This window comes from Burkholderia territorii (assembly GCF_001718335.1).
Lineage (GTDB): Bacteria > Pseudomonadota > Gammaproteobacteria > Burkholderiales > Burkholderiaceae > Burkholderia > Burkholderia territorii.
In genome coordinates this window covers 864,807-922,477 of sequence record NZ_CP013367.1, presented here as the reverse complement: position 1 = coordinate 922,477, position 57,671 = coordinate 864,807, and the positions used below count along the sequence as shown (strand labels likewise).

General features: G+C 65.0%; 42 protein-coding genes, 2 tRNA genes and 3 rRNA genes (2 of these 47 cut by a window edge). 14 read left to right on the top strand and 33 right to left on the bottom strand.

What is annotated here, in order from left to right; all coding sequences use genetic code 11:
• Together WS51_RS30025 and WS51_RS30020 are read left to right on the top strand one after the other, a co-directional pair.
• On the top strand, nucleotides 1-395 hold the 3' portion of the coding sequence (locus WS51_RS30025) for an NADH-quinone oxidoreductase subunit L (RefSeq protein ID WP_414016561.1). It extends 1,210 nt beyond the left edge of the window; the window shows 395 of its 1,605 coding nt (coding positions 1,211-1,605); the start codon falls outside the window, past its left edge; the stop codon is at nucleotides 393-395.
• A gap of 21 nt (nucleotides 396-416) precedes the next feature.
• The gene (locus WS51_RS30020; protein WP_059540547.1) at nucleotides 417-3,008 is read left to right on the top strand and encodes a YbcC family protein; all 2,592 of its coding nucleotides are present in this window, start codon (nucleotides 417-419) and stop codon (nucleotides 3,006-3,008) included.
• 105 nt (nucleotides 3,009-3,113) lie between these two features.
• Here the strand turns inward: WS51_RS30020 and WS51_RS30015 are convergent, their stop codons facing one another.
• The 5 genes from WS51_RS30015 to WS51_RS29995 all read right to left on the bottom strand — a co-directional run bounded on the left by WS51_RS30015 (nucleotide 3,114) and on the right by WS51_RS29995 (nucleotide 8,107).
• The gene (locus tag WS51_RS30015) at nucleotides 3,114-4,490 is read right to left on the bottom strand and encodes an LLM class flavin-dependent oxidoreductase (protein ID WP_059450105.1); all 1,377 of its coding nucleotides are present in this window, start codon (nucleotides 4,488-4,490) and stop codon (nucleotides 3,114-3,116) included.
• A gap of 26 nt (nucleotides 4,491-4,516) precedes the next feature.
• The gene (locus WS51_RS30010; protein WP_059540545.1) at nucleotides 4,517-5,284 is read right to left on the bottom strand and encodes an ABC transporter permease subunit; all 768 of its coding nucleotides are present in this window, start codon (nucleotides 5,282-5,284) and stop codon (nucleotides 4,517-4,519) included.
• Nucleotides 5,281-6,015: an ABC transporter permease gene (locus tag WS51_RS30005; RefSeq protein ID WP_060339030.1), complete on the bottom strand. Its 735-nt coding sequence runs from the start codon at nucleotides 6,013-6,015 to the stop codon at nucleotides 5,281-5,283. The genes WS51_RS30010 and WS51_RS30005 overlap by 4 nt, the downstream gene beginning before the upstream one ends.
• A gap of 4 nt (nucleotides 6,016-6,019) precedes the next feature.
• The gene (locus WS51_RS30000; protein WP_059506240.1) at nucleotides 6,020-6,823 is read right to left on the bottom strand and encodes a transporter substrate-binding domain-containing protein; all 804 of its coding nucleotides are present in this window, start codon (nucleotides 6,821-6,823) and stop codon (nucleotides 6,020-6,022) included.
• Nucleotides 6,824-7,342: 519 nt separating this feature from the next.
• Complete coding sequence (locus tag WS51_RS29995; RefSeq protein ID WP_059540540.1) at nucleotides 7,343-8,107, bottom strand: SDR family NAD(P)-dependent oxidoreductase; 765 nt, start codon at nucleotides 8,105-8,107, stop codon at nucleotides 7,343-7,345.
• A gap of 150 nt (nucleotides 8,108-8,257) precedes the next feature.
• Between WS51_RS29995 and WS51_RS29990 the strand changes: the two genes are divergently transcribed.
• Nucleotides 8,258-9,181: a LysR family transcriptional regulator gene (locus WS51_RS29990; protein WP_059506246.1), complete on the top strand. Its 924-nt coding sequence runs from the start codon at nucleotides 8,258-8,260 to the stop codon at nucleotides 9,179-9,181.
• A 317-nt stretch (nucleotides 9,182-9,498) separates the two neighbouring features.
• Here WS51_RS29990 and WS51_RS29985 read toward each other — a convergent pair whose 3' ends face one another.
• Complete coding sequence (locus tag WS51_RS29985) at nucleotides 9,499-10,533, bottom strand: PDDEXK nuclease domain-containing protein (RefSeq protein WP_059540538.1); 1,035 nt, start codon at nucleotides 10,531-10,533, stop codon at nucleotides 9,499-9,501.
• Nucleotides 10,534-11,502: 969 nt separating this feature from the next.
• Here WS51_RS29985 and msrB point away from each other — a divergent pair.
• The 4 genes from msrB (at nucleotide 11,503) to WS51_RS29965 (ending at nucleotide 16,120) form a co-directional block, all read left to right on the top strand.
• A complete protein-coding gene (msrB, locus tag WS51_RS29980; protein ID WP_059540536.1) occupies nucleotides 11,503-12,036 on the top strand; it encodes a peptide-methionine (R)-S-oxide reductase MsrB in 534 nt (177 codons plus the stop codon).
• 35 nt (nucleotides 12,037-12,071) lie between these two features.
• Nucleotides 12,072-13,952, top strand: coding sequence for a cytochrome c biogenesis protein DipZ (locus WS51_RS29975; RefSeq protein WP_059540534.1), 1,881 nt, complete (start codon nucleotides 12,072-12,074; stop codon nucleotides 13,950-13,952).
• A gap of 60 nt (nucleotides 13,953-14,012) precedes the next feature.
• A complete protein-coding gene (msrA, locus tag WS51_RS29970; protein ID WP_059540558.1) occupies nucleotides 14,013-14,756 on the top strand; it encodes a peptide-methionine (S)-S-oxide reductase MsrA in 744 nt (247 codons plus the stop codon).
• Nucleotides 14,757-15,004: 248 nt separating this feature from the next.
• Nucleotides 15,005-16,120, top strand: coding sequence for an aromatic ring-hydroxylating oxygenase subunit alpha (locus WS51_RS29965; RefSeq protein WP_069230327.1), 1,116 nt, complete (start codon nucleotides 15,005-15,007; stop codon nucleotides 16,118-16,120).
• A 48-nt stretch (nucleotides 16,121-16,168) separates the two neighbouring features.
• Here the strand turns inward: WS51_RS29965 and WS51_RS29960 are convergent, their stop codons facing one another.
• The 8 genes from WS51_RS29960 to WS51_RS29925 all read right to left on the bottom strand — a co-directional run bounded on the left by WS51_RS29960 (nucleotide 16,169) and on the right by WS51_RS29925 (nucleotide 26,879).
• Nucleotides 16,169-16,558: a cytidine deaminase gene (locus WS51_RS29960; RefSeq protein WP_059450114.1), complete on the bottom strand. Its 390-nt coding sequence runs from the start codon at nucleotides 16,556-16,558 to the stop codon at nucleotides 16,169-16,171.
• A 125-nt stretch (nucleotides 16,559-16,683) separates the two neighbouring features.
• Nucleotides 16,684-18,000: a thymidine phosphorylase gene (gene deoA / locus WS51_RS29955; RefSeq protein ID WP_059943170.1), complete on the bottom strand. Its 1,317-nt coding sequence runs from the start codon at nucleotides 17,998-18,000 to the stop codon at nucleotides 16,684-16,686.
• Nucleotides 18,001-18,020: 20 nt separating this feature from the next.
• Nucleotides 18,021-19,295, bottom strand: coding sequence for a NupC/NupG family nucleoside CNT transporter (locus WS51_RS29950; protein ID WP_059450116.1), 1,275 nt, complete (start codon nucleotides 19,293-19,295; stop codon nucleotides 18,021-18,023).
• Between the two features lie 325 nt (nucleotides 19,296-19,620).
• The gene (hydA, locus tag WS51_RS29945) at nucleotides 19,621-21,078 is read right to left on the bottom strand and encodes a dihydropyrimidinase (RefSeq protein ID WP_069230326.1); all 1,458 of its coding nucleotides are present in this window, start codon (nucleotides 21,076-21,078) and stop codon (nucleotides 19,621-19,623) included.
• Between the two features lie 46 nt (nucleotides 21,079-21,124).
• Entirely contained in the window at nucleotides 21,125-22,633 is a 1,509-nt protein-coding gene (locus WS51_RS29940) for an NCS1 family nucleobase:cation symporter-1 (RefSeq protein WP_059771902.1), read from the bottom strand.
• 99 nt (nucleotides 22,634-22,732) lie between these two features.
• Nucleotides 22,733-24,040 carry an NAD-dependent dihydropyrimidine dehydrogenase subunit PreA gene (preA, locus tag WS51_RS29935; protein ID WP_059450119.1) on the bottom strand — a complete coding sequence of 436 codons (1,308 nt, stop codon included), beginning with the start codon at nucleotides 24,038-24,040 and terminating at the stop codon, nucleotides 22,733-22,735.
• A 90-nt stretch (nucleotides 24,041-24,130) separates the two neighbouring features.
• Entirely contained in the window at nucleotides 24,131-25,468 is a 1,338-nt protein-coding gene (locus WS51_RS29930; RefSeq protein WP_069230325.1) for an NAD(P)-dependent oxidoreductase, read from the bottom strand.
• Nucleotides 25,469-25,598: 130 nt separating this feature from the next.
• Nucleotides 25,599-26,879, bottom strand: coding sequence for a Zn-dependent hydrolase (locus WS51_RS29925; protein WP_069230324.1), 1,281 nt, complete (start codon nucleotides 26,877-26,879; stop codon nucleotides 25,599-25,601).
• Between the two features lie 361 nt (nucleotides 26,880-27,240).
• Between WS51_RS29925 and WS51_RS29920 the strand changes: the two genes are divergently transcribed.
• On the top strand, nucleotides 27,241-27,933 hold the full coding sequence (locus WS51_RS29920) for a TetR/AcrR family transcriptional regulator (RefSeq protein WP_059797886.1): 693 nt from the start codon (nucleotides 27,241-27,243) through the stop codon (nucleotides 27,931-27,933).
• Between the two features lie 111 nt (nucleotides 27,934-28,044).
• On the opposite strand, the gene WS51_RS29915 is transcribed toward WS51_RS29920, so the two are convergent.
• Genes WS51_RS29915 through WS51_RS29905 form a run of 3 tightly spaced genes read right to left on the bottom strand, consistent with a single transcriptional unit; the run spans nucleotide 28,045 to nucleotide 31,715 of the window.
• On the bottom strand, nucleotides 28,045-29,235 hold the full coding sequence (locus WS51_RS29915; RefSeq protein WP_069230323.1) for an acetyl-CoA C-acetyltransferase: 1,191 nt from the start codon (nucleotides 29,233-29,235) through the stop codon (nucleotides 28,045-28,047).
• Between the two features lie 18 nt (nucleotides 29,236-29,253).
• Nucleotides 29,254-30,021: a 3-hydroxyacyl-CoA dehydrogenase gene (locus WS51_RS29910; protein WP_059450132.1), complete on the bottom strand. Its 768-nt coding sequence runs from the start codon at nucleotides 30,019-30,021 to the stop codon at nucleotides 29,254-29,256.
• A 20-nt stretch (nucleotides 30,022-30,041) separates the two neighbouring features.
• Nucleotides 30,042-31,715: an acyl-CoA synthetase gene (locus tag WS51_RS29905; protein ID WP_069230322.1), complete on the bottom strand. Its 1,674-nt coding sequence runs from the start codon at nucleotides 31,713-31,715 to the stop codon at nucleotides 30,042-30,044.
• Between the two features lie 135 nt (nucleotides 31,716-31,850).
• Between WS51_RS29905 and WS51_RS29900 the strand changes: the two genes are divergently transcribed.
• Nucleotides 31,851-32,855: an AraC family transcriptional regulator gene (locus tag WS51_RS29900; RefSeq protein ID WP_060025028.1), complete on the top strand. Its 1,005-nt coding sequence runs from the start codon at nucleotides 31,851-31,853 to the stop codon at nucleotides 32,853-32,855.
• A 156-nt stretch (nucleotides 32,856-33,011) separates the two neighbouring features.
• Here the strand turns inward: WS51_RS29900 and rrf are convergent.
• From rrf to WS51_RS29875, 5 genes are all read right to left on the bottom strand, one after another.
• Nucleotides 33,012-33,124: ribosomal RNA gene (gene rrf / locus WS51_RS29895) — 5S ribosomal RNA — on the bottom strand.
• 133 nt (nucleotides 33,125-33,257) lie between these two features.
• Nucleotides 33,258-36,138: ribosomal RNA gene (locus WS51_RS29890) — 23S ribosomal RNA — on the bottom strand.
• Between the two features lie 347 nt (nucleotides 36,139-36,485).
• Nucleotides 36,486-36,561: transfer RNA gene (locus WS51_RS29885), tRNA-Ala, on the bottom strand.
• Nucleotides 36,562-36,601: 40 nt separating this feature from the next.
• Nucleotides 36,602-36,678, bottom strand: a tRNA-Ile gene (locus tag WS51_RS29880).
• A gap of 63 nt (nucleotides 36,679-36,741) precedes the next feature.
• A 16S ribosomal RNA gene (locus WS51_RS29875) occupies nucleotides 36,742-38,274 on the bottom strand.
• Together the 16S, 23S and 5S rRNA genes with 2 tRNA genes alongside form the textbook arrangement of a ribosomal RNA operon.
• Nucleotides 38,275-38,951: 677 nt before the next feature.
• Between WS51_RS29875 and WS51_RS29870 the strand changes: the two genes are divergently transcribed.
• Complete coding sequence (locus WS51_RS29870) at nucleotides 38,952-39,422, top strand: hypothetical protein (RefSeq protein WP_059505931.1); 471 nt, start codon at nucleotides 38,952-38,954, stop codon at nucleotides 39,420-39,422.
• A gap of 140 nt (nucleotides 39,423-39,562) precedes the next feature.
• On the opposite strand, the gene WS51_RS29865 is transcribed toward WS51_RS29870, so the two are convergent.
• The 8 genes from WS51_RS29865 to parS all read right to left on the bottom strand — a co-directional run bounded on the left by WS51_RS29865 (nucleotide 39,563) and on the right by parS (nucleotide 48,727).
• The gene (locus WS51_RS29865) at nucleotides 39,563-40,267 is read right to left on the bottom strand and encodes a DUF429 domain-containing protein (protein ID WP_060023126.1); all 705 of its coding nucleotides are present in this window, start codon (nucleotides 40,265-40,267) and stop codon (nucleotides 39,563-39,565) included.
• A gap of 9 nt (nucleotides 40,268-40,276) precedes the next feature.
• A complete protein-coding gene (locus WS51_RS29860; protein WP_059505901.1) occupies nucleotides 40,277-40,801 on the bottom strand; it encodes an HD domain-containing protein in 525 nt (174 codons plus the stop codon).
• A 121-nt stretch (nucleotides 40,802-40,922) separates the two neighbouring features.
• On the bottom strand, nucleotides 40,923-44,393 hold the full coding sequence (locus WS51_RS29855; protein WP_069230321.1) for an ATP-binding protein: 3,471 nt from the start codon (nucleotides 44,391-44,393) through the stop codon (nucleotides 40,923-40,925).
• Nucleotides 44,394-44,396: 3 nt separating this feature from the next.
• Nucleotides 44,397-45,644: a metallophosphoesterase family protein gene (locus WS51_RS29850; protein ID WP_059541552.1), complete on the bottom strand. Its 1,248-nt coding sequence runs from the start codon at nucleotides 45,642-45,644 to the stop codon at nucleotides 44,397-44,399.
• Nucleotides 45,645-46,337: 693 nt separating this feature from the next.
• Nucleotides 46,338-46,877, bottom strand: a complete 540-nt coding sequence (locus WS51_RS29845; protein ID WP_059451744.1) for a hypothetical protein — start codon at nucleotides 46,875-46,877, stop codon at nucleotides 46,338-46,340.
• Between the two features lie 247 nt (nucleotides 46,878-47,124).
• Nucleotides 47,125-47,667 (bottom strand): hypothetical protein, encoded by a 543-nt coding sequence (locus WS51_RS29840; RefSeq protein ID WP_236872413.1) that lies wholly within the window; start codon nucleotides 47,665-47,667, stop codon nucleotides 47,125-47,127.
• Between the two features lie 128 nt (nucleotides 47,668-47,795).
• Nucleotides 47,796-48,275 (bottom strand): RES family NAD+ phosphorylase, encoded by a 480-nt coding sequence (locus tag WS51_RS29835; RefSeq protein ID WP_059541547.1) that lies wholly within the window; start codon nucleotides 48,273-48,275, stop codon nucleotides 47,796-47,798.
• A complete protein-coding gene (gene parS / locus WS51_RS29830; protein WP_059505892.1) occupies nucleotides 48,272-48,727 on the bottom strand; it encodes a type II RES/Xre toxin-antitoxin system antitoxin in 456 nt (151 codons plus the stop codon). Before parS ends, WS51_RS29835 begins: the two co-directional genes overlap by 4 nt.
• Nucleotides 48,728-49,090: 363 nt before the next feature.
• Here parS and WS51_RS29825 point away from each other — a divergent pair, with 363 nt between their 5' ends.
• On the top strand, nucleotides 49,091-49,402 hold the full coding sequence (locus tag WS51_RS29825) for a DUF4148 domain-containing protein (protein ID WP_059541543.1): 312 nt from the start codon (nucleotides 49,091-49,093) through the stop codon (nucleotides 49,400-49,402).
• Between the two features lie 317 nt (nucleotides 49,403-49,719).
• The gene (locus WS51_RS29820; RefSeq protein ID WP_059451730.1) at nucleotides 49,720-50,430 is read left to right on the top strand and encodes a dienelactone hydrolase family protein; all 711 of its coding nucleotides are present in this window, start codon (nucleotides 49,720-49,722) and stop codon (nucleotides 50,428-50,430) included.
• A 309-nt stretch (nucleotides 50,431-50,739) separates the two neighbouring features.
• Here WS51_RS29820 and WS51_RS29815 read toward each other — a convergent pair whose 3' ends face one another.
• Complete coding sequence (locus tag WS51_RS29815; protein WP_059505927.1) at nucleotides 50,740-51,681, bottom strand: LysR family transcriptional regulator; 942 nt, start codon at nucleotides 51,679-51,681, stop codon at nucleotides 50,740-50,742.
• 214 nt (nucleotides 51,682-51,895) lie between these two features.
• Nucleotides 51,896-53,185: an adenylosuccinate synthase gene (locus WS51_RS29810; RefSeq protein WP_069230320.1), complete on the bottom strand. Its 1,290-nt coding sequence runs from the start codon at nucleotides 53,183-53,185 to the stop codon at nucleotides 51,896-51,898.
• A 140-nt stretch (nucleotides 53,186-53,325) separates the two neighbouring features.
• Here WS51_RS29810 and gcvA point away from each other — a divergent pair, with 140 nt between their 5' ends.
• Nucleotides 53,326-54,240 carry a transcriptional regulator GcvA gene (gcvA, locus tag WS51_RS29805; RefSeq protein ID WP_069230319.1) on the top strand — a complete coding sequence of 305 codons (915 nt, stop codon included), beginning with the start codon at nucleotides 53,326-53,328 and terminating at the stop codon, nucleotides 54,238-54,240.
• A 349-nt stretch (nucleotides 54,241-54,589) separates the two neighbouring features.
• Here gcvA and WS51_RS29800 read toward each other — a convergent pair whose 3' ends face one another.
• Nucleotides 54,590-54,916, bottom strand: a complete 327-nt coding sequence (locus tag WS51_RS29800) for a hypothetical protein (RefSeq protein WP_044848822.1) — start codon at nucleotides 54,914-54,916, stop codon at nucleotides 54,590-54,592.
• A 2,527-nt stretch (nucleotides 54,917-57,443) separates the two neighbouring features.
• On the opposite strand from WS51_RS29800, the gene WS51_RS29795 reads away from it, so the two are divergent.
• Nucleotides 57,444-57,671 carry the start of a replication initiation protein gene (locus WS51_RS29795; RefSeq protein WP_059451727.1) on the top strand. The gene runs 1,089 nt beyond the window's last position, so the window shows 228 of its 1,317 coding nt (coding positions 1-228); it begins with the start codon at nucleotides 57,444-57,446; the stop codon falls past the right edge of the window.

Below are 57,671 nucleotides of genomic sequence, written 5' to 3'. Positions count from 1 at the left end.
CATGGGCGCCGCTGCTATGGATTCCGGTTGCCGAAGAAGGCGAGCCCGCCCGCGTATGGACGCACCTATGCTTCGGCACCGCGCTGATCGCAGGCTATACGGCGGTGGCGACGCTGGCGCACCATCTCCCGCTCGGCGTCGCTGATGCGCCGTTCCACGTTGCGGGCCCGGTCGCGCTCGCGGGCATGGCGCTGTTCTACGTCGGCCTGGCGGCGCTGCAAGGCTGCCCGCACCGCTTCGCGACGTGGCGGCGATGGAGCTACGCGGGATTCTATGTGGACGAGTTCTACACGCGCTTCGCGTTGCGCGTCTGGCCGGCCCGCTGGGCGCCGCACGATGCGGCCCACGCGCCGCGACCGGGTGCGGTCACGTCGCCCGGCCTCACCGAACGATGAGCCGCTGATCCGGAGAATCACATGCGCACTGCAACACTCGAACAACGCGCGAAGCGCGATGCAGCGCCCCGGGCGAACGATGCCGCCCGTCCCGCGCACCCCGCTGCCGACGCCCGCTGCAGGTATCCGCGCGAGCGGATCGACGCGGCATGCGACGCGGCATGCCGCTCGATTGCGCCGGCCTGGCCGCTCGATCGCGCCATCGCCGTCAATCCACACTGGGAGCGCATCGGCCGTCCCGTCAGGGAGATTGCCGCGCGGATGGCCGTGCTGGCCGACATCCAAGTGTTCCCGCCGCGCGATCAGATCCGTTCGGCATGGGAATCCGCGCGCATCGCGCCGGCGGATTTGCGATATGCGTTGCAGGCCCTGCCAGCTGCACAAGCGGCCGGCCTGACCGAGCGCGTCTGCATTGACGCATTGACGCGCCCGCTCAACCTGCCCCGCCTGCCGTTGCTGATCGATGTGCTCGACGACGACCCATTGCGCCACGAACGCCTTTCGTGGCGCCAGGCGATCACGCACCAGGTCAGCCAGACCTGCGCGGCCTACTTCGACGAGCATCAGGCCGACTGGCGACCGCATCATGACCGGAGCCTCTATGCCTTCTGGCGCGACACGATCGCACACGATCACGGCATCGGCGTGCTGATGGGCCTGCCGCGCCTCGGTCAGTCGCTCAGGGCGCTACCCGCCACGCGTCAGGATGCCGAATCGTGGGTACTCGAGCGGCTCGGTCTGCCCGAAGCCGTGTGGCCCGACTATCTGGAGGCCGTGCTGCTGACCGTCAACGGCTGGGCGTCGTGGTGCGCGTACCTGGGCTGGCAAGCTCGGTTGGCTGGCGAGTCCGACGAGCACCTGCGCGATCTGCTCGCGATCCGGCTGGCGTGGGGCGCGCTGTTGCTCGACTGCAAGGACGATGCGGCGGCCCGCCGCGCGTTCGCGGCCGTGCAGGGCCACTGGCGCGATTCGGCCACACTGCTGGCCGACGCACACGCGCGGCTGCTGGTCGACGAGGTGTGGCAACTGGCCTTCGAGGCCGGCTACCAGCGCGAACTGGCAGGCAAGCTCGGCTCGATCGGTCAACCGCGAACGGCTCCGGATGCCGCACCGCGGGTCGAGGAGATCGAAGTCCAGGCCGCGTTCTGCATCGACGTTCGCAGCGAACCGTTGCGGCGTGCCGTTGAGTCGATTTGGCCAGCGGTCCAGACGATCGGGTTCGCCGGATTCTTCGGCCTGCCGGTCGCTTATACGCCGCTCGCCACGTCGGCGCGCCGCCCGCAACTTCCCGGCCTGCTCGCACCGTCGCTCGAAGTCACCGATGCCGTATCGGCCACTTCCAGCGAAGGCGGCGGAGCAATCAGCGCGGCTGCGAGCACGGCGCGCCGCTTGCGCTTCGCATTGTCGAACCAGGCGTCTGCCGCGACCCGGCTGCCGGGCACATCTTTTTCGTTCGTCGAGGCCGCCGGGCTCGGCTATCTGGGCAAGCTGCAACAGTGGCTGAAACCCTCGCGCAACCCGCGCGTTCGCGATGACCTCGCCGGCCTGCCGCCCCGCTACAAGGCCGTTTGCCGTCCGGCACTCGTCGGCATCGACGATCAGGCCAAGATCGACCTGGCCGTGCGCATTCTGCATGGCATGGGCATCGCGCAATCGCTCGCCCCGCTGGTCGTCCTGGTCGGACATGCCAGCCAGAGCGCAAACAACGCGCATGCGGCGGCGCTCGACTGCGGCGCCTGCTGCGGCCAAAGCGGGGAAGTCAACGTACGCGTGCTTGCGCAGGTGCTGAACGATCGCGTGGTGCGCGCAGGTCTCGTGCAGCGGGGCATCGACGTGCCCGACGACACGACGTTCGTCGCGGCGCTGCACAACACCACGACCGACGAAATCGAAGGCTTCGACCTCGACCTCCTGGGCCCCGTCGCCGCCGCGCGCTGGGAGCGGATGCTGGGCGTCTTCGGCCACGCGAGCGACCAGGTGCGCCGCGAGCAAGCGGTGCGCGTCGGCCTCGACCCGCGGATGGACGCCGGCCGCTTGCTGGACTGCCTTCGCGAGCGAGCCAACGATGGCGCTCAGACGCGCCCCGAGTGGGGGCTGGCCGGCAATGCTGCGTTCATCATCGCGCCACGCACGCGCAGCCGCGGCGCCGTGCTCGACGGTCGCTGCTTCCTGCACGACTACGATTTCACGCAAGACGCGGACGGCAGCCTGCTCGAACTATTGATGACCGCACCGATGCTGGTCGCGCACTGGATCAATTGGCAGTACCACGCGTCGACATGCGATCCCGCGCACATGGGCTGTGGCAACAAGGTCCTTCACAACGTCGTAGGCGGGCATATCGGCGTCTTTGAAGGCAACAGTGGCGACTTGCGCATCGGTCTTTCGAAACAGTCCCTGCATGATGGCCAGCGCTGGATACACGAGCCATTGCGCCTGACCGTGATCATCGACGCACCTCGCGCATCGATCGAACGCGTGATCGACAAGCATTCGACGGTTCGGCAATTGGTCGACCACGGCTGGCTTCATCTGTGGCGATTTGGTGAGACCGGGCTGCTGCGTTTCGGCGCGGGGACCTGGCACGAACTGAAATTGGCAGCCACTCCCTGAACGCACGTTACGAAGCCCCGTCGGATCGCGATGGCAACCCGACACGGCACGGAAGCGGCTCCGCGCTCCGCTGATAGTCGTTCCGTCTTGACCGGCGCGTCACCGTCATTCCGATGCGGATTGCCGGAAGGACGCGCCATGCGCGGTCTCCGGCAGGCGGTCGCGGCCGCTAAGCCGAGAGCGGAAGGTGCCGGCCGGTGCCGTCGTGCGGTACAGGCCGCGTTTTTTCAGTTCCGGCACGATCAGCTCCGCGAAATCGTCGAGCGTGCCCGGGCTGATCAGCGGATTGAGCATGTAGCCGCTCGTCGTCGACTGGCGCGCGTGCTCGGCGAGCTGATCGGCGACCTCGCTGGGCGAGCCGACGAGGATCAGGTCGGTGCCGCGCGTGACGCTCGCGAACTTGCGCCGCACGTCGCCGGCAGTGAGCGGCTTGCCGCTGCCGTCGGGCCGCACCACATAGGACGTGAGCCCTTCCGTGTGCGTGGTCAGCGGTTCGTCGTCCGCATAGCGGTCGATGTCGATGCCGGTGTCGCCCGCATAGCTGACGAGTTGCGCGTGCTGATGGTAGTGCTGCTGCAGCGTGTGGTACTTCTCCTTCGCATCGCTCGACGAGCGCGCGGTCACGATCCGCAGCACGGTCAGCGACTTCACGTCATCCGCTGCGCGGCCCCGCTCCGTCGCAAGGCGGCGAATCTCGTCGAGGCCCGCACGAATCTCGTGCGGATTCGACTTCGCGACGAACACCACCTCCGCGTGCTTCGCCGCGAATTCGCGCCCGCGCCCGGACCAGCCGGCCTGGATCAGCACGGGCGAGCGCTGCGGCGAGGGCGCGCAGACGTGCGGCCCCTGCACGCGATAGTGCGTGCCTTCGTGCGCGATCGGCCGCACGCGGTCGCCGCGCGCATAGCGCGGCGCTTGCTTGTCGGCGACCACCGCATCGTCCGCCCAGCTCCCTTCCCACAACTTGTACACGACGTCGAGGAATTCCTCCGCGCGCGCGTAGCGTTCATCGTGGCCGATCATCCGGTCGAGCCCGAAGTTGCGCGCCGCGCTCGTCAGGTAGGACGTCACGATGTTCCAGCCGATCCGGCCGTTGCTCAGGTGATCGAGCGTGCTGAAGCGGCGCGCGAGCGCGAACGGATGCTCGTAGGTCGTGCTCGCGGTCACGCCGAATGCGAGCCGCTCGGTCTGCGCGACGAGTGCCGGAATCAGCATCATCGGATCGTTCGCGGGCGACTCGACCGCCCATCGCAGTGCCGCGTCCGCCGACCCGCCATAGACGTCGTACAGGCCGAGCACGTCCGCGAAGAACAGCATGTCGAGATCGGCTTGCTCGGCCGTGCGTGCGAGGTCCGACCAGAACGCGAGCGTATTCGCGCGCAGCCGTTCGTCGGCGGGATGGGTCCACAGGCTCGGCGCGCCGCCGCAGCCGACGCTGGCTTGTTCGTACAGGGAAAACAGCAAGGGGCGAGGATCGGACATCGTCAGATTCGTTACCAGGACAGGAATCAGTTGGGGGCCGACCACGCGTCCGGCGACGCGCGGCGGCGGCGTACGGCGACGCGAGCGTCGGGGGCGCGCGTCAGATGGCGATTGACATGCTTCTCGAGACGAGCGGCCGGAATGGTGAGCAGCGCGACGAGCACGACATAGACGACAGCCGCGCCGACCAGCGGCTCGTACACGCGCAATGTCTCGAAGCGCAGCGTATTGGCCGTTCCCATCACGTCGAACACCGTCACTGTCGACGCGAGGACGGTCGATTTCAGCAGCAGGATCGCCTCGCCGGTGAGCGCGGGCAGCGCGAGCCGCCACGCGCGCGGGCCGACGATGCGGCGCAGCACCTGCACGCGCGTCATGCCGTAAGCGTGCCCGGCTTCGATCTCGCCGGCCGGCACGCCGGCGATCGCACCGCGCAGGATCGTCGCGACGTACGCGCTCTCGTTCACGCTCAACGCGACGATCGCGTACCAGAACGCGTCGCGCAGCAGCGGCGACGCCCAACTGTCGCGCATCCATTCGCGCGGTACGATCTGCCCGAATCCGTAGTAGAGCAAATAGAGCTGAACGAGCAGCGGCGTGCCGCGAATCAGCATGAGCCAGCCGCGCGACGACCAGCGCAGCGGCGCATGGCGCGCGCCGGCGGCGAGCGCGAGCGGCACGCCCAGCAGCACGCTGGCCGCGCCCGACACAAGCGTCAGCGCGAGCGTCGTCGGCACCGCGGCGAGCAGCTTCGGCATCACCGTGTCGAGCAGGAATGGCAGCGAGAAGATCATGCGGTTGCGCGCCTCGTGCCACGATTCGCGTGGCGCTCGAGCGCCGCGAAGAGGCCCGTCGACGCGATGCTCAGCAGCAGGAACAGCGCGGCCGTGACGAGATAGAAGAATACGTAGTGGCGCGTCGCGCCGGCCGCGAGCTGGCTCGCTTTCAGCAAATCCGTGAACGAGCCGAGCACGCTGATGAACGACGCATCCTTGGTCGCGTTCAGCCACACGTTGCCCGTGCCCGGCAACGCGAGCCGTGCGGCGGCCGGAAGCCGGATGCGCATGAACGTCTGCCACGGCGTCATCCCGAACGCGTGCGCGGCTTCGACCTGGCCGGTCGGCACGTTGACGAGCGCCGCGCGGAAGATGTCGGTCAGATACGCACCCTGGATGAACCCGAGCGACAGCGCCGCGACGAGGAACGGCGGGAACGCGAAGCCGTCGGGCACCAGGCCGCCGCGCTGCAGCGCCGCCTCGACGGCAGGCGCGAGCGCATAGAACGCGAGCAGCAGGCACAACAGCTCGGGCAGCGCGCGCACCAGCGTCGTGTAGAGCCGCGCTAGCCACGCGAGCGGCGCGTGGCGCGACAGCTTGCCGAGCGCGCCGGCGATGCCGAGCAGCACGCCGGCGCCGAACGACGCTGCCGCGACGCCGAACGTCAGCGCGAACGCGCCCGCGAACACGCGGCCATAGCCGCCGTCGCCGAATGCGAGCAACGCGAGCAGCGAATCGTCCGCGGCCATCGGGTCAGCGGCCCTTCTCGATCGTGCCTTTCAGGTTCGGATAGCGCGCGGTGATCGCATCCCACGTGCCGTCCTGCTGCAGTTGCGCGATCGCGGTCGACAGCTTGCCGCGCAGCGCATCGCCCTGGCGCACGCCCGCGCCGATGCCGAGGCCCAGCACCGGATTGTCCGCGCAGGTCGCCTTGACCTCGAAGTCCTTGCCGTCGCGCGACGCGAGGAATGCCGTAAACAGCCCCTTGCCTTCCTGCACGTAATCGACCCGGCCGGACACCAGATCCGCGAGCGCGTTGTCGAACTTGTCGAAGGCCTTGATCTGCGCGTCCGCCTTGAAGCGGGAATCGAGGAACGCCGAGAAGTTCGTGCCGGCCTCGACGCCGATCACGCGGCCCTTGAAGCTCGCGGGCACCGCGCAATCGACGCGGCGCCGGTCGCTTTTCGCGCCGACGAACACCGTCGGCGACTCGTAATATGCACGGCTGAAATCGATCGCCTTCTGCCGTTCGCCCGTAATCGTCATCGACGACCAGATCACGTCGATCTTGCGATTCTGCAACGCCGGGATCAGGCCGTCCCATGCAATGTCGGTGAGTTCGCAGCGCACGTTCAGTTTGCCGCACGCGGCATCGAGCAGGTCGATTTCCCAGCCCTTCCACTTGCCGGCCGCATCCTTCGAGAAGAACGGCGGATAAGACTCGGCATCGATGCCGACGCGCAACGTCGGCTGGGCTGCATGGGAAGCCGGCACGAGGCCGAACACGAACAGCGCGGCCGCGGCACGGCGGACCCTGGAACGCATCAAACGATTCATGTGGCGAATTTCTGAAATAACGTCGAAACGACCGGCAGCGCAGCCGGCAGGAGGCCAGACTGTAATGCGCGCACATGCGTGTACCAAATGGTTATTTTTTCGATGGATATCTGATCACGCGATATGGCGCAACGGCGCACCGCTGAACGCGGAGTGCGGTGCACCGTTCGTCCGTTCGCCCGCGCACGCCGGCGCCGTTTCGCAGTGCAAAGCCGGCAGCGCCAGGTTCGCGCGGAAGTCGCCGCCTACGTGGTCGGTATCGGGCAGGTGGCGACGCCGCAATTCAGGCAGCAAGCCGTTGAGCAGTTCGTCTTCCTGTTCCGGCTGGCCTGTGCATGGTCCGCGCGCCCGGGTTCGCCCGCGGAGAAATGCTGGCGCGCGTCGACCTCGCCGCGCCGGAATGCACGAAGTGTAAGAAAAGGCCGATGTTCAATCATGACGGAGTCCGGTTCGGGAATGCTGGGGCGGATTTGCGAGCGTCAACGATCGCGTTCACCGCCCCCACGCACTTGGCCGCGCTTAGATCTGCTGCTGGCCGCCATCGACAAACAATTCGATGCCGTTCACGAAGCTCGCGTCGTGCGAGGCCAGGAACAGCGCCGCGCTTGCGATCTCGCCCGGCTCGCCGAGGCGCCCCATCGGGATCTGGGCTGCCAGGTAATCGGCAAGCCCCTGGCGCTGGGCAGCATCGTCACCGGCAAGATCGAGCAGGCCCGGCGTGCGGGTCGCGCCCGGGCTGATCGTATTCACGCGGATGTGGCGGTCCTTGAGGTCGAGAATCCAGTTGCGTGCGAACGCGCGCACCGCAGCCTTGGACGCCGAGTACACGCTGAACGCCGCCGTGCCTGCGCTGCCTGCCGTCGAACCCGTGAGAATCACCGATGCGCCCTTGGCGAGCAGCGGCAGCGCCTTTTGCACCGTGAACAGCACGCCCTTCACGTTGCGGTTGAAGGTATCGTCGAAGTGTTCTTCGGTGATGTTGCCGAACGGCAGCATCGATCCGCCGCCTGCGTTGGCGAACAGCACGTCGAGGCGCCCCTGTTCTTCGTTGATCTGCGCATACAGCGCATCAAGCTCGTTCAGCTTCGTCGAATCGACACGCACGCCAGTCGCCTCGCCGCCCGCTTCACGGATGCTTTGCACGGCAGCGTCGAGTTCGGCCTGACGACGGCCCGTGAGGTAGACGTGCGCGCCTTCGGTCGCGAAGCGCTGGGCCGTGGCGAGGCCGATGCCGCTGGTTGCGCCGGTAACGAGTGCGATCTTGTTGTCGAGTTTGCGTGCCATGGTAGTGCTCCTTTCGTTTCGTTCGGTCGATGTGGGTGTTGGCTGCTTCGGTGTTGCGTGCTGCGATGTAAGGAGAATATCGACGGCCCTGTCTTTTCGAAATAGAATTGATCGCAACTTAATGTTGCACAAATGCAAAGACGAGGAGAAATGGCGAAACTGCCTGATTTCGAGGGGCTCGCGATGTTCGCGAAGGTCGCCGAAGAGGGGTCGTTCGCGGCTGCGGCGCGCGCCATGGGCGTGTCGGTGGCGACGGTCTCGCGCGCAGTGGCCCGCCTGGAGGACCGGCTGGGTGCGCGGCTTTTCAACCGCACGTCGCGCCAGGTTTCGCTGACCGAGTTCGGCCGCACGATCTGCGAGAAAGCCGGCGAAATCTACCGCCGGGCGGAAGAAGCAGAGAGCTCGGCGCGCGAAATGTCGGTGCAGCCGCGCGGGCTGGCGCGGCTGGCGGTACCGATGTCGTTCGGGCTGCGCTGGGTCGCGCCGCTGCTGCCGGGGTTCTTTCGCGCGTATCCGGAGGTGTCGATCGACCTGCATCTGTCGGATGCCTCGGTCGATCTGGTCGCCGATGGCTTCGACGCCGCGCTGCGCATTGCCGCATTGCCCGATTCGTCGCTGGTGGCGCGGCGGCTGTGCGCGGTGACACAATACGTCGTGGCGTCGCCGGAATATCTGGAGCGCGAGGGGCGGCCCACTCACCCGCGCGAACTGGCGGACCGGCCCTGTCTCTCGTACGCGTATCGCGCGCGTAGCGATGTCTGGCGCTTCACGAACGATGCGGGCGAGGAGGAAGCCGTGATGCCGACCGGCCCGCTGCGCGTGACGAATGCCGATGCGTTGCTGCCCACGTTGCTGGACGGCCTGGCGATCGCCGAGCTGCCCGAATTCATCGCTGCCGAGTATCTGGCCGATGGCCGCCTCGAAGCGATCCTCACGGACTGGTCGCTGACGAAGGGCGGCCTGTACTTCGTCACGCCGTCGGCGCGTGCGCGGCCTGCGAAGGTCGCGGCGCTATCCGATTACTTCGCCGAACATCTCTCCGATCCCACGTGGCGATGGCCAAAGCCGCAATGAAGGCAGACGCCAGCGCAGCGCCGAGGTCGCGCGATGCACCGGATACGATGGCTGCTGCACACGCATGCTCGGCGGCGCAGCCCGTTTGAAGATATGACAACGCAAGGCCGCTTTAACGATCGAAGCGGCCTGACAAGGTTTCATCCCAACTGGCCGCAGTTGGCCGGGCCGCCGCTCTGTGACACGCGACCGGTGCAGATTGACCCATTGCCGCCAGTCGCGCCTTGATAGTGCCAACAAAGTCGGATGACCGGGTGAAGCGGTCGCCAGCGACGACTGCCCAAAGACGGGCCCGGCCGACCGGGGCGGGGCGTCCGTCACGACTCCCGCTTTTCGTCGAGCCGAGCACGTGCCGCGGCAATCGATTGGTGCAGCTTCGCCTGCAGCGTCTCGCGTGGCGGGAGCACCGTGAGGTACTCTGCGACGTGAATCCCACTTTTGCCGAGTTCAAGCAATTCGATCTGCTCTTGCTTTTTGCCCGCACACAGGATAATGCCGATCGGCGGCGCTTCATCTGGCTCCTGCTCGTGCTTCGCGAGCCAGCGCAAGTACAGCTCCATCTGACTCTTGTACTCGGCCTTGAAGGAACCGAGCTTCAATTCGATGGCGACCAGACGTTTGAGTTTGCGGTTGTAAAACAGCAGGTCAAGATAGAAGTCGTCGTCGTCGATCAGCAGCCGCTTCTGGCGCGCGACGAATGTAAAGCCGGCGCCGAGTTCCAGAAGAAACTGTTCCATCTCGCGCAGGATCGCATCCTCGAGATCGCGCTCGAGGTAGTGATCATTGAGGCCGAGAAAGTCGAGGATGTACGGATCTTTCAGCACGAGATCGGGCGACATCTGCTGCGCGTCGCGGAGGTGTGCCACTTCGCGCCGAATCACTTCGTCGGGTTGCCGCGACAGCGCGCTTCGCTCGAACAACATCGACTGCATCCGCTCCTGCAACTGCCGCGACGACCAGCGCTCCAGGCGACAGAGTTCAATGTAGAAGTCGCGCTTGAGCGGGTCGTCGACGTACATCAGCATCTTCAGATGGGTCCAGCTCAATTCTCTCCGCAGTGCGGAGAGAATTGACTCGTCCGGAAACACCTCGGCCGCGCGGATGCAGTGGCGCAATTGCTGCTCGCTCCAACCCCGGCCGTATTCGACTCGCAGCTGCCGAGCGAGCGCGGGGAGGATCTGTTGTCCGTAGCCCGCGCGCTCACCGCCCAGCACATCATCCCGAATGCGATAACCAACCTGCCAATAAAGTAGGGTCAGTTCAGCGTTGACTGCGGCCGCCGCGCGGGCGCGCGCCGAATCAATCATGCGGCGGATGTCGGTCAAGAGGGATGCGGGGACGAGTTCGGTCATCTTGTTGGGAATGGAGGAATCGGCGGGCCGGTGCGCGCCAGCAGTGGCCACGTTACCGGAATCTCAGCATCGGCGGAACCCTGCCGGGCGCTCCCCCAATTCTCTCCGCACCGCGGAGAGAATCCAGCCATCTTCCCGCCAAAGCCCTCGCCCCCACCCCGCACTAAATGTGGGTGCTCGCAATTGAGATTCGGCGTCGCCAGAGAAGAAGCCACCCTCCAGTCGCCCGGCCGGAACGAGAACCTCCATGCCCGCGAGTGATGCAATGACCAATGAACCCGCCCACCGCACGTCGCCGCCCGCACCAGAAACGGGGGCGCCGAGAGGGCGGCGGCAGCGTTTTTCGATCGCCATGGCGGGGGCGCTCCATGTCCCTCGGACACGGTACCTCCACACTGAGACTTCGCTTAGTCCCGAAATCAAGGGGAACATAGCCCTTACTATGTTCCCCTTCATTCCGCCTGGTGCGGCCGACGGCTGCACATTTCGGTGAAGAGCATCGGGGGCGCTTCCGCAGCGCAACTACGGACGTCCAGACACGCTTCCTGAGTTTCTACGTAGAAACTGTCGATTTCGACGTCCACGCGCGCACCATGCATTGGCTACCGCAACCTGCCGATTCAGCCGTGCATATCAGACGCTCGCCGCACTCGTCCTCACAGGCAGGCAGCGCTCGAGCAGCAGTCCGATTCGATCGGCATTTCAAAGGACGATGTGCCGACACGCTGCACCTGCTGCAGCGCTCCAGATAGCGATGGACCGCCACTGCAGCAAGTTGCTCATCGTGAACAAAAGGCAACGCTTCGAGCGCAGCCCACCCCGCGTCTGTCCAACGCTCATCCGAATCTCGTCACACCCCGACGCACCACCCGGCCAGTCATCACAATTCATTTAACTTTCCGTGAGGACTTCGACACCGGCCGCTGTCTACGATGGGCGCATGTTTTCAGGACCTGCCCGGAGCCCATCATGCCCACCCGCAGACATCTGCTGCTGTTCGCCGGCGCCACCGGCCTCGCCGCGCTCGCGACGCTGTCGTCCGCCGGTCGGCGCGCGCTGATCGGCCGCGCGTTCGCCGCATCGTCGGCCACGCCGCAAACGGCCGCCCCTTTCGAGGTCACCCTGAGCGACGCCGAATGGCATCGCCGGCTCACGCCCGCCCAATACGCGATCCTGCGCGACGCCGGCACCGAGCGGCCGTACAGCAGCGCGCTGAACGACGAACATCGCCCCGGCACGTTCGCGTGTGCGGGCTGCGGCCTCGCGCTGTTCTCGTCGGCCACCAAGTTCGACAGCCACACCGGCTGGCCGAGCTTCTGGAAACCGCTCGACCATGCGGTCGCGACCGATGCCGACACGTCGTTCGGGATGGTCCGCACCGAAGTCCACTGCCGCCGCTGCGGCGGTCATCTCGGGCACGTGTTCGACGACGGCCCGCCGCCCACCGGCCTGCGCTACTGCATGAACGGCCTCGCGCTCGTCTTCCACCCGGCCGCCGCCTGATCCGGCCCTACCTCCGACCGACTGGAGAACGCACCATGCTGCTCATCGTCCTTGCCTATCTCGGCGGCGTGCTCACGATCCTGAGCCCGTGCATCCTGCCCGTGCTGCCGTTCGTGTTCGCGCGCGCCGACCAGCCGTTCGTGCGCACCGGCCTGCCGCTGCTGGCCGGGATGGCGCTCACGTTCGCCGTCGTCGCGACGCTCGCCGCCGTCGGCGGCGGTTGGGTCGCGCAGGCCAACCAGGCCGGCCGCTGGGCCGCCATCGTGCTGCTCGCGCTGTTCGGGCTGACGCTGCTGATGCCGCGCGTCGCCGAACACCTGACCCGCCCGCTCGTCGCCGCAGGCAACCGGCTCACCGGCCTCGCGCAGCGCGACGGCCGCCCGGCCGGGCCGCTGTCGTCGCTGCTGCTCGGCGTCGCCACCGGCCTGCTGTGGGCGCCGTGCGCGGGCCCGATCCTCGGGCTCGTGCTGACCGGCGCCGCACTGCGCGGCGCGAGCGTCGGCACGACGCTGCTGCTGGTCGCGTATGCGGCCGGCGCGGCAACGTCGCTCGGCGTCGCGCTCGTGATCGGCGGCAAGGTGTTCGCCGCGATGAAGCGCTCGCTCGGCGCGGGCGAATGGATCAAGCGCGGGATCGGCGCCGCGCTGCTGGCCGGTGTCGGCGCGATCGCGCTCGGCCTCGATACGGGGGCGCTTGCGCAGTTGTCGACCGTCACGACGGGCGGTCTCGAGACGAAGCTCGTCGCGCGACTCGGCGGGCACTCGGGCGGCGCGCCGGCCGCGATGTCCGCGACGGGCACCCCGGCGGACGGCCCGGCAGACCGCACCGCGACCAGTTCGGGCGGCGCGATGATGTCCGCGACGGCCGATGCCGCGCAATCCGGCGGCGCGATGATGCGCGCGGCGGATGTCTCGCCCGCGACGCCGGCACCGGCCGCGCTGCCCGTCGAAGGCACGCTGCCGTCGCTCGACGGCGCCGTGCAGTGGCTGAATTCCGCGCCGCTTACCGCGGCCGGGCTGCGCGGCAAGGTCGTGCTCGTCGACTTCTGGACGTATTCGTGCATCAACTGCCTGCGCACGCTGCCGTACACGACTGCCTGGGCACGCAAGTACGCGCCGTACGGCCTCGTCGTGATCGGCGTGCATGCCCCCGAGTTCGCATTCGAGCGCGACATCGGCAACGTGAAGAAGGCCGTGCACGACCTCGGCATCGATTTTCCGGTCGCGATCGACAATCACTACACGATCTGGCGCGCGTTCAGCAACGAATACTGGCCCGCGCACTATTTCGTCGACGCGCAGGGACGCGTGCGCCGCCATCATTTCGGCGAAGGCGAATATGCGGAATCGGAACGCGCGATCCAGTCGCTGCTCGCCGAAGCCGGCCACCCGGAAGCGCTGAAGGTGCCGCTCGGGCTCGCCGGCGCGCCCGCGAAAGGCGCGCTCGCGGCGGCCGACAGCGCGGACGTCCGTTCGCCTGAAACCTATGTCGGCTATGCGCGCGCGGACGGCTTCACGTCGCCGGGCGGCGTCGTACGCGACACGGCACACCGCTACGACGCGCCCGCGCACGCCGGCCTGAACGACTGGGGCCTCGCCGGCACCTGGCAGGTCGGCGCCGAACGCGCGTCGCTCGCCGCGCCGTCCGGCCGCATCGTCTACCGCTTCCATGCACGTGACCTGCACCTTGTGCTCGGCCCCGGTGAAAACGGCAAGCCGGTGCGCTTTCGCGTGACGCTCGACGGCACCGCGCCCGGTGCCGCACACGGCGCCGACGTCGATGCGCAGGGCTACGGGACGGTCACCGGGCAGCGTCTGTACCAGCTCGTCCGTCAGCCCGGCGCAATCGCCGATCGCACGTTCGCGATCGAGTTTCTCGATCCGGGTGTCGATGCGTACGCGTTCACGTTCGGTTGAACGCGTGCGATGCCGACACCCGATCGCCGTCTTCCCCAACGCATCTCAAAGGAGCCAATGATGAACCCGACACCGACCCGCGCTTCCACGCCGCGACGGCGCGCGGCAATGCTGCGCCGCATCGGCGCGCTCGCCGTCGCGGCCGCCGCCGTGTTCGGCTACCAGCGCGTCGTCAACTCCGCCGAGCCGATGCGCACCGTGCCCGCGCCGACGGTCGACGAAACGCCCGGCGCATCGCACGACGAGACGGCCGTGTTTGCCGGCGGTTGCTTCTGGGGCGTGCAGGGCGTGTTCGAGCACGTGAAGGGCGTGAAGCAGGTCACGACCGGTTATGCGGGCGGCGCGTCCGAAACCGCGCACTATGCGCTCGTCGGCTCCGGGCTGACGGGGCATGCGGAATCGGTACGCATCGTCTACGACCCGACGCAGATCACCTACGGCCGGCTGCTGCAAGTGTTCTTCTCGGTCGCCCACGATCCGACCCAGCTCAACCGGCAAGGCCCCGACGAAGGCTCGCAATACCGGTCCGCGATCTTCCCGACCACCGCGCGGCAACGCGCGGTCGCGACCGCGTACATCGCGCAGCTCGGCACCGCGCATGCGTTCCCGGCGCCGGTCGTCACGCGCGTCGAGGACTACAAGGGGTTCTATCCGGCCGAGGCGTATCACCAGAACTATCTCGAACTGCATCCCGACGCGCCGTACATCGCGTTCAACGACCTGCCGAAGGTCGCCGGGCTGAAACACTATTTCCCGGCGCTGTACCGCGCCGACCCGGTGCTGTGGCGCGATGCGCGCTCGTGATCGGCAACCGGCCGCGTGACGGCGTGCGGCCCGTCGCGCGGCCGTAGCCGTAGCCACGGCCCGGCAGCGTCGTATAGCTCGCGTGCCGGCCACGCCCCCGGTTTGCGCCGCATCAAGCAGCCCGCACTCGCCGTGCCGGTGCAAACCCGCATCGCATCTGCCATGCGATGCAACTTCGCGTAGACTTCTCCCAAGCCACGCCGCATGTTGCGGCGTCCGGACCACCGTCCAGCCAGGAGGCGTCACGCATGCGCGCAGTGCCTTTGTCTGACAGCGGCACCTTCGAAGAACCGTCCACCGGCGCGGTCGTGCGCGACCTGCGCCGCGTGCCCATCCATCCCGATCACTGGTATCCGCTTGCCTGGTCGCGCGAACTGAAGCGCGGCAAGACGCTCGGCGTGCGCTTCGCCGGCGACCCGATCGTGCTCGTGCGCACCGAATCCGGCGCCGTGCATGCGCTCGAAGATCGTTGCGCGCACCGCCAGGTGCCGTTGCATGCGGGCGTCGTCAGCGGTGAAACGCTGCGCTGCTGCTATCACGGCTGGACCTACGCGTGCGACACCGGCCGCTGCGTCGACGTGCCCTATCTCGGCCGCGAGCGCTTGCCCAACGGCGTGCGCGCCTATCCGTGCCGCGAGGCGCACGGGCTGATCTTCGTGTTCCCCGGCGACGCGACGCTCGCCGACGAACGCCCGTTCCCCGCGCTCGCATCCGCGGACAACCCGGCATTCAAGACGCGCCGCTTCGGCCGCGAGGTCAAGTGCCACTACTCGTTCATGCACGAGAACCTGATGGACATGAACCATCAGTTCCTGCATCGCAAGCAGATGGGGCAGATGCGGGCACGCTCGATCGGCCGGCGCCGCGGCGACGACTGGGTCGAGGTCGATTACACGTTCGCGCGCATGGAAGGCAAGCAGCCGGTCGGCGAGGCGCTCGTGTTCGGCTCGAGCAAGAAGCCCGGCGACCAGGCCAACAAGAGCGTGATGACGGTGCGCACCGGCTACCCGTACCAGACGCTGCAGATCCGTTCGAGCGAAGGCACGCTGGTGATGGATCTGTGGATCGTCTACGTGCCGCTCGACGAACAACAACGCACCAACCGCACGTTCGGGCTGCTGTCGATCCACAAGCCGCGCATTCCGTTCGCGCTCGATCTCGCGTGGCCGCTGCTCGTCTGGTTCACCGAGCGGATCTTCCGCGAGGATCGCTGGATCGTCGAGCGCGAGCAGGAAGCGCACGACCGGCAGGGCGCCGACTGGAACCACGAGGTGTTTCCGGTCATCAACGAACTGCGCGACCTGCTGCGCCAGTGCGGCGCGCGAACGGTGATCCCGATCCGCGACGCGCGCGACGGCGCGTGATACGCGCGGCGTGATACGCGCGGCGTGCGGCGCGCCGAGGCGAGTGCGTTACAGGCTGAATGCGCCCGGCAGCAACGCGCGGGCCGTCGTGACCTCGACGGCCCCTTTCAGGTTGGCCAGGATCACTTCGATGTCGGGCATGCCGATCTCGATGATCACCTGACGGCACGCGCCGCACGGCGCGATCGGGCCGTCCGTGTCGCCGATCACCGCGAGCCGCGCGAAGTCGCCCGGACGATAGCCGGCGGCAATCGCCGCGAACATCGCCGTGCGTTCCGCGCAATTGCACAGTCCGTACGACGCGTTCTCGACGTTGCAGCCGTGAAAAACCGTTCCGTCGCGCGCCTCCAGCGCAGCGCCGACCTTGAAGCGCGAATACGGCGCATATGCGCGCTCGCGCGCCGCCCTGGCCTGTTCGATCAGCTCGTCTCGTTCCATCTCGATGGTGCCTCCAGTGGTGGGCCGGGATGCATCGACGCGACGCACCTCGGCCCGCACGATACTCCCGTCATGTGAAGCAGGCGTCGATACCCGCACGCTCCGCCGCGTCGGCATCGGCGCTGTCAGCCGATCTGCTCGTAGATGGTCGGCGGCGCATCGCCCGTCTCGCCCAGCACGTAGCTTTGCCGTACTTCCTCCACCGCGCGGGCGGCAGCCGCGTCGTCGCGGGCATGTACGTAGCCGAGCGGCTGGCCGGCTTCGACACGCTGGCCGATCTCCGCGAGCGCCGTCAGGCCGACACGGTGGTCGATCGCATCCTCGGCGCGCGTGCGGCCGCCGCCGAGCGCGACGACCGCGAGCCCGAGCGCGCGGCAATCGACCCGCTTCACCACGCCGCTCGCGGGCGACGGAACCGGCACGATCACATCCGCCCGGGCAAGATGACGCGCGGGCGCTTCGATCAGGTCCGCCGGGCCGCCGAGCGCCGCCACCATTCTCGCGAAGCGTTCCGCCGCGCCGCCCGATTCGAGCGACTGCAGCAACATCGTGCGCGCGTCGGCGACATCGCGCGCCAGCCCGCCGGTCACGAGCAACTGCGCCGACAGCGCCATCGTGACGTCGTGCAGGCGCGCCGGTCGCGACTTGCCCGTCAGGTAGTCGATCGCACAGGCCACCTCGAGCGCATTGCCCGCGCACGGCGCGAGCGACTGGTTCATGTCGGTCAGGATCGCGGTCGTCTTCATGCCCGCGCCGTTGCCGACGTCGACGATGCTGCGTGCCAGCTCCGCCGATTTCGCGGCAGTCGGCATGAACGCGCCCGAGCCGACCTTGACGTCCATCACGAGCCCGTCGAGCCCCGCCGCGAGCTTCTTCGACAGGATCGACGCGGTGATCATCGCGACCGACTCGACGGTCGCCGTCACATCGCGAATCGCATAGATGCGCTTGTCGGCCGGCGCGAGCCGCGCGGTCTGCCCGATGATCGCGACACCGACGTCACGCACGGTGCGGCGAAACGTGTCCGTGTCCGGTGTCACGTCGTAGCCGGGGATCGCGCCGAGCTTGTCGAGCGTGCCGCCGGTATGGCCGAGCCCGCGCCCCGAGATCATCGGCACATAGCCGCCGCATGCGGCCACCATCGGCCCGAGCATCAGCGACACGACATCGCCGACGCCGCCCGTCGAATGCTTGTCGATGACCGGTCCGCCGAGATCGAGCGCGCGCCAGTCCAGCACGTCGCCGGAATCGCGCTGCGCGAGCGTCAACGCGACGCGCTCGTCGGTGCTCAGGTCGTTGAAGTACACGGCCATCGCGAACGCCGCCACCTGGCCCTCGGTCACGCTGCCGTCGGTCACGCCGCGCACGAACGCGGCAATCTCGTCGCGATCGAGCGGCTGCCGGTCGCGCTTGCGGCGAATGAACTCTTGCGGCAGAAACATCGTTGCGTCTCCTCGATCGCTCAGTGCAGCGAAAAGAACAGGCCGGCGATCGCCGCGCTCATCAGGTTCGACAAGGTCGCGGCCGTCAGCGCACGCAAGCCGTGCCGCGCGACTTCCGAGCGGCGCTCGGGCGCGACCGCGCTGAAGCCGCCCGCGAGAATGGCGATCGACGAGAAGTTCGCGAAGCCGCACAGCGCGAACGACACGATCGCGAGCGTCTTCGGGTCGAGCACTTGAAGGCCGGCCGCCGCGACGTGCTCGCCGCCCTTCAGATACGGCGACAAGTCACCGTACGCGACGAACTCGTTGAAGATCAATTTCTCGCCGATGAAGTTGCCGGCCAGCGCGGCGTCGTGCCACGGCACGCCGATGATCCACGCGAGCGGTGCGAACAGGTGGCCGATGATGCCCAGCAGCGTCACCTGCGGAAAGCCCGCGAACGCGGCCACGCCGCCGACGATGAGGTTCATCAGCGCGATGAGTCCGACGAACGCGATCAGCATCGCGCCGACGTTGATCGCGATCCGCAGCCCCACCGACGCGCCGGACGCCGCCGCCTCGATCACGTTGGCCGCGCGCTTGTCGTCGAAATCGAGCCCGTCGACCACGACGCGGCTCGGCTCCACGGTCGGAAACAGCAGCTTGCCGAACAACAGCCCGCCCGGCACTGCCATGAACGACGCGGCGAGCAGGTACTCCATCTTCACGCCGAGGCCGGCGTAGCCGACCAGCACCGAGCCCGCGACCGATGCCATGCCGCTCGCCATCACCGTGAAGATCTCGGCGCCCGTCATGTGCCGCACGAACGGCTTCACGAGCGCGGGCATTTCGCTCTGCCCGAGAAAGATCGTTGCGACGGCCGAGCACGCCTCGATGCGGCTCACGCCGAGCACTTTCGCGAGCCCCGCGCCGAGGATCGCGACGATCCACTTCATCACGCCGATGTAGTAGAGCACCGAGATCAGCGCGGTGACGAAGATGATCATCGGCAGCACGCGCAGGCCGAACACGAACCCGCCGTCGCCGAACAACTGGAACATCCGGGCGTCGACGAGCCCGCCGAACACGAACGCGATGCCGTGATTGCCCATGTCGAGCACGCGGTTGACACCGTTCGCGGCGGCCGCCAGCGCCGCGCGGCCGGACGGCACGAACAGTACCAGCGCGCCGATCGCGAACTGCGTGAGCAGCGCGGCGATCAGGGTCCGGCCGCTGACCGCGCGCCGATTGTTCGACAGCAGATAGGCCACCATCAGCAGGAACAGCATACCCAGGAGACTGCGCAGAATATCCACCTCGTACTCCTTGCTCTCTATGTTTATTGGATTGCTCGGCAGGGCGGCCCGGCTCGCCCGTGTCACGCCGTCGGTGGATATTACTCGCCGTCATGCACGACGACAACGCAAACAAAATGGCAAGCGCCATGCGGTTTCGCTGGCGTCGTGGATTTACCAAGTTCTCCTATGTACATGAAGATTGCACGGACGCGACGAGGCTCGACCCGTCCCACATATTGAGCGAATTGACCGGGAGGCCGAGAAGAGGCAGTGACCGTGAGGCATGAACGCGCGCGGGGCGATCCGAACGGGCACGCCCCACGCAATCGACGAAATGCGCGGCTCAGCCCGCGCGTTCGACCGGATGCGGCTCGCGCAGCCGGTTCGCGATGCGCGCGGCCTCGTAGTAGCCGGCCGCGGGCGGCCGCTTCAGATAGCGACCCGCGCCGCGCACCGCACGCAGCTCACCGTCGGCCCAGGCAAGCGCACCGCGCGTCAGCGTATGCGTCGCGACGCCCTGCACCGTCATCCCTTCGAACACGTTGAAGTCGACCTGCTGGTGATGGGTCTTCACCGAGATCGTCTTCGTCGCTGCGGGATCCCACACGACCAGATCGGCATCGGCGCCCACTTGCACGGCCCCCTTGCGCGGATACAGGTTGAAGATCTGCGCGGCGTTGGTCGACGTGATCCGCACGAACTCGTTCGGCGTGATGCGGCCATGATTCACGCCGTGATGCCACAGCACCGACATGCGGTCCTCGACGCCGCCGCAGCCGTTCGGGATCTTCGTGAAGTCCTCGCGGCCCATCGCCTTCTGCGACGCGCAGAACACGCAGTGATCGGTCGCCGTCGTATGCAGCTGCCCCGCCTGCAGCGCGCGCCACAGCGCCTCGCGATGCTCGGCCGAGCGGAACGGCGGGCTCATCACGTGTGCGGCCGCGCGCGTCCAGTCCGGATCGCGATACACCGACTCGTCGATCACCAGGTGTCCCGGCAGCACTTCGCCGAATACGCGCAACCCTTCGCTGCGCGCGCGCGTGATCGCATCGACGGCGTCCTTCGCGGATACGTGCACGATATACACGGGCACGCCGAGCACCTGCGCGATGCGGATCGCGCGGTTCGCGGCCTCGCCCTCCACCTCCGGCGGTCGCGACAACGGATGCGCCTCCGGGCCCGTCATCCCGCGCGCGAGCAGCGCCTGCTGAAGCCGGAACACGAGTTCGCCGTTCTCCGCGTGCACCGTTGGCAACGCGCCGAGTTCGAGCGAACGCGAGAAGCTGTTCACGAGCACCTCGTCGTCGGCCATGATCGCGTTCTTGTACGCCATGAAGTGCTTGAAGCTCGACACGCCGTGCTCGCGCACGAGCGTGCCCATGTCGCGGTGCACCGATTCGTCCCACCACGTGACGGCCACGTGGAAACCGTAGTCGGCCGCGGCCTTCTCTGCCCAGCCGCGCCATTCGTGAAATGCGTCCATCAGCGGCTGCTTCGGGCTGGGAATCACGAAATCGATGATGCTGGTCGTGCCGCCCGACAGCCCGGCGGCCGTGCCCGAGTAGAAGTCGTCGCTCGCCGTCGTGCCCATGAACGGCAGTTCCATGTGCGTATGCGGATCGATGCCGCCCGGCATCACGTACTGGTCGTGCGCGTCGACCACCGTCGCGCCGGCCGGCGCGTCGATCGTCTCCGCGATCTGCAGGATCGTGCCGCCGTCCTGCGGGTCGGCACACAGTACGTCCGCGCGATAGGTGCGGTCCGCATCGACCACGGTGCCGCCGCGAATCAGGATTGCCATTTGCTTGCCTCCTCGTTGACTGTCGGGTGCCGCATGCGCTTGCGCATCACGCGCTCGCGATCTGCGCGCGCTGTCCGGCGCGCCACTTCATCCAGGTACCGTACACGCCGGACGCCAGCACGAGCCCGACGAACCACGCATACGTGTAGAGCGTATTGAAGAACGCCGGCACGTTCGGGAACGACGCCGGAAACGCGGTATGCAGGAAGCCGGGCAGGTTCGGCAGCACGCCGATCGCGAGCGCGGCCAGCGCGGCCGGATTCCACCCGCGTGCGTAGCTGAAGTCGCCACGCTCGTCGAACAGCGCGCGCGTGTCGAGCCGCGTGCCGCGAATCAGGAAGTAGTCGACCATCAGGATGCCCGCGACCGGCCCGAGCAGCGCCGAGTAGCCGACGAGCCAGGTGAAGATGTAGCCGTCCGTCGTCGCAAGGATCTTCCACGGCATCATCACGATCGCGAGCGTCGCGGTGATCAAACCGCCCGTGCGGTACGAGATTGCCTTCGGCCACAGGCTCGAGAAATCGTAAGCAGGACCGACCAGGTTCGCCGCAAGATTGCAGCACATCGTATCGAGCGTGAGAATCACGAGCGCGATGCCGACGCCGATGCCGGTCATCCGGCTCGTCAGATCGATCGGATCCCAGATCGCGTTGCCATAGATCACGACGGTGGCCGACGTCACCACGACCGACACCACCGACAGCAGTGCCATCGGCAGCGGCAGCCCGATCGATTGCCCGATCACCTGGTCGCGCTGCGAATGCGCGAAGCGCGTGAAGTCGGGAATGTTCAGCGCGAGCGTTGCCCAGAAGCCGACCATCGCGGTCAGGCCCGGCCAGAACGTCGCCCAGAAGAGCCCGGCCTTCTTGCCGCCCGCGACGAACTGCGACGGCGCCGACAGCATCGTGCCGAAGCCGCCCGCCTGCGACGTCGCCCACCACACGAGCGCGATGCACATCACGACCTTGATCGGCGCGGACCAGCTCTCGAGCCAGCGGATCGAGTCGGTGCCATGCCAGATGAAGTACAGCTGCAGCGCCCAGAACACGAGGAAGCACGCGAGCTGCCCGAGCGAAATGCCGATGAGCGGCAGCGCGGCGCCGTGCAGCGCGTTACCGGTCAGGATGTTTAGCAACGTGTAGATCGCGCTGCCGCCGAGCCAACTCTGGATGCCGTACCAGCCGCACGCGACGATCGCGCGCAGCATCGCGGGCAGCTTCGCGCCCTGTGTGCCGAACGACGCGCGCACGAGCACTGCATACGGAATTCCATGCTTCGCGCCCGCATGACCGATCAGCAGCATCGGCACGAGCACGATCAGGTTGCCGAGCAACACCGTCAGCACCGCCTGCCAGGGCGACATGCCTTCCTGGATCAACCCGGCCGCGAGCATGTACGACGCGATGTTCATCACCATCCCGACCCACAGCGCCGCGAAGTGATACCAGCGCCATGTGCGCTGCGCCATCGTCGTCGGGGCGAGGTCGTCGTTGTACAGGCTGCCGCCCGGCGCCGCGGCGCTGTCGGGATCGGCGGGAATCGCTGCTGGTTTCATCGGACGCGCTCCACGTAAACGTCAGTGCCGGCATCGCGAGATGCCGGCAGGACAGGACACAAGCAGCAGCGCGAGCGATCCCGCGCCGCCGGCCGTCGGTCAGGCAGCCTTCGCGTGCTTCGCGGGTTCCGCCGGGCTCGCGCCGGCGTCGGCACGCGCCGGGTTGTTCGGATGCGTGGTCCAGTTCGCATAGTCGCCCGCGTCGACCCGCTCCATCGTGATGCATTGCTCGACCGGACACACATGCATGCAAAGATTGCACCCGACGCACTCCGCATCCACCACCTCGAAGTGCCGCACGCCGTCCTTCTCGGCCGTGATCGCCTGGTGCGACGTGTCCTCGCACGCGATATGGCACAACCCGCACTGGATGCAGCGGTCCTGGTCGATGCGCGCCTTGATGTCGTACTTCAGGTTCAGGTATTTCCAGTCGGTCACGTTCGGCACCGCGCGCCCGCGCACGTCGTCGAGCGTCGCGTAGCCCTTCTCGTCCATCCAGTTCGACAGCCCGTCGGCGAGATCCGATACGATCCGGAATCCGTAATGCATCGCGGCGGTGCACACCTGCACGCTTCCGGCGCCGAGCACGATGAACTCGGCCGCGTCACGCCACGACGAAATCCCGCCGATGCCGGAGATCGGCAGGTTCGGCGTTTCCGGGTCACGCGCAATCTCCGCGACCATGTTCAGCGCGATCGGCTTGACCGCCGGCCCGCAGTATCCGCCGTGCGTGCCCTTGCCGTCGACGGTGGGCATCGGCGCCATCTGGTCGAGATCCACCGCGACGATCGAGTTGATCGTGTTGATCAGCGACACGCCGTCCGCGCCGCCCTTGTAAGCGGCGCGCGAGCCCATCCGGATGTCGCTGATGTTCGGCGTGAGCTTCACGAGACACGGCAGCTTCGTGCCTTCCTTGACCCAGCGCGTGACCATCTCGACGTATTCCGGCACCTGCCCGACGGCCGCGCCCATTCCGCGTTCGCTCATCCCGTGCGGGCAACCGAAGTTCAGTTCGACCGCATCGGCGCCCGTATCCTCGACCAGCGGCAGGATCCATTTCCAGTCGCGCTCGTTGCACGGCACCATCAGCGACACGATCAGCGCGCGGTCGGGCCAGTCGCGCTTCACCTGCGCGATCTCTTTCAGGTTCACGTCGAGCGGGCGGTCGGTGATCAGCTCGATGTTGTTCAACCCGGCGATCCGCTGGCCGTTCCACTGCACCGCGCCGTAGCGCGAGCTGACGTTGACGACGTGCGGATCGAGCCCGAGCGTCTTCCAGACGACGCCGCCCCAGCCCGCCTCGAACGCGCGATTGACGTTGTACGCCTTGTCGGTCGGCGGCGCGGAGGCGAGCCAGAACGGATTCGGCGAAGTGATGCCTGCGATGGTGCAGCGAAGGTCGGCCATGTTCGGCTCCGTGAAAAGGGGGCGTTTATCGTGATCCGCGTGGCGCGCGCCATGCACGCGCCGCGCGCGATGCCGTTGCGTATGCCGTGCTCACGCGGCCTTGGCGGCACGCTGCGCGAGCGCCGCGTCGATCGCCGCCGCCGCACGCTTGCCGTCCTGTACGGCCTGCACCGTGAGGTCAATGCCGTCCGTCTCCGCGCAATCGCCGCCGGCCCATACGTCGGGCAATGCCGTGCGTCCGTCCGCGTCGACCGCGATGCGCGAACCGTCCGCGGTCAGCAGCGCGGCGGCGACACCGTCCGGCGCCAGCGTCTGGCCGATCGCCTTCAGCACCATGTCGGCGTCGATGGTGAAACGCTCGCCCGACGCGGCCTCGAATTCGACGCCCGTCACGTGCCCGTCCGCACCCGCGATGCGCACCGGCTTCGCGTGCGTGATGAGCGTGACGCCGCTCTTTTGCGCGAATTCGCGTTCGGCCCAGGTCGCGCTCATCGCGTCCACGCCACGGCGATACACCATCGTCACGCGCTCCGCGCCGAGCTTGCGGCTTTGCACCGATGCGTCGATCGCCGTGTTGCCGCCGCCGATCACGACCACCCGCCGCCCGACCGGCACGTTCTCCAGAGCGTCGGCCTGCCGCACCTGCTCGATGAAGTCGACCGCGTCCATCACGCCGGTCAATTGCTCGCCGTCGATCGCGAGCGTGCGCACGCCGCCGAGGCCGATCGCGAGAAACACCGCGTCATGCTGTTCGCGCAGCGCATCGAGCGTCACGTCGCGGCCGAGCGCGACGCCCGTTTCCAGCGCGATGCCGCCGACCGACAACAGCCACGCCACTTCGCGCTGCGCGAAATCGTCGACCGTCTTGTACGCAGCGATCCCGTATTCGTTCAGGCCGCCCGCCTTCGGCCGCGCATCGAACAGCGTGACGCGATGCCCGGCGAGCGCGAGCCGGTGTGCGCAGGCCAGCCCGGCCGGCCCTGCGCCGACCACCGCGACATGCCGCCCCGTGTCGGGTGCGCGCGTGAATCGCACGGCGCCGCTCGCCATCGCCCAGTCGGTCGCATGCCGCTGCAGCGCGCCGATCGCGACCGGCTGCGCGTCCTGATGATTGCGCACGCACGCGCCTTCGCAGAGGATCTCGGTCGGACACACGCGTGCGCACATTCCGCCGAGCGGATTCGCGGACAGGATGTCGGTCGCGGCACCTTTCAGATTGCCGTTGCCGATCTTGCGGATGAAGCCCGGAATGTCGATTTGCGTCGGGCAGGCCTGCACGCACGGTGCGTCGTAGCAGTAGTGGCAGCGGCTGGCGGCGGCCGCGGCGGCAGTCGGATCGAGCAGCGGCGCGATATCGGCGAATTCGCACGAGAGTTGCGTGGACGACAGGCGATGCGCGGCGATATCGCCGGTTGGCTTGGTGGTCATACGCGTTCCTTCGACTGAGTGGAGACAAAGCCGTCCCCGCCGCCTGCGAATGCGCAGTCGGGGCGGTCATGCATCAGGAGTGCTACGGTTACGCGATGCGCAGCCTGCCGGCCGCGCTATACCCGATCCATCATGAAGCCGGCTCGCATGCGCGCGACAGCATCGCGTGCAGCAGCACGTTCGCGCCGGCCTCGATCCATGCAGGCGTCGCGTCCTCGATCTCGTTGTGACTGATGCCGTCGACGCAGGGCACGAACACCATCGACGTCGGTGCGACCTGCGCCAGGTAACACGCGTCATGACCCGCGCCCGACACGATGTCGCGATGCGAGTAACCGAAGCGATCGGCCGCGTCGCGCACGGCCGCGACGCAGGCCGGATCGAATGCGACGGGCTTGTAGTAGAAAATCTGCTCGAGCGCGGTTTCGAGCCCGATCTCGCCCGCGATGCGCGCGACGCCATCGCGCAGCGCGGCGTCCATCTTCGCGAGCACGGCGTCGTCTGGGTGACGGAAATCCACGGTGAAGAACACGCGCCCCGGAATCACGTTGCGCGAGTTCGGGTGAACCTGCATCATCCCGACCGTCGCGCAGCCGAACGGCGCGTGATCGAGGCCGATCCGGTTCACGAGATCGACCACGCGCGATGCGCCGAGCAGCGCGTCGCGGCGTCGCGGCATCGGCGTCGGCCCCGCATGTGCTTCCTGGCCCGTGAACGTGATCTCGTACCAGCGCTGCCCCTGCGCGTCGGTCACGACGCCGATCGTCTTGCACTCCGCCTCGAGAATCGGCCCCTGCTCGATATGCAGTTCGAACGCCGCATGCAGCTTGCGGCCACCGCACGGCACGTCGCCCGCGTAGCCGATACGCGCGAGTTCCTCGCCGATCGTCTTGCCGTCGACGTCCTTGCGCGACAGCCCGTACTCGAGCGGGAACACGCCCGCGAACACACCCGACGCGACCATCGCCGGCGCGAAACGCGACCCTTCCTCGTTGGTCCAGATCACGACCTCGACCGGATGTTCGGTCTCGATGCCGTGATCGTTCAGACTCCGAATCACTTCGAGGCCGCCCAGCACGCCGTAGATGCCGTCGAAGCGGCCGCCGGTCGGCTGCGAATCGGCGTGCGATCCGGTGACGACCGGCGCCGCGTCGGGCACGCGCCCCGCGCGACGCATGAACACGTTGCCCATCGTATCGACCGTGACCGTGCAGCCGGCGGCGTTCGCCCAGCCGACGATCAAGTCGCGTCCGGCCTTGTCGAGATCGGTCAGCGCGAGGCGGCAGACGCCGCCCTTCGGCGTCGCGCCGATCTTCGCGACCTCCATCAGGCTGTCCCACAACCGCCTGCCGTCGACCTTGATCGACGTGTCGAATGCTGCCCGCTTCGCTGTTTCCGATACCGCGTCCATTCGTATCGCTCCTGTGGGTCGGTCATGCCGTCGTTCCGGTCGGCGCCGGTGCGCGCATTGCCGCTGTCGGGGCAAACCCGCACCGGCGAGGTGCAGAGGCGCATCGTTCGCGCGATTCGCCCGGTCGCTCGGCGGATTGCCGGCACTGCATTCCGTCGATCGTCAAATCCTGTCCGATTGGACAGGTTTTAGACGATCAAAATGCACAGCGCAATGCCTTTCTTGCGTGAATCGAAGGAGCGAGAAACGTGCCACCGCATCGCAGCATCGCGCGCGACGATTTGTGGGGGCACGTGCGTTCGACGCGAACCAGCGGCTAGAATGAAGCGCAACGCGGCATGCGAGCCGCGCGAGGGTGACGATGAGACATGACGAAGCGGCCGCCGAAGCCACCAGCGACGACGAAACCAACACGCCTTTGCGGCGACGCAAGGCGCACATCCGCGAGTCCAACGAGGCGCATCTGCTGGCCTGTGCGGAAGCCGTATTCGCGGAGCGCGGGCTCGACGGCGCAAGCACCGCAATGATCGCCGAACGTGCGGGCCTGCCGAAAGCGAACCTGCATTACTACTTCCCGACGAAGCTTGCGCTGTACCGTCGCGTGCTCGACGACCTGTTCGAAGACTGGCACCGCGCGGCCGGCTCGTTCGAGGCCGGCGACGATCCGGTCGAGGCGATCGGCGGCTACGTGCGCGCGAAGATGGATCTGTCGCGGCGGCGCCCGCTCGGCTCGAAGGTCTGGGCCAACGAGATCATCCACGGTGCCGCGCACATGCAGGACATCCTGTCGGAGCGCGTGAAGCCCTGGTTCGACACGCGCGTGACGGTAATCGAAGGCTGGATCGCGCGCGGGCTGCTCGCCCCGATCGATGCGCACGCGTTGATGTACCTGATCTGGGCGACCACCCAGCACTACGCGGATTTCGATGCGCAGATCCGCGCGCTGAGCGGCAAGCGTGCGTTCACGCAGAAGGCGTTCGCGGAGAAGACCGAGCAGGTCGTGCAGCTCGTGATCCGCGCGTGCGGGGCGGTGTCGCCGGGAGGGAGCGCGTAACGCGATCGTGCGCCCCGGGAAAGTGAAACGGGCGACGTGCACGAAGGCCGCCGCCCGCATCGCGATACGGCATGCGTGCCGTATCGCGCATGATGCGTCGATACGCTAGCGTTACGCGACGCGCTCGATCGCGATCGCCGTCGCCTCGCCGCCGCCGATGCACAGCGACGCGACGCCGCGCTTCAGCCCGTGTGTTTCGAGCGCGGCCAGCAGCGTCACCATCACGCGTGCGCCCGATGCACCGATCGGATGGCCCAGCGCGCATGCACCGCCGTGCACGTTGACCTTGTCGTGCGACAGGTCGAGATCGCGCATCGCGGCCATCGCCACCACTGCGAAAGCCTCGTTGATCTCGAACAGGTCAACGTCGCGCAGGTTCCAGCCGGTTTTCTCCGACAGCTTGCGGATCGCGCCGATCGGCGCCGTGGCGAACAGGCCGGGCTTGTTCGCGTAGGTCGAGTGCCCGACGATCACCGCCTTCGGCGCGAGGCCGAGCCGGTCCGCTTCCGAGCGACGCATCATCACGAGCGCGGCCGCGCCGTCCGAAATCGACGACGAATTGGCCGCCGTCACCGTACCGCCTTCGCGGAAAGCCGGCTTGAGCGTCGGAATCTTGTCGAGCTTCGCCTTGCCCGGCTGCTCGTCGATCGACACGACGGCTTCCGTCTTGCCGGCCTTCACGGTCACCGGCGCGATCTCCGACACGAAGCGCCCTTCCGCGATCGCGCGTTGTGCGCGCGTCAGCGATGCGATCGCGAACGCATCCTGCTCGTCACGCGTGAACTGGTAAGCCTGCGCGCAATCCTCCGCGAACGTGCCCATCAGCCGGCCCTTGTCATATGCGTCCTCGAGCCCGTCGAGGAACATGTGGTCGAGCACCTGGCCATGCCCCATGCGCATCCCGGCACGCGCTTTCGGCAGCAGATACGGCGCATTCGTCATGCTCTCCATCCCGCCCGCGACCGCCACGTCGGCCGATCCTGCCAGCAGCAGGTCGTGCGCGAACATCGCGGCCTTCATCCCCGAGCCGCACATCTTGTTGACCGTGGTCGCGCCCGTCGCCAGCGGCAAGCCGGCCTTCAGCGCAGCCTGCCGCGCCGGCGCCTGTCCCTGGCCGGCCGGCAGCACACAGCCGAACACGATTTCATCGATGCGCTCGGCCGGCACCCGCGCGCTTTCGAGCGCCGCGCGAATCGCCACCGCGCCGAGCTCGCTCGCACTGGCCGCGGCCAGGTCGCCCTGAAAACCACCCATCGGCGTGCGAGCAGCGCCGACGATTACGATCGGATCCTGTGTCGTCATGATTGCATTCCTCCAGTGTCAGCGCGGTGCCATTCGCAGCGCGCCATCGAGACGGATGACTTCGCCGTTCAGCATCGTATTCTCGGCGATGTGGCGCACCAGCGCCGCGAATTCCTCCGGGCGGCCGAGCCGCGGCGGAAACGGTACGCTCTTGCCGAGCGCGTCCTGCACGTCCTGCGGCATGCCGGCCATCATCGGCGTCGCGAAGATGCCCGGCGCGATCGTCACCACGCGAATACCGAATCGCGCGAGCTCGCGCGCGATCGGCAGCGTCATACCGACCACGCCGCTCTTCGATGCCGCATACGCGGCCTGCCCGATCTGGCCGTCGAACGCCGCGACCGATGCGGTATTGACGATCACACCGCGCTCGCCTTCCGCGTCGGCGTCCTGCTTCGACATCGCTTCCGCAGCCAGCCGGATCATGTTGAACGTGCCGACCAGATTGATCGACACCGCCCGCGCGAAGCGATCGAGCGAATGCGGGCCTTCGCGGCCGACGACCTTCTCGCCCGGTGCGACGCCCGCACAATTCACGAGCGCGTCGATGCGGCCGAACGCGTCGCGCGCGGCGGCAACGGCGGCCTGTCCGTCGGCTTCGCTCGTCACGTCGGTCTTCACAAAGCGCGCAGCCGCGCCCAGCTCGTGCGCGAGGTTCGCACCGGCGTCTTCATTCACGTCCAGCAGCACGGCCTTGCCGCCTTCCGCGACCACCATGCGCGCCACCGCCGCACCGAGGCCCGAACCGGCGCCCGTAATCAGAAAAACGCGATCGTTGATTTTCATTCGCAGTCCGTATTCAGTATTCAGGATTGAGCGGTCTTCTCGGCTTCCAGCTTGCGCAGCACGAAGCGCTGGATCTTGCCGCTCGGGGTTTTCGGCAGCGCGTCGACGAAGTCGATCGCGCGAGGATAGGCGTGTGCCGACAGCCGCCGCTTCACATGCTGGCTCAGTTCGTCGGCCAGCGCCGGTGTGCCGTCGAAGCCTTTGGACAGCACGACGAACGCCTTGACGATTTCCGTGCGCTCCGGGTCGGGCACGCCGATCACCGCGGCCTCGCTGACGGCCGGATGCTCGATCAGCGCGCTTTCCACGTCGAACGGACCGATCCGGTAGCCGGACGACGTGATCACGTCGTCCGCGCGGCCGATAAAGCTTACGGTGCCGTCCGGCTCGAGCTCGACGTTGTCGCCCGTCCGGTAATAGCCGCCCGCGATCGCCGGCGTGTCTTGCTGCCAGTAACCGTGGAACCACAGCAACGGCGAGCGCGCGATGTCGATCGCGAGGATCCCGGGCTCGCCGGGGCCAAGCTCGCGGCCGGCTTCGTCGAGCACCGCGACGCGATAGCCGGGCATCGCCAAGCCCGCCGAACCGGCATGGACGACGTGCGTGAGCCCGTGATGATTGTTCACGACCATCCCGAGTTCGGTCTGGCCGTAGTGATCGTAGATCGGCGCGCCGAGTGCCGCGTGGAACCAGCGCACGACTTCCGGATTCAGCGGTTCGCCCGCGCTGCTGACGACCCGCAGTTGCCCTTTCAGGCGCGCGGCCGCTTCGGTGCCGGCCGCCATCAGCATCCGGTACGCGGTCGGCGAGCCCGCCAGGCTCGTGATGCCGAGCCGTTCGATCACGTCGTAGGTGCTGTCGACCGTGAAGCTGCCCTCGTATAACGTCGTCGCATGGCCGAGCAGCAGCGGGCCCGTAATCGCGTAATAAAGGCCGTATGCCCAGCCCGGATCGGCGATGTTCCAGAAGCGATCGCTGGCGCGCAGGTCCACCGCGTCGCGCATGTACGCGCCGAACGCGAGCAGCGCACGCAGCGGCACCGGCACGCCCTTTGGCAAACCGGTCGTGCCCGACGTCGACATCATCATGAACAGGTCGGTGCCCTTGCGCGGGACCGGTTCGAATACGTCGGACTGCGCGTCGAGTGCCGCGCGGAAATCGATGTCGCCTGACGGCAACGCGTCGCCCGACTCGCGAACCGTCGCGACACGCGGGCATTCGACGACATCGTCGAGCTTCGCGCGGTTTGCAGTGTTCGTGACGACCAGCCGCGCATTGCTCATGCGCAACCGGTGCTCGATCGCCTTCGGGCCGAACGCGGTGAAGAGCGGCTGATAGATGGCGCCCACGCGCCACGTGCCGAGAATCGTCGCGACAAGTTCTGGCGTGCGGGGCAACAGGCCAGCCACCACGTCGCCCGGCTTCACGCCCTGCTCGGCCAGCAGATTCGCGACCCGCGCGGAGAGCGCCTGCATCTGCGCGAACGTGAAGCTGCGATGCTGGCCGCCCGCGCCGATCCAGTCCAGCGCGATCGCGTCCGGGTTCGCCGCCGCATGCCGGTCGCAGCATTCGACGCAGGCATTCAGGCCCTGCTCCAGATCGCCGTAAAGTGTTGCGGCGGCGGTCTCGATACGAAATCCGGCCACGGCGTCGGCGTAGGCCGGCACCACCCGGGCGGTTGCTCCATCACGCATGCGTGTCTCCTGTTCGTTATGCCCGCCGGCGAACCGGGGTATATCGATGATGGTAGACAGCCGTCACATTGCAATCAATGACAAACAGAATCTAGAATCGTGATCGCTTTTGCCATGTCTGGAGGACATGAAAAAATGGGGCCGCAGATGATTTCATCGGATTTCGTCGAGGATGCGCTCGAGAGTTTGCGCAGGCGGCGGATTCCGACGGAGCCCGTCCTGCGCATTGCCGGCCTGCCGGCTGCCGTGCGCGAGCCCGTCACGCCACAGCAGTACGGGCGACTGTGGCTGGCGATCGCCAACGCGATCGACGATGAATTCTTCGGACTCGCGGCGCGCCCGATGCGGCGCGGCAGCTTCACACTGCTGTGTCATGCGGTCCTGCACGCGGGCACGCTCGAGAAGGCGCTGCGGCGAGCGCTGCAGTTTCTGCGCGTGGTGCTCGACGAACCGCGCGGCGAGCTCGTGGTCGCCGACGGTCAAGCACAGATCGTCCTCACGCAGACAGGCGCACCGTATTCGGCGTTCGCTTACCGGACGTTCTGGTTGATCCTGCTCGGCGTCGCCTGCTGGCTGATCGGCCGACGCATTCCGTTGCAGCGCATCGATTTCGCGTGCCCGAGCCCGGACCAGCGCAGCGACTACCATCAGTTCTTCGGTGTGCCCGTCCATTTCGACCGCCCGGACAGCCGGCTCGCATTCAACGCCGCATACCTCGCGCTGCCGACGATCCGCTCCGCGCAGGCCCTGAAAACCTTCCTGCGCGGCGCGCCCGGCAACCTGCTCGTGCGCTATCGGCACGACACCGGCTGGGTTGCGAAGACGCGCGCGCATCTGAAAGCGCAGCCGGCCGCCGAATGGCCGGACTTCGACACGCTGGCCGTGCGCCTCGGCACGACGCCCGCGACGCTGCGACGACGCCTGCGCAGCGAGGGGCAGAGCTTTGCTTCGATCAAGGACGAGCTACGAGGCGCGCTGGCCCAGTCGCTGCTGCGCGGAGATACGCTCAGCGTCGCGGAAATCGCGGTAGAACTCGGTTTTACCGAGCCCAGCGCGTTTCATCGCGCGTTCCGGAAATGGACAGGAACGAGCCCAGGCGCGTTTCGGCGGGATGTCAATGCGGCGCAGGCGGAGCATTGAATTGCAGTGCGGGGGCACGCGCGGCCGAAACCGGAGTAGCCACGATCGAATAGCCGTGGTGCCGGAGTGCGAGAGCCGTCGCGGTCCGCTTGCCGATTTTGACGCTTCAAATGCAAAAACCCCCGCCTGTTTGGGCGGGGGTTTCTGGCTTAGGGAGCCTGACGATTACCTACTTTCACACGGGAATCCGCACTATCATCGGCGTAGAGTCGTTTCACGGTCCTGTTCGGGATGGGAAGGGGTGGGACCGACTCGCTATGGTCATCAGGCAAAGGGGGTTGTCCTGCTGGCATGGCCAACAGAACCAATCTTGGAAGAAGCAGTAATCTTGAGTTGTGTGTATCACACACGAGAATCCAACTTGTCCGACGCGCTCATCTTGGCGCGAGACAGACTTGTTATAGGATCAAGCCTTACGGGCAATTAGTATCGGTTAGCTGAACGCATTACTGCGCTTACACACCCGACCTATCAACGTCCTGGTCTCGAACGACCCTTCAAGGGGATCTAGTCCCCGGGGATATCTCATCTTAAGGCGAGTTTCCCGCTTAGATGCTTTCAGCGGTTATCTCTTCCGAACATAGCTACCCGGCGATGCCACTGGCGTGACAACCGGTACACCAGAGGTTCGTCCACTCCGGTCCTCTCGTACTAGGAGCAGCCCCCTTCAAATATCCAACGCCCACGGCAGATAGGGACCAAACTGTCTCACGACGTTTTAAACCCAGCTCACGTACCTCTTTAAATGGCGAACAGCCATACCCTTGGGACCGGCTACAGCCCCAGGATGAGATGAGCCGACATCGAGGTGCCAAACACCGCCGTCGATATGAACTCTTGGGCGGTATCAGCCTGTTATCCCCAGAGTACCTTTTATCCGTTGAGCGATGGCCCTTCCATACAGAACCACCGGATCACTATGACCTGCTTTCGCACCTGCTCGACTTGTCGGTCTCGCAGTTAAGCACGCTTATGCCATTGCACTATCAGCACGATTTCCGACCGTACCTAGCGTACCTTCGTACTCCTCCGTTACGCTTTGGGAGGAGACCGCCCCAGTCAAACTGCCTACCATGCACTGTCCCCGACCCGGATCACGGGCCAAGGTTAGAACCTCAAACAAACCAGGGTGGTATTTCAAGGACGGCTCCACCGAAACTAGCGTTCCGGTTTCATAGCCTCCCACCTATCCTACACAGATCGGTTCAAAGTCCAATGCAAAGCTACAGTAAAGGTTCATGGGGTCTTTCCGTCTAGCCGCGGGTAGATTGCATCATCACAAACACTTCAACTTCGCTGAGTCTCGGGAGGAGACAGTGTGGCCATCGTTACGCCATTCGTGCAGGTCGGAACTTACCCGACAAGGAATTTCGCTACCTTAGGACCGTTATAGTTACGGCCGCCGTTTACCGGGACTTCAATCAAGAGCTTGCACCCCATCATTTAATCTTCCGGCACCGGGCAGGCGTCACACCCTATACGTCCACTTTCGTGTTTGCAGAGTGCTGTGTTTTTATTAAACAGTCGCAGCCACCAGTTTATTGCAACCCCTTCACCCTCCTGGCGCAGGCCAGTCAAGCTACAAGGGCGTACCTTATCCCGAAGTTACGGTACCAATTTGCCGAGTTCCTTCTCCCGAGTTCTCTCAAGCGCCTTAGAATACTCATCTCGCCCACCTGTGTCGGTTTGCGGTACGGTCATCGTTAGACTGAAGCTTAGAGGCTTTTCTTGGAACCACTTCCAATTGCTTCGCTCCCGAAGGAGCTCGCGCCACACCCTTGAATTACGCGCCCGGATTTGCCTAAGCGCCTTCTCCAATGCAGCGACCGGGACTTCCAACACCCGGACAACCTTCCGCGATCCGTCCCCCCATCGCATCTAACAATGGTGCAGGAATATTGACCTGCTTCCCATCAGCTACGCATTTCTGCCTCGCCTTAGGGGCCGACTCACCCTACGCCGATGAACGTTGCGTAGGAAACCTTGGGCTTACGGCGAGGGGGCCTTTCACCCCCTTTATCGCTACTCATGTCAGCATTCGCACTTCCGATACCTCCAGCACCCTTTACAAGGCACCTTCGCAGGCTTACGGAACGCTCTCCTACCATGCGTGCAAGCACGCATCCGCAGCTTCGGTATATAGCTTAGCCCCGTTACATCTTCCGCGCAGGACGACTCGATCAGTGAGCTATTACGCTTTCTTTAAAGGGTGGCTGCTTCTAAGCCAACCTCCTGACTGTTTTAGCCTTCCCACTTCGTTTCCCACTTAGCTATATTTGGGGACCTTAGCTGGCGGTCTGGGTTGTTTCCCTCTTGACACCGGACGTTAGCACCCGATGTCTGTCTCCCGTGATTGCACTCTTCGGTATTCGGAGTTTGCTATGGCGGGGTAATCTGCAATAGACCCCCCAACCATGACAGTGCTCTACCCCCGAAGGTGAGACACGAGGCACTACCTAAATAGTTTTCGGAGAGAACCAGCTATTTCCAGGTTTGTTTAGCCTTTCACCCCTATCCACAGCTCATCCCCTAACTTTTCAACGTTAGTGGGTTCGGACCTCCAGTACGTGTTACCGCACCTTCATCCTGGCCATGGATAGATCACCTGGTTTCGGGTCTACGCCCAGCAACTGAACGCCCTATTCGGACTCGCTTTCGCTACGCCTGCCCTATACGGTTAAGCTTGCTACTGAACGTAAGTCGCTGACCCATTATACAAAAGGTACGCCGTCACCCCTTACGAGGCTCCGACTGTTTGTATGCATGCGGTTTCAGGATCTATTTCACTCCCCTCCCGGGGTTCTTTTCGCCTTTCCCTCACGGTACTGGTTCACTATCGGTCGATCACGAGTATTTAGCCTTGGAGGATGGTCCCCCCATCTTCAGACAGGATTTCACGTGTCCCGCCCTACTTGTCGCACACCTAGTTCTTTCATACTGTTTTCGCCTACAGGGCTATCACCTGCTATGGCCGCACTTTCCAGAGCGTTCGGCTAACAATACAAATAAAGAGTGCAAGGCTCATCCCATTTCGCTCGCCACTACTTTGGGAATCTCGGTTGATTTCTTTTCCTGCGGTTACTTAGATGTTTCAGTTCACCGCGTTCGCTTCGCATGGCCTATGTATTCAGCCATGGATACTCCATACGGAGTGGGTTTCCCCATTCGGACATCCCCGGATCAAAGCTTGTTTGCCAGCTCCCCGGGGCTTTTCGCAGGCTACCGCGTCCTTCATCGCCTGTGATCGCCAAGGCATCCACCACATGCACTTGTTCGCTTGACCCTATAACGAGTCTGTCTCTTCGACAGTCGCTACAGGTTGAGTTCTCGCGTTGTGCCGTATTCCAATTGAGTCGAACAATGAAGTTCGAATCATCTTGAGATACATCGATACAATCACAACCCGGATAGTTTCCACGTCCATCTCAAGACGCTTCCGCTATCCAAATTACTTACTTCTTCCAGATTGTTAAAGAACGACAGCCGATACTTTCGTACCGCTCTGACTGGCTCAATCGCCAATGGGTAAGATTCGATTCGTTCTCTCGAACCCAATCAAACATTATCCATTGGGGCTCCCTTCGGGAGTGAGATGCTCGTAAGCGCTAAAGCGCTAACGATCATCGCAATTGGTGGAGGCAGACGGGATCGAACCGACGACCCCCTGCTTGCAAAGCAGGTGCTCTCCCAGCTGAGCTATGCCCCCATTGAGTACAGATACCCTCAGGTGTACTACCGCCAGACAATGGTGGGTCTGGTTGGATTCGAACCAACGACCCCCGCCTTATCAAGACGGTGCTCTAACCGACTGAGCTACAGACCCCTGAGTCTGTCTTTAATTTACAGCCGATAAGCGTGAGCGCTCAACTTTGCGAGATAGCTCTGGAAAGGAGGTGATCCAGCCGCACCTTCCGATACGGCTACCTTGTTACGACTTCACCCCAGTCATGAATCCTACCGTGGTGACCGTCCTCCTTGCGGTTAGACTAGCCACTTCTGGTAAAACCCACTCCCATGGTGTGACGGGCGGTGTGTACAAGACCCGGGAACGTATTCACCGCGGCATGCTGATCCGCGATTACTAGCGATTCCAGCTTCATGCACTCGAGTTGCAGAGTGCAATCCGGACTACGATCGGTTTTCTGGGATTAGCTCCCCCTCGCGGGTTGGCAACCCTCTGTTCCGACCATTGTATGACGTGTGAAGCCCTACCCATAAGGGCCATGAGGACTTGACGTCATCCCCACCTTCCTCCGGTTTGTCACCGGCAGTCTCCTTAGAGTGCTCTTGCGTAGCAACTAAGGACAAGGGTTGCGCTCGTTGCGGGACTTAACCCAACATCTCACGACACGAGCTGACGACAGCCATGCAGCACCTGTGCGCCGGTTCTCTTTCGAGCACTCCCGCCTCTCAGCAGGATTCCGGCCATGTCAAGGGTAGGTAAGGTTTTTCGCGTTGCATCGAATTAATCCACATCATCCACCGCTTGTGCGGGTCCCCGTCAATTCCTTTGAGTTTTAATCTTGCGACCGTACTCCCCAGGCGGTCAACTTCACGCGTTAGCTACGTTACTAAGGAAATGAATCCCCAACAACTAGTTGACATCGTTTAGGGCGTGGACTACCAGGGTATCTAATCCTGTTTGCTCCCCACGCTTTCGTGCATGAGCGTCAGTATTGGCCCAGGGGGCTGCCTTCGCCATCGGTATTCCTCCACATCTCTACGCATTTCACTGCTACACGTGGAATTCTACCCCCCTCTGCCATACTCTAGCCTGCCAGTCACCAATGCAGTTCCCAGGTTGAGCCCGGGGATTTCACATCGGTCTTAGCAAACCGCCTGCGCACGCTTTACGCCCAGTAATTCCGATTAACGCTTGCACCCTACGTATTACCGCGGCTGCTGGCACGTAGTTAGCCGGTGCTTATTCTTCCGGTACCGTCATCCCCCGGCCATATTAGGACCAAGGATTTCTTTCCGGACAAAAGTGCTTTACAACCCGAAGGCCTTCTTCACACACGCGGCATTGCTGGATCAGGCTTTCGCCCATTGTCCAAAATTCCCCACTGCTGCCTCCCGTAGGAGTCTGGGCCGTGTCTCAGTCCCAGTGTGGCTGGTCGTCCTCTCAGACCAGCTACTGATCGTCGCCTTGGTAGGCCTTTACCCCACCAACTAGCTAATCAGCCATCGGCCAACCCTATAGCGCGAGGCCCGAAGGTCCCCCGCTTTCATCCGTAGATCGTATGCGGTATTAATCCGGCTTTCGCCGGGCTATCCCCCACTACAGGACATGTTCCGATGTATTACTCACCCGTTCGCCACTCGCCACCAGGTGCAAGCACCCGTGCTGCCGTTCGACTTGCATGTGTAAGGCATGCCGCCAGCGTTCAATCTGAGCCAGGATCAAACTCTTCAGTTCAAACCTGTTACTGTTTTCGGTTCTTTCGAACCGGTCGCTCACTCAAAGCTGACAGGAATATGAATCACTTCATAAACCTGACTTACTTTAGTGTGAGACTCTTGATACTTTTGCTATCTGATCCGAGGATCAGCTCGCTACCATCAAGCGCCCACACTTATCGGCTGTTAATTTTTAAAGAGCATTTCTGCGGGAAACCTGGAGTTTCTCAGCAGCGCTGCGTTTTCAGCAGCAGAGAAGCGAGATTATGAACCGCGTTTCTCGGTTCGTCAACAACTTTTTGAACTGCTTCGTTGCGACGACCGGGGTTCAACTTCGTGTGCGTCGGGGGTTCTACAGCCAGCCCAACCGCACCGCTTCCCTTCTTCCTCCGCGCCGCGTTGCCGTTAGCGCGAAAGAGGCGTGATTCTATGCACCCGCCCCCGTCTCCGCAAGCCCTTTGTGAAAATATTTTGAAAAGCCCCCCGTGCGCTGCCGCGCACGGGGGCTTCGGGCTCGGCGCGCTCCACACCGCCTGCAGCGCGAGGCACCCGCGACGAATCCGAGACGAGTCCTTCTTTCCTCGTGGCCCTGGCACAGGCGATCGAATGCGCCCTCTGTTCGACCGCGCTACGCATTTGCCTCCCGCCAATCACGCCCCGGCTGTATAAACCAGGGAACGTATGCCGTCGAGTATCATGCCGCGACCGAACAACGCACTTATACCGACGATGGACAGCACCACTCAATCCGACGATGCCGATCTCCGCGATGAATACGCCGCGCTGCGCGAGCGCGCCGACATGCTCGAAGAACGGGTTCCACCGCTCCTGCAACGCATCTCGGATGTCCTGCCTCGCATCAGCGGCGTGTCGGAACTGGCAGATGAGCATCGTGAACGGCTCGTGGGCGCGCGTAACGCAGCAATGGTCTCGATCGAAAATTATCAACAGGCGATCCCGTTCCTGCAGACGGCCGACTCGATCATCGAGCAACTCGACAAGACGCCCGAGCGCGACGAAGACATCGAGTGGCGCGAATCGCTGCTGCAGCGACTCGACGAACTGATCGACGTCGCGGTCGTGATGATCGACGACGCACAAGGCTATTTCGAACAGGCCGCTGCCTGCGATCTCTCCAGCGTGCCGACGTCCATTCTCGAAGACTGAGCATCCGGCCGCGAAGCGTACGGTACCTCGATCGCCTACGTGTCGCACCTGCCACCGGCTTTCACTGCTCGACATCCAGACGTCGACAGTCCGATGCGTCTCCCGAAAAAGCTCACCTTCCTATCATGGGCTCGCAAGTATCAGCCAACCGTGGCCCCTGACCACGGCACATCGAGGATGATCGTTTCGCCGACGATCGGCACGCGGATATACCCGCCTTCCGCATCGCCATACGCATGCGCGTTTCCATCGATCACGTATTGCGCGGCCAATGCGCACAGCGTCGCGTCTCGGGCGTCGACCGATCGCAGTGTCGACACGTCGATCCCGAGCTTGATCAGCAACTGCCGGCGCTGGTTGCGTTTCTGCTTCGCCGACGCAATCGCCTTGCCCAGCATCGCGCAGGTAATCGCGTACGGATAAGTCTCGAAGCTCACGCGCCCGCCGGCATAGCGCTCGCCTGTCAGCAGCGGATAAGCGTCGGCAAGCGCGCGATAAACGCGCTCTCCCATGAACATCCAGTCGAAGAAGCCGGACGTGCTGGCCATGGCCTGCTCGCGTGATGGCGTCGGGAAACACGAGATCCGTTCACGCGCAAGCGCCTGTTCGGCAGCGCGCCGTCCGCTGCCGGTCCACCACAGGCTCGGCGCGTCGACGCCGACGGCAACCACGTCGTGCTCGATACACAGAGACGGCAGCGCTTCCGGTGCAATCCGTTCTTCGCGGCAAACGACCGTCGAGCCGCGCAGGATCACGAGATCGCATTGCTTCTTGTCGCCGCCCACGTCGACGCCCGCCACCGCGGGCAACGAACGGGCGAGGAATTCAGATCGCGCCGCTTCCATGGCTGCGCGTCAGTCCGCCGGCCGCGCGTCGTACGCGGCATCGAAGATTCCCTCCAGGCCCGGGTGCACGCCGCGCATCCGGTCGACGACCGATTTTGCCCAGTCGAAGTACGCCTGCTTGCGCTCGAGCGGCCAGTCCGCGGGCGGATGCCGCGCGATGTCGCGCAGGTTGCAGATCTTGTCGGCAAGCTTCACGAGCTTCGCGCGCCGGCTGATGGTCGCCGCATGCTCGACCTGCAGGCGCTTGCGCTCGTCCTTCGGCAACGACTTGTCGTCGGTGACTTCCATCACGATGTCAGCGATGTCCTTGCCGAACAGCCGCAGCAGTTCCTGCTCGGTGGTCTCGGTGTCCTCGATCGTGTCGTGCAACACCGCCGCGACGATCACACGCTCGTCCTCGATACCGGCTTCGTTGGCCAGTACGGCGGCCAGCGCGATCGGATGGTTGATGTACGGCGATGCCTCGTCGTCCTTGCGCCGCTGATTGCGATGCTTGTCCGCCGCGAACGCGATGGCAGCTACCAGCTTGTTCATATTGATCCCTCGTGTGGCCGGACCCGCGACCGCGTGAGCCGGTCGCTTGCGTTTCGGAACCGCACATACTACCTGTACACGATGACCATTCCCACATATCGGAACATCGGCCCGTCCGGCGTCATGCGGCGGCCGCCTCGCGGTGCAGCCCGACCACGTTGACCTGCGCACCGAACACGTCGCGCACGAGCGGCAGCAGGTGGTCGTGGTGCGTCAGGAACAGCACCTGGGTTCGCGTCGACAGATCGCGCAGTGCCTCGAGCCCTGCCTTCGCACGTGCATCGTCGAAGTTGATGAACAGATCGTCGGCAACGAACGGCAGCGCGGCCCTGCTGGCGAGCTGCAGTTCGAGCGCCGCGATCCGCAGCGCGAGGAACAACTGATCGCGCGTCCCTTCGCTCAGGCCGGCGACTTCGACCGATGTGCCCTTCGTGCGTCGCGCGTACAGCGCGGGCGGCGTTCGTTCGGTGTCGACCGTCAGCCGCGCGAACTCGCCAAGCGTCAGTCCCGCGAATATCTCGCCCGCGCGACGCAGCATCGGCCCCTGCTTCTGATCGCGATAGCGATCGGTCGTCCACTTCAGCAGACGGCTCGCGGTCGCTGCTTCCAGATATTGTTCGGCGGCATCGCCCATCGCCGCGAGCGCTTCCTGCCGCTTCGCCTCGGCCACGGCTGCGTTCGCCTGGCCGTCGATCGCGCCGAACGCCTGCTGCGCGACGACCTGTTGCTGCGCGAGCGCGTTCAGACGCTTGCCGACGTCGTCGAGCGACTGCTTCACCGCTTCGAGATGCGCGGGCACGTCGGCGATGTCCTGTTCGGCGACTTCGGCCTCGATGGCCGACTGGGACAATCCGTCGCCGTCGCGCACCAGCGCCTCCTTCGCGGCTTCGACGGCTTGCCGGAGCTGACGCAGCCGATCGGAGCGCTCGGCCAGCGGCAGTGCCGCGTCGATCGACGCGACGCCGGCCAGTTGTAGCAACGGTTGAATGCGTGCGTCCGCGCCCGCCACCGCGGCGGCCGCATCAGCGACCTTGCCGTCGGCCTGCCGGATCGCGTCGTCGGCACGATCGATCGCACGCGCGGTTTCCCGTGCGGCCGCCACGCGAATCGTCAACCGACGCGCGACCTCCAGCCAGTCGCCGCTCGCCAGCCATTCGGGTTCGAGCGCTTCGGCCAGCCGCCGTGCGCCAGCCTCGAGCGCAGCCAGCTCGGCACGAATCGCGGCAATCCGGTTGCGGGGCGCATCGGCGTCGGCCAGTGCGTCCGTCACCGCGTTCGCGAGCCCGAGCGCCCCTTCCGCCGCAGCCAGCGTCACCGCATTCGCGGACAGCTTCGCGTCGGCGAGCGCGTCGCGCCATTGTGCGTGCCACGCATCGTACGCAGCCTGGGCGTGGCCAGCGCGCAAACGGGCCGTCGCGCATCCGCGTTCGGCTTCGCGCGCGCGGTCCTCCAGGCTGTCCTTCTGCGCAAGCGTCTTCTCCGCCGACTGAACGAACGTCTCGGCGATCGCGATGAGCGCCGCCAACCCGTCGGCGTCGCCACCGCGCGAGACCAGGCGCAGCGCCGAACGCAACGCGGCTTCCGCGCCGGTGCGCGCATCGCGGATCGCCGCTAATTCGCGGCTCAGGCGGTCGAGTTCGAGCTGCGCGGCAAACACCGCATCGCGCTTCGCAAGCCAGTCGCCCATCGCCGCCAGCGGCATGCCGGGTACGCCGGCCGTCGTCGCCAATTCGGACCATGCGTCGCGATGCGCGGCAAGTTCGCGTTCGCGCTCATCCATGACAGCCTGCCGGCGCTTCAACACGGCACGCGCGGATTCGACCTGTTGACGCAGCGATTGCAGCGTCGCCGCCGCTTGCGTGGCGCCGAGCTGCGCGTCGACGAGTTCGTCGGCAAGGCGAATCGCATCGTCGACGGCCTGTGCGCCCGTTGCCAGATCGACCTCGCCGTCGCGGATATCGCCCCACGCGCCGTCGCGACGCGCGCGCGCCGCCAGCACCTCGGCGGTCGTGACGACCTTGTGCGTCTCCGCGAAATGCTTCTCCTGCAGTTCGAGCCGCTCGTATTCCTCCTGCGCGCCGTCCCGTGCATCGCGGGCGGCGGCTGCCGCGCTCGCGCGCTCGCTTGCTTCGTTGAGCAGCGCGCCAAGCCGCGCCGCCGACGGCACGTCGAGCGCACGCAGTGCGTCGACCGGCTTGCGCCATTGACCAAGTGCATCGAGCGCGTCGGCGAGCGCACGCTCGGCGCCGGCAATGTCGCGCTCGAGCGTCAGTTCGCGCTGGACGCTGCCGCGAAAGCCCTGCGCATCGGCAAGCGCGGCACGAAGCACTTCCGGCACGTCGACGATGGACAGACGCGCCAGCTGTTCCCGCGCCTGCGCGAGTTCCTGTGTGCGTTCGTCGAGCGATTCGCGCGCGCCGGCCAGCGCCTGATGCAGCGCGCCATGATCGCGCAACAGGTTCGCGACCGTCTTCAGCGACAGCGCGGTCGGCAATGCGGCGCGCAGCGACGCCTCGTCGGTCGGCCAGCCGAGTTGCGCAGCGGCGGCCCCCGCAGCGGACAGATGTCGCTCCACGTCCGCGCCGAGCAACAGCAGATCCTGAGCATGATTCATGCATGCGGCGCGCAGCCGGTCGAGCGCTTCGATGTCGCCTTCAAGCGCCAACGCTTCGTTGTCCGGATCGATTGCATCGCGTGCCTGCCGTTTCGCGAGCAAGTCGGCACGCCGCTCCTCGAGTACCTTCTGTTCCGCCGCGAGATCGCCTTGCGCTTTCAGCAAGTCGGCATACGCGGTCGGCGGCAGCTCGACCACCGTGCCCAGTTCGGCAAGTTCGGCTTCCCTGATCGTCAGTTCCTTCAGGTATGGCGCCAACCGCCGAACCCGCTCGAGCTTCGAGCGCAGCGCTTCGAGGCGGCGCTGCTCCACACGCGCGTGCTCGATCTCCTGCTCGATCGCGTCGCGCGCCTCCTTGCGGTCGACCCAGTCGCGCGTGCGCACCTGGACAGCCTTCAGTTCGCCGACCGCTTCGTTGAACGCCGTCTCGGCCTGCGCGTACGCACTGCCGCTGCGTCGCGGCGCCCACAGCTCGCTCGCGCGCGCTTCGAGCTCCTCGCGCACGGGCCCGAGCGTGCCGACACCCGCCGCAGATTCGAACAGCACCTGGCCGAGCTTGTCGGATGCATCGAGAATGCTCCGGCCGCCATCGACGAGCCGCCCATGATCGAGCCCGAACATCTGCTCGAAGAACTCGCGCGTCGCGCCGTCGAGGACGGCTGCGAGGTAGTCGTCCGGCAGCTTGTCGTCGGCGGGCGTGCGCAACGAACTGCGCCCGCGGGCGCGATGAAATGCGAGCGCGCCGGCGCTGCCCTCGAGCACGCCGCCAATCCGCAGGTCGGGCGTCGCATGCAGGAAGTCGAGCGGCGTCTGCAGTTTCATCCCGAACAACAGTTCCGACACCGCCGTCCGGATCGTCGACTTGCCTGCCTCGTTCGGCCCGACGATCACGTGGAAATCGTGTCCCGCCGACGGAAAGCGCAGCGTCTCGTCGGTGAACTTGCCGTACTTGATCAGATCGAGCTGGCTGATGCGCATCGCTTATTCCCCCCTCGCCAGCCGCGCGAGCAACGCGGGACCGACCTGCTCGACCAGCGCCGTGAATTCGCCCGCGCGCGCCATCGTCAGCAGCGGCACCTCTTCCTTCACGTCGCTGCGCACCTTGCCGACGAACGGCTTCAGGTCGCGCTCGAGCAACGCGAGAAAATCCGGATCGTGCGCGGCATCCGCCAGGATCTGCTTCAGATCCTCCAGCGCCTCGAGCTGCTCGCTCTCGCCCTGCTGCAGGGGCGCGGAGGTCGCGAGACGGACCTTCTCCAGCCACAGTCGCTCGTTGCCGATAATGCCGATCTGGTTCAGCACCTCGGCGCGCAATTGCGGCGCACGGCCGAAGAAGAGCCCGTGCGCGGGCGTGCGTCCCGTGACCGTCACGCGCACCGCGCGCGGCACGTGACCGTCGACGCTCAACAGCGCCTCCAGAGACTGGCCGATCTTTCTCGACAGGTCGGCGACCGTAAGGCAATCGGCCGCGTCGACCGACAAGGCCTCCCAGCGCAGCACGTCGAGGTAGAGGCGCTCGACCTGCGTGCGCCCCTGCTCGACCGTCACGAGCACCGCGCCGCGGCGGCCCGTCTCGCGGATATGACGGCCCTGCAGGTTGCCGGGAAATACCACGGTCGACGGCCCCGACCATTGCTGGAACTCGTGCACGTGGCCGAGCGCCCAGTAGTCGTAGCCCTTCGCGTGCAGTTCCGCCAGCGTGCATGGCGCATAGTTCGCATGCGCCGCATAGCCTTCTAGCGCGGTGTGCAGTACGCCGATGTTGTAATGGCCCGGCACGGGCTCCGGGTAGCCGATCGCGAGGTTGTCGACAACGGCCTTGTCCTTGAAGCTCTGGCCGTGCAGTGCGACGTCGAACTCGGGCAGCAGATGCGTTTCCGGCTTGCGATGGCCGAACACGGTGACGTTGTCGGGCAACGTCAGCTTCTTCGTCATCTCGCTTTCGGCATCGTGATTGCCGCCGAGCACGAAGGCGCGAATGCCGGCCTTGCGCAGCCGCCCCATTTGCTGACCGAAAAAAATGCCGGTGTTGTGATCCTTCCAGTCGCCGTCGTACAGATCGCCGGCGATCACGAGGAACGCAACCTCCTCTTCGATCGCACGATCCACGAGCTGCCGCAGCGCCTCGCGCGATGCGTTGCGCAACTGCGCGGCCGGCGCGTCGGGATAAGCGCTCAGGCCGTGCAACGGGCTGTCAAGATGAATGTCTGCCGCGTGGATGAACTTCACGAAGATTCCTCTGTTTCCGGACGAAGGGGCGATGTCGATACGCATTGTGCGCTGTCAGGCGACGCAATGCGGTCGAGAGGCACGAATCAGACCATCGCCGTCGCGTCGTGACGATGAAATGCTCGTCCGGGCAATGATGCCACCCGTCGCCAGCGGGTCGCGATGGTACCTGAAAGCGGGCTGGGAGAATGGCACGCCCCGACGCGCTCGATCCGCGCGTGATCGTGCGGCCTCGACGAACCTGCGATTCCAAACACGGACGTCGCGATGCCTCGCACTGTTGCCTCGCATGATCTTCCGAAGTCCGCGAACGACTGTACCCGCGACGTTCGATCCACGCGCGCCGCGAGCCACGGCACGCAAGCGAGCGCGAGGAGACTGAAGCGGATGATCATGATCCGATGCCTCGGAATATTATCGGATCACGCCGGGCAGGTCGCGGCGGCACTTTGGAGTCGTCTGTCGTCACGATGGCGATCGGAGATCACTTGCCTGAATCGGTCTGCATCGCCCGAGGGTGGCCCGGGTGCTCCGCCATTTAAGCATGGCCGGCAGACAATGGGCAGGGGGTGCTGCGGACGCGCCTGTTTCGATCCACGGTACCTCAACGCCAACACGACGCACGGCGGGCCCAATAAAAAGAAAGCCCGGCCCGCATTGAAGCGGGCCGGGCCTTCGCAGGAAGCGTATTGCTTACAGCGCGCCGCCTTGTGCCGACGCCGAGCCCTTCACGCCAACCGACGCGCCGCCCTGTACCGCGTTCGTCGCGCCGTCGAGCGCTTCGCCGGCCTTCGCCTTCGCGCCGCCTGCGACATCACCTGCCGTCGACATCGCGCCCTGTGCGTGGCTCTTTGCGGAATTCGCGACGTGCTTCACGTGCGACTTCGTCGCATGCACGGCCGATGCAGCGGCTTCCTTCGCCGAGCCGGCGGTCGAGCCGACTGCCTGCGTCGCGCCACCGACCGCGTTGCCCGCTGCCGAACCCACGCCGCCCACCGTCTTGCCCACGCCGTTCAGCGCACCGCCGACGAGATTGCCGGCGCCCGAACCCGAGCCCGCGGCGTTCGCGCCTGCACCTGCCTGCACACCCACGCCGCCGCCGAGCAGCGGCGTCTGGACTTGTGCGCCGACGCCGGCGGAGCCTTCCGCACCCGTCTGCGCCGTTTGTGCGAAAGCAGCCGATGCGATTGCCGTCAGCGCGGCGCCAAGCAGAATCGTGCGAATCTTGTTCATGGTCATTCTCCCCAAAGACGTTGTTGCTGCGGGCCGCCTTCGTGCGGCTGGTCGCATGCCTTGCCGCGACGTGCGGCAGGTGGAGCTAATGTAGCCGCGCCAACGTCCAAAACCAGCGAATTGCGGGGACTGTTACTTCAGTTGCAAATGCTGACGATTGACTCACACTGTTTGACAATCATCGCGCTCGGCGCGTGATTGGCATCGCTCGATGGCATGCATCGGCGCATCGCGCTCGACGTATCGGCTAACACGGAAAGCGACCATTCGTGTAGGCATCCCAAAGAACGCGTGTCGGCCAGCCGTCGGTGCGGCCGGACAACCGGCTTCGCGCGATCAGCTCGATGTCACCGGACACGCACGCCGCGATGTCGGCATTCCCGGATGCCCGGAATGCGAGCCTGAACGCCTTTTCCCTGAGTGCGTCCACTGCCGGCTTGTCGAGCGCGCCCCCTGGATGACCGTCGATGTCGTCGAATGCCGTCATCCAGCAGACGTCGAACGGCTCCGCCTCGCGGCGGGTCAGTGCGCGTTCGCAATCGACGTCGCCGAGGAAATCGAAAAATCCCGGCTCTGACAGGATGGCGTCCATTTCAAGCAGATGCGCGTTCGTCACGGCGCCCCCCTTGCCACAATGCGTGGCGGTTCTGTTTGTCGATCGTTGCGGCCATGTGCCGCTTGGTGCGCGCAACAGCGTTGAACCCGCTCGATCGACTTTCATGCAGCCGGCCCGGCCGCGCGTGCTGCGCAACATCGACGCGCGCCGCAGTTGCTCGACGGACGGACGCATGCTGCCGTCATCGCGGTGCCTGGCCTTACTGGCTCACGAACGGTCAAGCAAATTCGCTGACACCGGCTGGGACATCGCGCGCGAACATGCCGTCCGACGTTGTGCACGCAACGGTGTGCGGCCCCTTCCTATTCGCGCTCGTTCGACTGGATCAGCCGCAGAATCCGGGTGTCGTACGGCGACCGAATGGTTTCCGCGATGCGAATGTCGGATGCGGCAGGATGCAGCGGATTCAACAGGAAATTGTGCGCGTGCGGCACGACGACGCTGGGGACACGCAGCAAGGCGCTCGGCTGTGTGTGCAGCCACTCGGTGCCGGCGCTACGGGTCCAGTCGACGTTGTCTCGCCAGTCGGCCGGTGCATCGCCATCCGCGATCTCGGCAACGTCCACCGAATCGGGCACCTCGATGCGGAGCAACTGGTACCCGCTCGGCAATTGCGCAACGGTGGCGATTTCGAAGTGGACGAGCGTCTCGAGCAACGCAAGCGCCGGATGCTCGGCGAGGTAGACGACGGGCTGCCCGGCGAAATGCCAGCGGCCGCCGGCGCGCAATCCGCCGATGCCTTTCAGATCCGCGTAATTGCTGATCCGCCACAGCGTCGTCAAGCGAAGTACCCCTCGTCGATCTGCGTGAGGGCTTCTTCGACGAGTCGCGCGCCATGCTCGGTACTCGACATGTCGAGCGACGTGCGTCCGCCGAAGCGCTGGAGCCCGTTACGCAGCCACGCCATCGCCTTGTCCTGGTCGCCGAATGTGGCCGTCGCCTGCGCGACGATGCGTGCCAGCCGGATCGCCTTGTCGGACTCCTCCGGCGACAGGCGCTCGTGCGCCTGCCGGCGATGGCTCAGCGTGCGTCGCGGGATGATGAACGCGAGTTCGTCCGACTTCAGGCCGCGTTCCGACAGCCGGTCGATCACCGAAACGTCGACGCGCGCGCTCGCAAGCTCGGCGAGATCGGCACCCGAGCGCACGCGAATCGCGAGCAGTTGCTCGAGGATCGTGAACTCGGTCTGGCGCGGGTGCGCAACGCCCGACGGATGGAATGCGATCGTGCTCATGGCTCTTCTCCGGCAATTTGCCCAATCATTATAGGCGTTTTGCCGACGACGGGCGAATTCCGTACTCGACCTTCCGATGGCGCAGTGGTTGTTAGCGTCGGCGAATCGGGCTCGCAGCCCGAGCCGTCGCGTGTGACGTCACGAAGTTGTCACGTAACAATTTTTCTGAGGAATACCGCCAACCCTTGATCATCACCTCGGGGCACGCCGCAAATCATCAGTCAAAAGCGCTCGATCGTTTACCCAGTTGCAATAATCATTCGCTGGAACGCGTATTTCCGTCCGGTATCGCGATCGCTACGATGCAATCAACCGCTCAACGCGACAAGCGAAGCGCGAAATCTACGAAAACCGGAGGTCGTCATGAAGCCGTTCATCTACGCAGTCGCCGCTGCCGCTGCCCTGTCCACATCTGTCGGCGCATTCGCTCAGTCGAACTCGTCGAACCAACTGACTCGCGCCGAGGTCCGCGCAGAACTCGTCCAGCTCGAGCAGGCCGGGTACAAGCCGGAAGTCTCCGACGTCCACTATCCGAATGCGCTGCAGACCGCACAGGCGCGCGTGACGAGCAGCGACGCAACGGGTTACGGCGCGCAAGCCGCGGCCGGTGTGCGCACCGGCCGCGCAATCGCGGTCAAGCAGAACGCTCGCGACTCCGTGTATTTCGGTCAGTAAGTCAGTAAGGCCGCCGAATGCGGCGCGTACACGATACGCCCGCGGCAAACGAAACACCCCGCTCCCGTTCATCGGGGCGGGGTGTTTCGCTTTCGGTCCCCGCGACATGCGCGCGTCACAAAGCTCGACCGCTGCGAGGATGCGGGTCGGCCGCCGCAACGCGACCTTCACGCGGACCGCCAGCGTTTGCGCATAGAATGGCCGCGTGGTCGGCGCCGGCCGAGCGAATGCGAGCGAAGCCTCGACCTACCGGGCATACCGCACTCGCCGGCCGCCCCGATGCCGCATTCATCGCATTTTCGAAAAGGAGCGGTTTCATGTCTCAAACATCCGGTTCCATGATCACGTTTCGCCGTCCGGACGGCCAGGAACTGCAGGGCTACCTCGCCACGCCGGAAAAGACCGAGGGCGCGCCCGCGGTCGTCGTCATCCAGGAATGGTGGGGCCTGAATGACCAGATCCGCGGCGTTGCCGACCGCCTCGCGCGCTGCGGCTACTTCGCGCTCGTGCCCGACCTGTATCGCGGCAAGTCGACGGTCGAGGAGGAAGAAGCGCACCACCTGATGACGGGTCTCGATTTCGGCGACGCGGCATCGCAGGACATCCCCGGCGCGGTGCAATACCTGAAGACGCGCGCATCGCGCGTGGCAATCACCGGTTTCTGCATGGGCGGCGCTCTCACGCTGCTGTCGCTGCAGTTCGCCGATGCGCACGCCGGCGTCACCTGGTATGGCTTCCCCCCGCTCGACTACCTCGATCCGTCGAAGATCAAGGTGCCGCTGATGGGTCACTGGGGCACGCAGGATGCATTCTTTGCGATCGACCAGGTCGATGCGCTGGAAAAGAAGCTGGCCGACGCAAAGGTCGACCTCGAATTCCACCGCTACCTCGCGCATCACGCGTTTGCGAATGAAACGGCCGTCGGCCCGGGCCGCATCGGCGGCACGCAATTTGATCCGGTGTGGTCGCAGATTGCGTGGGATCGCACACTCACGTTCTTCGGGCGCACGCTCTGGGACAAGCAGTAAGCGGATCCGCGCCGCTGCCGGGCAGCGATGCCCATAAAGCGAAACGCCACGGACTTGCAGCCGTGGCGTTATCGTTTCATGGAGCGCATTCGTTGTGCAGCCGCCTCGCGCGTGACGGGTTCGAAACCGGCGCACGCACTGTGGAATACGAGGCCACGGAGGAGGTCGAATGCTCAGGACTCCCAAATTCAGGCTGTGCCCCGATCATCAAGTTCGGACTACGGAATAACCGGCACAGCAGAACGTCGATTCACGGGCAACGTTCGAGCGCCGAGTCGCTCGACCCGGCACTCGTTGTCCGGCCTTCGTTCACGACTCGCAGGATCCTCGTAGCGCCGCCTCGTCGGCAGACAGCATTTCCGGCACGCATTCGCGCAGGAAATCGACGAACGTGCGGATCTTTGCGTCGAGGTACTGGCGCGATGCATAGAGCGTGTAGACCGTCAGCTTCTGCAGCCGGTACTCCGGCAACACGCGAACCAGCGCGCCACTCGCCAGGGCCGGTACGGCAGTCGACATCGGTAACGAGCCGATCCCGAGGCCCGCGCGCAATGCGGCGCCGAGTGCATCGGCGATATTGACCTGAAAATCCGGAAGCGGCAGTTCGAAGGTTTCGCGACCGTTGGGGCCGTCGAGATGCCACCGGTCGCGCGGAAAGATCGGCGTGACGATCTGCAGGCAGGCATGCGATTCGAGATCGCGCACGGTGCGCGGCGTGCCGCGTGCCTTCAGGTATGCCGGTGACGCACACAGCACGCTGTGCACATCGCCGAGCCGCTGCGACACCAGCCCCGAGTCGGGCAGTTCCGTCGTGCTCAGTTGCAGCGACACGTCGTAGCCTTCGTCGATGATGTCGGGCACGTGCTGCGACAGCGTAAGCTCGACGGCCACCGACGGATAGCGTTCCCGGTATCGCACCACCGCAGGCACCAGGTAGGCCTGACCGAAACTGGTCGTCGCATGCACATGCAGGCGGCCGGACGGCTTCGCCTGCGCGTCAGCCGCCTCGGCCTCCGCTTCGTCGATATAACCGAGGATGCGCTGGCAGCGGTCGAGATAGCGCTGTCCGGCATCGGTCAATGCGATGCGGCGCGTGCTCCGATTGAGCAGGCGGGTGCGCAGGTGCGTTTCGAGTTGCGCGACCGAACGCGATGCGTAGGCGGTCGTGATGTCCAGGCGCTGGGCCGCGCTCGTGAAGCTGCCCTCCTCCGCCACCCGGACGAAAATGCGCATCATCTGTAACGTGTCCATCGACATGTCCCCGGGATTGAAGTCGCCTTGCAGCGGCGCCCGCCCCGGCACGTTCCGGTCTGGCGCGAATCGTGCGGAACAGTACCGCAGCGGTGCAGGCATGTCCAGTTTGCCGTGCGCCGCGTCGGCGGGCGATCGCGGATGCGACGCACCGTTTCGAAGGACGATCGGCAACGCATCGTTGCAGGCCGCATCTCGGCCTGCCGGGTCGCGCTCAGGCCGGGTCGAAGGGATTGCTCAGCACGATCGTGTCGTCGCGCTCGGCGCCAGTCGTGATCATCGACACGGGCACACCCGCGATCGCCTCGACACGCGCGATGAAATCCTGGGCGGCACGCGGCAGCGCTGCACGCTCGCGTACACCCTTCACGGTACCGTCCCATCCGGTGAACGTTTCGTAGACGGGCGTTGCGCGCGCCTGCGCATCAAGATTCGACGGCAGATGGTCGACGCGGGCGCCGTCAAGTTCGTAGCCGACGCACAGCTCGATCGAACTGACGCCGTCGAGCACGTCGAGCTTGGTAAGCGCGAGAGAATCGATGCCCGATATCCGGACAGCCTGTCGCAGCTGTGCGGCATCGAGCCATCCGCAGCGGCGCGGCCGGCCCGTGTTGACGCCGAATTCTCGCCCGCGTTCGCGCAGCGTTTCGCCGGTGGCGTCGGTCAGTTCGGTGAGGAACGGCCCGCCACCGACGCGTGTCGCGTACGCCTTGGTCACGCCGAGCACATGGCCGAGTTTCGACGCGCCGAGGCCCGTGCCGGCCGCAGCGGCCGATGCAACGGTGCCCGACGACGTCACGAACGGATACGTACCCCAGTCGATGTCGAGCATCACGGCCTGCGAGCCCTCGAACAAGATGCGCTCGCCGCGGTCGTTCGCGTCGTTGAGATCCGCCCACACCGGCCGCACGAACGGGAGGATCTTCGGCGCGATGTCGACCAGCGTTGCCAGCATCGCATCGCGCGAGCACGGCTCGAGCCCCAGACCGCGGAACCATGCGTTGTGGTGGTCGACCAGCACATCGAGCTTGTCGGCAAGGCGGACCGGCTCGGCCAGATCCGCAACCCGCAGCCCGCGACGCCCGACCTTGTCCTCGTAAGCTGGGCCGATTCCGCGCAGCGTGGTGCCGATGGGTTCGCGACGCAGCCGCTCCTGCGCCTGGTCGATCGCACGGTGGATCGGCAGGACCAGCGTGGCGTTCTCCGCGATCGACAGGTTGTCGGGCGTTACCGCCAATCCGAGCTCGGCCATTCGGCCAATCTCGGCCAGCAGCGCTTCCGGATCGAGCGCCACGCCGTTGCCGATCACGCCCCGCTTGCCGCGCACGATGCCGCTCGGCAGCAGCGCAAGCTTGTACGTCTTGTCGCCGACGACCAGCGTATGGCCCGCGTTGTGGCCGCCGTTGTAGCGTGCGACGAGATCGGCCTGCGCCGCCAGCCAGTCCACGACGCGCCCCTTGCCTTCATCACCCCATTGGGCGCCCACCACGACCACGTTCGGCATGCTCCATCCTCCATGTGAGAAATCCAGACATCTATTCCGGCCTGATCGGCCTTTTATGTGCCATATTGGCGGAGCAGGATCACCCGATCAAACGATTAAATCTGAGCAGTCGCATGAGGAAATATCACGCGAAGCAATGTATGGCCCGACGACTCCCTCCATTGAATTCGCTGCGCGCGTTCGAAGCCGCGGCCCGCCTCGGCAGTTTCACGCGTGCCGCCGACGAGCTGTGCGTGACGCACGGCGCGATCAGCCGGCATGTTCAGCAGTTGGAGACATGGCTTGGCCGCGCGTTGTTCGAGCGGCACAACCGGCGCGTCGAATTGACCGATGCCGGCCGCCTGTACCTCGCCGAGGTCGGTGCATCGTTCGATCGGATCGCGCTCGCCACCGCGCAGCATTTCGGCCAGGGGCAGCAGCGTGTGCTGCGCGTCAGTGCGCCCGCGACCTTCTCGCTGCGCTGGCTCGTGCCGAAGCTGTCGTCGTTTCAGGTCGCGCATCCGGCCATCGAGGTGCGGCTGTCGACATCGAACGACCCGATCGAGAGGTTGCGCGACAAGGTCGACCTGATCGTGCGCGGCGGCCCGCAGGCTGTCGACGGATATGTTGCCGAGGAGTTTCTATCCGAGATCCGGCTGCCGGTATGCGCGCCAAAGCTGCTCGAGGGCCGGACGTTGCGTACGCCGGCCGATCTCGCCGGTTTCACGCTGCTGCATGCGGCCACCTATCCAGGCATGTGGCCCGAGTGGCTCGCGGCAGCGGGCCAGGCAAATCTGGTACCCCGGCATTCGCTCACGCTCGAGCATTTCTATCTGACGCTGCAAGGCGCGCTCGACGGCCTCGGCGTCGCGATGGGCCCGATCGCACTCGTCGCGGATGACATAGCGGAGGGCCGGCTGGTGCAGCCGTTCAGCGAACCGGCATTGCCCCCGTGGCGCTATTTCACTTACGTGCCGACTGCGCGCGCGGAAGACGAAGCCGTGCGGGCATTCAAGGACTGGCTGAAAGCGACGGGGAACGCAGCGGCGAACGCGCGGCATCGAACAAGTCGGTAAGTCGGCGATCAGTTACGCGACGCGCATCCGCTCGATTGGTGCGGGCTTTGTGTGTCTTTACGTGGAACCGTATTGCGCGTGCATGATCGATCTTCGTTTCGTGAGGCCTCGAGCGATCTGATGTGTTCCGTAGGATTCCTTAGATACTAAACAAGAAGAATGATGCGGGCCATTCTCGGAGAGCGAAAAGATTCGACGCATCGAGATACGCGTTCACGGCGCCTTAAAAAAGGATAACGAATCAATTGATCGAGATGTCGAACCTGCATGGCGCCCGTCGCGCATCGCATTTCGGTAGCACAAACGACAAACCCCGGCGCGAGCCGGGGTTTGTGTCGTGGGAGAACGCTTATTGGCTTGCGCCAGCGGCCTCGCCTGCCTTCTTCTCGGCGTTCTGCAGATTCTGCGGATAGTTCGGATCGTTGGCCGCCGGCTTGTAACCAGCGTCTTCGAGTTTCTTCAGTTCGGCGTTGTTCTTCGCACGAGCTGCCTTGTGTTCGGCTTTGCGTTTTGCGCGTGCTGCCTTGCGTGCTTCACGCTTTGCGGCTTTCGCATCCGATGCGGCGGATGCTGCCGGTGCGCTGGCGTCGGTCTGCGCGAACACCGGAGCGGCCGAGCCGAAGAGGAACGCTGCTGCCGTAGCAGCCAGCGTCAGTTTTTTGATCTGGATTCGCATCGCTGAACTCTCTTTTCTGATTGGTCACGGAGTGAAAGCACATCGAGATACCGCCCCTGCCCCTGATCAGTCTTCATGTGCGGTCAGGGCTTTTGCATCATAACCGCGTTGCAAAAAATGTGGCGTCATCGTGCAGACCTTCGTGGGGATACACGTATGGGAGACGTCGTATCGTCCCGCGGCCCGGCCGCTGAGCGTTTCGCAGGAGCCACGGCGATGCATCGTGCACGCAACGAGAACGGTCGGCAGCAAGGTAGCGAAGCGCGTCGTTCCTTCGATACGGTGCAGATTGCCATGGAAGATGAGATCGATTTCGGTGCCTCACGCCCTCGCACGACGCCGACTGTTTCATCTGTGGAATTTTCTGCTCGGCCAACGCGACCGTCGCTTCGTGAGCGGGATATGCAACCGAATTGCGGACCGGTGCGCCATGTTGCGATTCGCGGCCGCGTGAACGGCGGTTCCTCCCATAAACGACCACGATTCATTCCATACCGAGCGCGCGGTGTTCTGGAGCGGGTCGACGATGCGGAGCGACCGATCGGGTAACCGATCATCGCATGCGTGGCTCCCTGTCGGGTTCCATTCGTCACCGGTTGTGGGAGATGACCTCTACCTGTGAATGCGCCTTCCGCCTCTCGGCGGTGAACACCTCGGCGGGCATTCGTTCACGATCGGGCCTGGATCGCGAAAGCAATCGTAGTGCGAATGCTTGGTGCGTGTCGTCGTACCGACTCCACGAAGTGTCTCGAGCCTGTGCGGCGACACATCCAGAGTTGCAGGCTGCCCCACAGCATGTCGATTGGGTGACCGCGTCGGATGCCGAGGCTTCGTGCCTGCGGTTTGTTGATTCGACCGGCATTGGTCGACGAGATAGGTGAGCTTCTACAGGACCGGCGAGCTTTCAACGGTGAGAATTTTCGGGATGCGAGCGTGGATTCGACGAGGGTGAGCCATGTCAATGGCGTTGGTCTCACGCTGCGGCGGTCGCCTGGACGATCCGGATCAGGCGCCCAGGTGGCGTCTCGTTGGGCACAGCGATGTGATTCTGGTCGCGTCGGTCGGAATATCGGTTCAAAGGTAGAAAATCGAGATGCAGAACAAACGATGCGGGGAACGCGGATTTTGTCTGTGGAGAGGCCATCGACCGGAAAGCGCCAGACCGATCAACCCGCGAACGCCGTAGAGTTTTCTACGGCAGCGCCGACACAGAGGCCAAAAAAACGGCGTGAGAACGAATTCCAGCGATTTCCTACTGCGGAGACGGAGATCCGCTGTACCCGGGATCGGCCATGCCTACCGTCGAATCAGGGAAATCCCGTACGAGAGGCATACCGCTATAAGAGCTTTCCTGTCCCATAGATGGGAACCTATGTCCGGAAAAGAGGGCGTTGCTCCCATAAGTTTCTACGTTTGGGTACCAGTTAGTGGGTACTCACCTTCGCCGAGAGCCTTGTCGGGCCTGAGACGCTTGCCAAATAAGGCGGAGATTGAGGGTCCGACAGGTGTCGCATCGAGTTTTGTAGGGCTCAGGGGCGGTTGGAGCGTGCTTGGGTAGCGGTTTATGGGGGTCGTTTTTTTGTACATGCACACGTGTGTTTACATCTTTGGTAAACCACGTTTACTTCTTTAACTACTTTTAGTCGGCTCACAGCCTTATCTGACAAGGGTTTGACGGGGGTTCAGTACCCATTTATGGGAGCACAGGCGGAAGAGTATGGGGCTTCAGGTCTGTGGATTTGGGGATTCGGGTACCGCGCTGTGGGAAATGAGGGCTGTGGATATGGGACACGCGTAGCCTGTTATGGGATTTTGACCCAAAAACGCCGAAGGTAGCCCTCTATGGGGCAATCCTCAGGTAGCCATTTATGGTGTGCCGTTCCCGATCCGCCTTCTCCGATGCCCACAGCATTTCTTCCTGGGTTGCCGGTTATGGGACCTCTTCAAGGTAGTCATTTATGGGTGCCCGCGTTAACAGAAGGATTTCGTCTCACTTGCCCGTTAGGATCCAGGCTCCCATAGACAGGCGCAGGACGGCGTAAAGGTAACCACCTATGGGGAAATCTTAAGGTAGTCGTTTGTGGGAGCTCTTTTCGTCGTCGAGGCGCTATGGGAGCGAACATCCCGATCTGGCGGCCCTGGATAGGTACCCGTTCATGGGACTGGCTAAAGGTAGCATCTTATGGGGGAATGCGATCCGTGTTGCAGGGCATCACGATTCCGGTTTGCCAATCGAGTTCGGCTGGACTTCCTCCCATAAGTGGGTACCTTTAGTCGGGCAAGTCTCGTGCCGGCTCGTATCTGATTCTGGCGACCGGATACACAGGTAGCAGGATGTGGGAGCTATTTTTGGTGGAAAGGTATATGGATATGGGGCATTGCACAAATCGTGAAACCTCAATTTTTCCTTTTGTGACGATAAGTTAGCGACAAAAGTGAAAGTGATACTGGAGAAGAGGGCGTTGCTCGATCTTTTGAAAAGGTATAAAGTCCGCCATCAACACGGTCACCTTCTCCGGACATCACGATGCCGCGCAAGCCCGCAATCAAAGGCTCCGACAAGCAGGTCTCGCTATTTCAGACGCCCGAGCCGCCCGATCTGCTGCGCAAGGCGGTCCAGGCAATTCACATCGCTCCAAAGTCCGGAAAGATCGGTCTGCAGCAGCGCAAGATGTTCAGCTCGCTGATCAAGAACGCCCTTCGTCAGGAAGCGTTCGAGCCTGGCCGGACAAGCTTTTCGATCTCGATCGCCGCG

Bases quoted from the DNA above. Each gene is read 5' to 3' on its own strand.
- parS (WP_059505892.1), bottom strand. From the start codon at position 48,727: ATGAGCACGATCGCATTCCATCCGTCGGGCGTTGCGCACCCGCGCCAG.
- WS51_RS29940 (WP_059771902.1), bottom strand. From the start codon at position 22,633: ATGAAACCAGCAGCGATTCCCGCCGATCCCGACAGCGCCGCGGCGCCG.
- WS51_RS29845 (WP_059451744.1), bottom strand. From the start codon at position 46,877: ATGAACAAGATTCGCACGATTCTGCTTGGCGCCGCGCTGACGGCAATC.
- hydA (WP_069230326.1), bottom strand. From the start codon at position 21,078: ATGGCAATCCTGATTCGCGGCGGCACCGTGGTCGATGCGGACCGCACC.
- WS51_RS29865 (WP_060023126.1), bottom strand. From the start codon at position 40,267: ATGGAAGCGGCGCGATCTGAATTCCTCGCCCGTTCGTTGCCCGCGGTG.
- msrB (WP_059540536.1), top strand. From the start codon at position 11,503: ATGCCCACCCGCAGACATCTGCTGCTGTTCGCCGGCGCCACCGGCCTC.
- WS51_RS30010 (WP_059540545.1), bottom strand. From the start codon at position 5,284: ATGATCTTCTCGCTGCCATTCCTGCTCGACACGGTGATGCCGAAGCTG.
- WS51_RS29855 (WP_069230321.1), bottom strand. From the start codon at position 44,393: ATGCGCATCAGCCAGCTCGATCTGATCAAGTACGGCAAGTTCACCGAC.
- WS51_RS29930 (WP_069230325.1), bottom strand. From the start codon at position 25,468: ATGACCACCAAGCCAACCGGCGATATCGCCGCGCATCGCCTGTCGTCC.
- WS51_RS29800 (WP_044848822.1), bottom strand. From the start codon at position 54,916: ATGCGAATCCAGATCAAAAAACTGACGCTGGCTGCTACGGCAGCAGCG.
- WS51_RS29990 (WP_059506246.1), top strand. From the start codon at position 8,258: ATGGCGAAACTGCCTGATTTCGAGGGGCTCGCGATGTTCGCGAAGGTC.
- msrA (WP_059540558.1), top strand. From the start codon at position 14,013: ATGAACCCGACACCGACCCGCGCTTCCACGCCGCGACGGCGCGCGGCA.
- WS51_RS29840 (WP_236872413.1), bottom strand. From the start codon at position 47,667: ATGCGTCCGTCCGTCGAGCAACTGCGGCGCGCGTCGATGTTGCGCAGC.
- WS51_RS29820 (WP_059451730.1), top strand. From the start codon at position 49,720: ATGTCTCAAACATCCGGTTCCATGATCACGTTTCGCCGTCCGGACGGC.
- deoA (WP_059943170.1), bottom strand. From the start codon at position 18,000: ATGTTTCTGCCGCAAGAGTTCATTCGCCGCAAGCGCGACCGGCAGCCG.
- WS51_RS29815 (WP_059505927.1), bottom strand. From the start codon at position 51,681: ATGGACACGTTACAGATGATGCGCATTTTCGTCCGGGTGGCGGAGGAG.
- WS51_RS29905 (WP_069230322.1), bottom strand. From the start codon at position 31,715: ATGCGTGATGGAGCAACCGCCCGGGTGGTGCCGGCCTACGCCGACGCC.
- WS51_RS29915 (WP_069230323.1), bottom strand. From the start codon at position 29,235: ATGACGACACAGGATCCGATCGTAATCGTCGGCGCTGCTCGCACGCCG.
- WS51_RS29995 (WP_059540540.1), bottom strand. From the start codon at position 8,107: ATGGCACGCAAACTCGACAACAAGATCGCACTCGTTACCGGCGCAACC.
- WS51_RS29870 (WP_059505931.1), top strand. From the start codon at position 38,952: ATGCCGCGACCGAACAACGCACTTATACCGACGATGGACAGCACCACT.
- WS51_RS29825 (WP_059541543.1), top strand. From the start codon at position 49,091: ATGAAGCCGTTCATCTACGCAGTCGCCGCTGCCGCTGCCCTGTCCACA.
- WS51_RS30020 (WP_059540547.1), top strand. From the start codon at position 417: ATGCGCACTGCAACACTCGAACAACGCGCGAAGCGCGATGCAGCGCCC.
- gcvA (WP_069230319.1), top strand. From the start codon at position 53,326: ATGGCCCGACGACTCCCTCCATTGAATTCGCTGCGCGCGTTCGAAGCC.
- WS51_RS29810 (WP_069230320.1), bottom strand. From the start codon at position 53,185: ATGCCGAACGTGGTCGTGGTGGGCGCCCAATGGGGTGATGAAGGCAAG.
- preA (WP_059450119.1), bottom strand. From the start codon at position 24,040: ATGGCCGACCTTCGCTGCACCATCGCAGGCATCACTTCGCCGAATCCG.
- WS51_RS30000 (WP_059506240.1), bottom strand. From the start codon at position 6,823: ATGAATCGTTTGATGCGTTCCAGGGTCCGCCGTGCCGCGGCCGCGCTG.
- WS51_RS29965 (WP_069230327.1), top strand. From the start codon at position 15,005: ATGCGCGCAGTGCCTTTGTCTGACAGCGGCACCTTCGAAGAACCGTCC.
- WS51_RS29985 (WP_059540538.1), bottom strand. From the start codon at position 10,533: ATGACCGAACTCGTCCCCGCATCCCTCTTGACCGACATCCGCCGCATG.
- WS51_RS30015 (WP_059450105.1), bottom strand. From the start codon at position 4,490: ATGTCCGATCCTCGCCCCTTGCTGTTTTCCCTGTACGAACAAGCCAGC.
- WS51_RS29910 (WP_059450132.1), bottom strand. From the start codon at position 30,021: ATGAAAATCAACGATCGCGTTTTTCTGATTACGGGCGCCGGTTCGGGC.
- WS51_RS29860 (WP_059505901.1), bottom strand. From the start codon at position 40,801: ATGAACAAGCTGGTAGCTGCCATCGCGTTCGCGGCGGACAAGCATCGC.
- WS51_RS29900 (WP_060025028.1), top strand. From the start codon at position 31,851: ATGGGGCCGCAGATGATTTCATCGGATTTCGTCGAGGATGCGCTCGAG.
- WS51_RS30005 (WP_060339030.1), bottom strand. From the start codon at position 6,015: ATGGCCGCGGACGATTCGCTGCTCGCGTTGCTCGCATTCGGCGACGGC.
- WS51_RS29925 (WP_069230324.1), bottom strand. From the start codon at position 26,879: ATGGACGCGGTATCGGAAACAGCGAAGCGGGCAGCATTCGACACGTCG.
- WS51_RS29975 (WP_059540534.1), top strand. From the start codon at position 12,072: ATGCTGCTCATCGTCCTTGCCTATCTCGGCGGCGTGCTCACGATCCTG.
- WS51_RS29960 (WP_059450114.1), bottom strand. From the start codon at position 16,558: ATGGAACGAGACGAGCTGATCGAACAGGCCAGGGCGGCGCGCGAGCGC.
- WS51_RS29920 (WP_059797886.1), top strand. From the start codon at position 27,241: ATGAGACATGACGAAGCGGCCGCCGAAGCCACCAGCGACGACGAAACC.